This window comes from Streptomyces sp. NBC_00234 (genome assembly GCF_036195325.1).
GTDB lineage: Bacteria > Actinomycetota > Actinomycetes > Streptomycetales > Streptomycetaceae > Streptomyces.
Map to the genome: position 1 here is coordinate 629,192 of NZ_CP108101.1, position 56,770 is coordinate 685,961.

Here is a 56,770-nt window from a genome sequence, read left to right on the forward strand (position 1 = left end):
GCCGGAACGGCCGTCCTGGTCGATGACCGCGGGGTGCCCCGGGTGCGGTGCGCCTGCGGCAATCCGCTGCTTCCGCCCGTCGCCCAGGAGAGCGCTCCGCAGGTGAAGGGCACCCCCTGGCCGGGCTACAGGGCGTCGAACGTCGTCGCGGTGGCACCCTCCGTCACGGTGGTGAACGTGTTCATCGTGTTCGACCCCGAGTCCGGGGACTGGTTCGCCCGCAAGCCGGGCGACACCGGCAAGAAGGACAAGAAGACCGAGCCGCCGGCCACCACCTCGCCGTCGCCGTGCCCCTCGCGCTCCGGGGATTCCGCGAGTCCCTGCCCCTCGGACTCCGATTCGCCTTCCGATTCACCGTCGGACAGGCCGTCCTCGGACGCTCCGTCCTCCGACTCCCCGACGGACGCACCCTCCACCGAGCCGACGACCGAGGAGCCCACGTCCGAGCCTCCGCCGTCCTCCGAACCCCCCGCCCCGCCCACCTCGGAGTCGGCGCCCCAGCCCGCGTCGCCGGTGTCGCCCGCGTCACCCGAGTCACCGGCGGCCGGCGCCCTTCCCTCACCACTCGCGTGAGGGAAGGGGCCGGGCCTCCCCCTACGGCGTGGTGATGACCGGCCGCGGCGCGGTCGCCATCCCGCTTCCGATGGCGAAGCTCGGGTGCGGCGGCTGGTTGTACGCGGTGTTCTGCCAGGCCAGCGCCGTGCGGTAGGTGGTGTCGTGGAGCAGCGTGGTAATTCTGGTGCCGGTCTCGTGCGGTGTGGAGTAGATCCGCAGTGCGGTGTTCGAGGTGGTCGGCCAGACGACTTCCTCGCGCCAGTCGCCGAAGAGGTCGCCGGAGAGCGCCGGTGTGGCCTTGGTGCCGTTCCCGGAGTGCACCGAGTCCCCGGTCAGGAGCCGGGTGTCCCCCGCGGTGCCGTACTTGTCGATGTGGGTGCCGTCGAGGAGTTCGCGGGTGGTGTCGCCGTCCCACCAGGACAGGAAGTTGGTGCTGGACGGCTTGCGGCTCGACACGACGGAACCCTTCGGGTCGCGCACTCCGGCCACCGCGGACGACCAGGACTCGGCGCCCGGGCTGCCCGACCAGATGTCTCCGGAGACACCGCGGCCGTTGTCCCCGCTCGCCGGAGTGGACCAGAGGATCTGGCCGCTCCTGGCGTCCGCCATCCACGAGCTGGGCTTCGAACTGTCCTCGTCGACCTTGAACTCCTCCAGACCGGGCCGGGAGGGGTCGAGGTCGCCGACGTGCATGGCGTCGCCGTGGCCGTTCTTCGTGGTCCACAGGCCGCTGCCGTTGTCGTCCACCGCCATGGCGCCGTACACGATCTCGTCCCTGCCGTCGGCGTCGACGTCGGCGACCGACAGCTGGTGGTTGCCCTGGCCGTCGTACCCCTTGCCGGTGTTGGTCGAGCTGTTCGTGTCGAACGTCCAGCGCCTGGTGAAGGCGCCGCCGCGCCAGTCCCAGGCGGCGACGACGCTGCGCGTGTAGTAGCCGCGCGCCATGATCAGGGACGGCCTGGAGCCGTCCAGATACGCGGTGCCCGCCAGGAAGCGGTCCACCCGGTTGCCGTACGAGTCGCCCCATGAGGACACGGTGCCGCGGGCCGGGACGTAGTCGACGGTCCCCATCGCGGCGCCCGTCCGGCCCTCGAACATGGTCAGGTACTCCGGTCCGGTGAGGATGTAGCCGGCCGAGTTGCGATGGTCCGCGCTCGCGCTGCCGATCACCTTGCCCGTTCCGTCGACGGTGCCGTCGGCCGTCTTCATGGCGACCTCGGCCCGGCCGTCGCCGTCGTAGTCGTACACCTGGAACTGCGTGTAGTGCGCACCGGAGCGGATGTTGCGCCCCAGGTCGATACGGAAGAGCCGGGTGCCGTCGAGCCGGATGCCGTCGACGAACGTGTTGCCCGTGTAGCCGGACTGGGAGTTGTCCTTGGCGTTGGTGGGCTGCCACTTCAGTACGAAGTCGAGGGCGCCGTCGCCGTCGAGGTCGCCGACGGACGCGTCGTTGGCCTCGTAGGTGTAGGCGACTCCGTCGGGCGTGGTGCCGCCCGCGGGCGGGGTGATCGGCACGTCCTTGTAGCCCGCACGGAACTGGACGGCGTGCACGGAGTCGCCCTGCTCGGTGCCGTCGACGACCGCCCGCACCGTGTAGTCGGCCGTGGCGGGGGCGCCGGTGTGGAAGTAGTTCGTCGAGCCGGTGACGGGGGACGCGTTGACCTTGGTGCCCGCCCGGTAGACGTTGAAGGACACGCTGTCCGGATCGGTGCCGAGCCAGCGCCAGCTGACGAGGTTGCCGCTGTCGGTGTGCACGCTGACGACGCCGCGGTCCAGTGCCTCGGCCTGGCGGGCGGTGGCCGCGTGCGAGGTCTGCCCTGCTGCGACCAGCCCGGCGGCGGCGAGCAGTCCTGCCATGAGCGAGCCGAGCAGCGCGCGGGTACGGGGGACGCGGCGCCGGTGGCGGGCGCGGTGAGCCATGGGTTCCACGGTGGGGGCCTTCCTTACGGGGGCGGGTTCCTCCCGTCAGTGGCCGCCCGGCACCGAAAGGTTGCCGCCCCTGGCCTCCTTGTGCGCGGCCCGCGCCCCCGTCACCGCCGTGCCGGCCGTCCGCGCGGCGAGATGCAGCGAGTGCAGGGCCACCATCAGGAATCCGATGTCGTCGAGGTAGACGGGGTCCGGGAGCAGGTCGACCGGTGACACCGTGTAGATCACGGCGGCCCAGAACAGCGCCTTGCTGCGCAGCGGGATACCGGCGGCGACCAGCAGCTTCCTGGCCCGGAACACCCGCACCAGGAGAACGGCGGCGACGCCCATGGTGAGCAGCACGAGGGCCGCCACGAGGATGAGCCAGGCTTCGGTGTCCATGCCCCATCTTGTACCCACCCGGCGCGAGAACCACCGCCCGCGGTCTCCCCCGGCCCGTCAGCCCGCCGCGCGCCGCAGGGCGAGCAGCGCCTGGTCGTCCTGGGGACGGCCTCCGGAGTGACGCCGTACGTCGCGGATCAGCATCTCCAGCACCTGCGCCGGCGTGGGGTCCTCGCCGGACCGCCTGCGGTGGCGGAGCAGGAGGGGCAGGCGTACGGAGGCGTCGTAGAAGACGCCTGCGGTGTCCCTGGACTCGGTGACGCCGTCGGTGTAGCAGAGCAGGGTCGCGCCGGGCGGGAACGGGAAGGTGTCGACCGGTGCGGGCCAGTGGTCCAGGGCGCCGATCGCCAGCGGAGGCGCTTCCTGCGACGGTTCGAGGAGCGTGGCCGTGCCCTGCGCGTCGATGAGCAGGGGCGGCGGGTGGCCGCGGTTGATGATGCGGACGGCGCTGAGGTCGGAGGCGAACTCCGCGATCAGGGCGGTCGTGAAGCCCTCTTCCTGTTCGACGCCGCCCCGCCGGCCGCCCTCGCGCAGCAGCGCCTGCTCCAGCGAGCGCACCAGCTCCTCCAGATCCTCGGCATGGTCGGCGACGTACCGGAACGCGCCGAGGTCGACGCAGACGGCGCGGACGGCTCCCATGCCCTTGCCCCGCACGTCGCCGACGAAGACGCGGGTGCCGTACGGGGTGTCCTGGACGACGTAGAGATCGCCGCCGATCATGGCCTCGTCCTCGGCCGGTACGTACCGGGCGGCGATGTGCAGGTCTCCCAGCCGTGCCGGTGGCCTGGGCAGGACGGCGCCCTGGGCGACGGCCGCGACGCGCAGGGCGCGCCGGGTGCGGCCGGCCTGGCTGTCGAGCGTGCGCTTGATGAAAACGGCCAGCAGGGTTACGGCCAGAAGGGTGAGCTGGTTGGCGAGACCGCGGTGCCAGCCGAAGGTGCCGTCCACCCAGGCCAGGCAGGCGTGAACGGCCATCGAGGCGATGCCGGTGAGGATGATGCCGCGCAGCGACAGGAGGGGTGCGGCGGCGACGGGCGCCGCCATGATGAGCGGGGCGGACGTCACCGCGGTCGGGGTCACCAGGTCGATCACCACGGCCAGCACGATCACACCGGCGGGAATCCACTGGACCTTGCTCTGCTGCACCACTCCCCCACGCTGGCCGCCCTCGGCGCGCGCCGCATCCCGGCCCGGCCGTACCGGAGCGCTCAGCCGACCGGGAGCGGCGTGCCCGGGCGGGGCGCGGCGGCGCAGGCCGCGTCGATCCGGATGCGGTGGTTCATGACGGCGTCCGGATCGTCGACGATGTCGACGCGGACACCCGGGGTCTCCAGGACCGCCTGGTCGCCGATCTCGGGGGCGGAGACGCGCAGCAGATGCAGGGGCGGGACCCCGGTCAGCGGGTGGGGAGGGTGATCGAGGGGGACCACCTGCACGGTGACGTGCGGGCGGTGCGCGGCCTCGGCCAGCGCCTCGCGCTGCTCCTCCATCACGCGCTCGTCGCCGACCCGGGTGTGGAGCGCGGCGGCGGGGAGCAGGGCCCACAGCGCGGCACCGCGGTAGCTCAGGCGGCGCTGCCGCTCCTGGAGCAGCTCGACGCGGCGCCGGCGCCGGACGGAGTCGTCCATCGGCTGCAGCGCATGCTCCAGGGCCTCGGCGTAGGCGGGGGTGCGGAGCAGCTCCGGTACGAGCGCGGGGTGCCAGGTCCGCACGAGGCTGGCGGAGGACTCCATGCCGATGACGTCCTGCTGCCAGGGCTCCATCGCGTCGCGCCACTGGTGCCACCAGCCGGGAAGGCTCGCGGCGCCGAGGCCCGCGATGATCTGCTCGGCCTCGGCGGCCGGGGCCCCGTAGGTGTCGAGGAGGAGGCGGACCTGGCGGGCGTCCAGACCGGTCTCGGCCCGCTCGATGCGTCGTACGGTCGCCGGGTGAGCGTCCAGTGCCTGCGCCGCGGCGTTGAGGCTGACGCCGGCCCGCTCCCGGAGCAGCCGGAGACGGGCCGCGAGGACGCGATGTTCCACGGTGGGGCCGGATCGGGGTCTCATGCTCGTACCTTCCTCGACGGCCCCGATTCGGAGCGTGGCACATTCTGTCGCTTGCAAAGTATGCCCTTTGCGCCGAGAGTACATACATGTCGGAAATAGACACGTGTACGCCGCGAGCCCCCGAGGACGCGGGTGGCAGGCGTGCACAGAGCTGGTGGATACCCCGCGTCCCCCAAGGTGTGCCGGAGTCACGGCGCCGGGTGCAGGAGGCGATGCGGGACTGGGGTGAACCCAGCGACCGGATCGAGGCCGCGGCCCTGGTCGTGACCGAACTGGTCGCCAACGCTGTCCAGCACACCAACAGCCGTCGCATCCGCTGCCGGCTGATGCGGTCGCACAGCGGGGTCCGTATCTGTGTATGGAACCGCGGCAGGGGCCGCATCCCCTCCCCCACCCCACCGGGGGACCTGACGATCACCTCGGGCGGGCCCGAGCCGGAGACGCTGCCGGAGGACGGCAGGGGGCTCCTGCTCGTGGACGCGCTCGCCGCCCGCTGGGGCACGAGCGCCGGCCTCGCGAGCCGTCTGGTCTGGGCCGATATCTGACGGAGCCGGGCTTCACGGCCCGGGGCTCCACGTCACGCACCACGGAACGGCGGCGCCCTACGCGGGCGCGGTCCGGCACTCCGGGTGTCCCCAGCCGTTCGGGTTCTTCGCGATCATGTCCTTCGCCGCGTACGGCTTCCCGCAGTGGCACCGCCCCGCGAACTTCGCGCGGATCGTTCCCGTGCGTCCGGTGCGTGCGGCGCTCTTCGGTGCCGCCGCCGCCCCGCTGCCGGCGCGGACCTTCGTCGACCTGGCGGGCGCGGGCACCGGCGGATCGGCGCTGCCGTGCACCGTCCCCGCGGCCTGCTGACTCACCGCCGCCTCGCTCGCGGCCTGGTCGGCGAGCGCGTTGAGCGGGTCACCGTCCACCTGATGGGCCGGGACATAGCGGAAGGTCACGCTCCGGCCGCTGAGCAGGGCGTCGATACGGGTCACCAGGTCCTGGTTGGCGACGGGCTTGCCGCCCGAGGTCTTCCAGCCGTTGCGCTTCCAGCCCGGCAGCCACTTCGTCACCGCGTTCATCGCGTACTGCGAATCCATGCGCACCTCGGCGGGCACGGCCGGATCGGTGGACTCCAGCAGCTCCGCCAGGGCGGTGAGTTCGGCAACGTTGTTGGTGGCGGTGCCGAGCGGACCGGCCTCCCAACGCTCCGGCCGCCCCTGCGCGTCGGCCACGACCCAGGCCCACGCGGCAGGCCCCGGATTTCCCTTCGACGCCCCGTCACACGCGGCGATGATGCACTCGTCCATACCCCTGATCATGCCAGTCCCGCAGGGGTGCGATTCCGCCCCCGTGACAGGGCGTCGCGTATCCGGGGAGCCCGTGGGCGCCGGTCGCCCCGCCCGTACGAACCGGAGCGCCCCGGCGGGTGGATTCACCGGCCGGGGCGCTCGGGGTGACGCGGGGGTCGGATCAGAGCTGACCGGAGGCGGAGACGGCGATCTCGGCCTTGGTCTGGCCGCTGCGGGAGCCGTACGACTCGATCGTGCGGACGAGCTCCATGCTGGCGTCGTCGGCGACCTCGCCGAAGACGACGTGCTTGCCGTCGAGCCACGGCGTCACCACGGTGGTGATGAAGAACTGCGAACCGTTGGTGTTCGGGCCCGCGTTGGCCATCGACAGCAGGCCCGGCTTGGTGTGCTTGAGGGTGAAGTTCTCGTCGGCGAACTTCTCGCCGTAGATGCTCTTGCCGCCGGTGCCGTTCTGGCGGGTGAAGTCGCCGCCCTGGAGCATGAAGTCCGGGATGACACGGTGGAACGGCGAGCCGGCGTAGCCGTACCCGTGCTCACCGGTGGACAGCGCACGGAAGTTCTCAACCGTCTTGGGCGCAACGTCGTCGAAGAGGTTGAAGACGATCCGCCCGGCGGGCTTTCCGTCAATGGTGATGTCGAAGTAGGTCTTGATTGTCATGAAGCCATCCTGACACTCCCCAGCACCTCCGGATGCACGGCACCCCCCTCTTCGGGTCCCTCGTAGCCCGAACAGAGCCGGTCAGGGCGGCGCCGGTGGCCGCACCCGGGCCGGTGCGTCGCGGGGCGGGCCGTCCGCCGGCTCCCGGAGCTGTTGACCTCAAGCATGATTCAGGTCCTAGCGTTCATTCCGCACACCCCGGGGGCCGCACCGGCCGACGGGTACCACGTCGCCCGAATCTTCCGGAGAGACCCTCATGAGCATGGAAATGACCGCGTGGTCGTCGCTGCACAGCGCGATGAACGCGCAGAAGGACAGACGGCCCTTCTCACGGGAGACGCTGCGCCGCATCGCCTCCTTCGCCGGCCCGCACCGGCGCCGGATCTACCGCTTCCTGGCGCTCAGCGTGATCACCGCCCTCCTGGCGGTCGCCACACCCGTACTGGCGGGGAAGGTCGTCGACGCGATCGTCGAGGGCCGGGACACCGGCGTGGTCACCCGGCTCGCGGTCCTCATCGCGGTCATCGCCGTGGCCGAGGCGGCCCTCGGACTGCTCACCCGGTGGCTTTCGGCCGGACTCGGCGAGGGCCTGATCCTCGATCTGCGGACGGCGGTCTTCGACCACGTACAGAGGATGCCGGTCGCCTTCTTCACCCGGACCCGGACCGGCGCACTCGTCAGCCGGCTCAACAACGACGTCATCGGCGCGCAGCGGGCCTTCAGCAACACGCTGTCCGGCGTCGTCTCCAACCTCGTCACCCTGCTGCTGACGCTCGCCGTCATGCTCAGCATCTCCTGGCAGATCACCCTGCTCGCGCTCGTCCTGCTGCCGGTGTTCGTCGTCCCGGCCCGCAGGATGGGCTCCCGGATGGCGGCGCTCCAGCGCGAGGCCGCCCACCACAACGCGGCCATGGGCACGCAGATGACCGAGCGCTTCTCCGCACCCGGCGCGACCCTGGTGAAGCTCTTCGGGCGCCCTGCCGACGAGTCGACGGAATTCGCCGCCCGGGCCGGCCGCGTGCGCGACATCGGGGTCCGTACGGCCATGGCCCAGTCCACCTTCATCACGGCCCTGACCCTGGTCTCCGCCCTGGCGCTCGCCCTGGTCTACGGACTCGGCGGCTACTACGCCCTGCGCGGGAGTCTGGACCCCGGCGCGATCGTCGCCCTCGCCCTGCTGCTCACCCGCCTCTACGCACCCCTGACCGCGCTGGCCGGGGCGCGTGTCGAGGTGATGAGCGCCCTGGTCAGCTTCGAGCGGGTCTTCGAGATCCTGGACCTGAAGCCGCTGATCGCCGAGAAGCCCGACGCCCGCCGGGTGCCGGACGGCCCGGTGTCCGTGGAGTTCGACGGGGTCTCGTTCGGCTACCCGTCCGCCGACAAGGTCTCCATCGCCTCGCTCGAGGACGTCGCGACGCTCGACTCCCGTGGCGGTACGGAGGTCCTGCACGACGTCTCCTTCCGCGCCGAGCCGGGCCGCATGGTCGCGCTGGTCGGTTCCTCCGGAGCGGGCAAGTCCACGATCGCGCAGTTGCTGCCCCGGCTGTACGACGCCGATGCCGGTTCCGTACGGCTGAACGGCGTCGACGTACGCGACCTCACCGGCGACTCGATCCGCGAGACCCTCGGCATGGTCACCCAGGACGGCCATCTCTTCCACGAGTCCGTCCGCGCGAACCTGCTGCTCGCCCGCCCGGAAGCCACCGAGGACGACATCTGGGACGCCCTGCGCCGCTCCCGTCTCGACGGCCTGGTCGCCTCGCTGCCCGACGGGCTCGACACCGTGGTGGGTGAACGCGGTTACCGGCTCTCCGGCGGCGAACGGCAGCGGCTGACCATCGCCCGGCTGCTGCTGGCCCGCCAGCGGGTGGTCATCCTCGACGAGGCGACCGCCCATCTCGACTCCACGTCCGAAGCGGCCGTGCAGGAAGCCCTGGGCGAGGCGCTGGAGGGCCGGACCGCCGTCGTCATCGCCCACCGGCTCTCGACCGTGCGGGCCGCCGACCTGATCCTGGTCGTCGAGGAGGGCCGGATCGTGGAACGGGGAACGCACACCGAACTGCTGGCCGTCGGGGGCAGGTACGAGGAGCTGTACCGCACGCAGTTCGAGCGCCCCGAAACGGAGGAGGAGGCGCAGCCCGTCCACTGAGCGGTGCCGCCCCCGTCCCGCCCGGTCCGCGCCTTCACGGTGCGGACCGGGCGGGACTCGGCGAAGCTGGGGGCAGACCCTGGGCCGTCCTCGGAGGTGCTGATGGATCCGGTGAGCGCACTGCGTCGGATCGCGTTCCTGCTGGAGCGTTCGCAGGCCGAGACGTACCGGGTGAAGGCGTTCCGCAGGGCCGCCGGGGCGTTCGCGGCGCTCCCCGCGGACGACGTGGCCCTCCTCGTGGACCGTGGCGCACTGGAGTCGGTGGAGGGGATCGGGCCGAAGACGGCCCAGGTGATCCGGGAGGCTCAGGGCGGAGTCGTTCCCCAGTACCTCGAACGGCTGGAGACGGAGACCGCGGGCCCGCTCACAGAGGGCGGCGAGGAGCTCCGCGCCCTTCTGCGGGGCGACTGCCACCTGCACTCGGACTGGTCGGACGGGGGAAGTCCGATCGAGGAGATGGGCCGTGCGGCGCGGGAACTGGGTCACGACTGGGCGGTGCTGACCGACCACTCCCCCCGGCTGACCGTGGCCAACGGGCTGTCGCCGGAGCGACTGCGCCGCCAGCTCGCCGAGGTCGCGGACCTCAATGAGCGATGGGCACCGTTCCGGCTGCTCACCGGCATCGAGTGCGACATCCTGCCGGACGGCTCGCTCGACCAGGAGCCGGAACTGCTGGAGCAGGTGGACGTGGTCGTCGCGTCCGTCCACTCCAAGCTGCGGATGCGCGCCGGCGAGATGACCCGGCGCATGGTCGCGGCCGTCCGCAACCCGCATACGGACATCCTCGGACACTGCACGGGGCGTCTGCTCTCCGGCCGCCACCGGCCCGAGTCCGAGTTCGACGCGGACCAGGTCTTCGCCGCGTGCGCGGAGGCCGGGACGGCGGTGGAGATCAACAGCCGCCCCGAACGGCTCGACCCGCCCCGGCGCCTGCTGAGACAGGCCGTCGAGGCGGGTGTGCTGTTCTCGATCGACACCGACGCGCACGCCCCGGGCCAGCTCGACTGGCAGATCTACGGCTGTGCGCGTGCGGAGGAGTGCGGGGTGCCGGTGGAGCGCGTCGTCACGTCGTGGAGCGCCGACTGGTTGCTGGCATGGACCGGTGGATCATGAGCTCGGGCATCGCCCGGACGACGTGACGGACCGTCAATGACTGCTATTCAATGACGAGTTCGACCTCTATGTTGCCGCGCGTCGCCTTGGAGTAGGGGCAGTAGGCGTGGGTGGCGTCGACCAGCTTGCGTCCGGTCTCACCTTCGAGCGCTTCCGGCAGCTCGACCCGCATGACGACCGCGAGACCGAATCCCGTGTCGTCCTTTCCGATCGAGACCTCGGCGGTCACGGCGACGTCCTTGGTGTCCAGCTTCATCTCCCGGCCGACCGCGGCCATCGCGCTGGCGAAACAGGCGGCGTATCCGGCGGCGAACAGCTGCTCGGGGTTGGTGCCCTGGCCGTTGCCACCGAGCGCCGGCGGCAGCGCCAGGGCGAGGTCGATCTGGCCGTCCGAGCTCACGGCCCGGCCCTCCCGGCCGTTGGCGGTGGCGGCAGCGGTGTAGAGCGCGTTCATGAAATGACCTTCTTTCCTGTCGCGGCGACCGGCCCGGTCACCCCTTGCACCAAAGAGTTGCACACAATTCAATTGTGCACAACTGAATCGGGCACAACGAGATACCCTGGTTCCATGACGCCCTCGCCGACCCCCGCCACCCCGGACCTGTCCGGCCCGCCCTCTCCGCCGTTTCCGCCCGAGTCGCCCGAGTCGCCCGAGCTGCCGGACGCGGAGCTGCTGCGCCTGGATCATCAGGTCTGCTTCTCGCTGCACGCCGCCTCCCGCGCCTTCGGCGGGGTGTACCGGGAGGCACTGAGGGATCTGGGCCTGACCTATCCCCAGTACCTGGCCATGCTGGTGCTGTGGGAGCACGGGCCGCAGCAGGTGAAATCGATCGGCGAGCGCCTCCACCTCGACTCCGGGACCCTGTCCCCGCTGCTCAAGCGGCTGGAGTCGGCCGGGCTGGTCACCCGCGGGCGAAGCCCGGAGGACGAACGGTCCGTGACCGTGGCCCTCACCGAGGCCGGCGCCGTGCTGCGTGAGCGGGCACTGCCGGTTCCGCGCGGCATTCTCGACGCCACCGGACTCTCGGTCCGGGAGATCCTCGCCCTGCAGGAGGTTCTCGGGCGCCTCACGTCGGCCCTGGACGGGACGCGGCGGAGCTGAGCCGCCGGGCCGGACGCCACCGCCCGCGGTGGCGGGTGGCGGTGGCGTCCGGATGGGCTCAGACGGCCTTCGCGAGCGCCGCGAACTCCTCGTCGGTGAGGGTGACGGCAGCGGCGGCGGTGTTCTCCTCGACGTGGGCGACGCGGGAGGTGCCGGGGATCGGCAGCATGACCGGCGAGCGGCGCAGCAGCCAGGCCAGGGCGAGCTGCGAGGGGCTCGCGCCGTGCTCCTTCGCGGCGGCGTCGAGCGGGCCGCCGGGGCGGGCGAGTTCGCCGGTGGCGATCGGGAACCACGGGATGAACGCGATGTTCTCGCGCTCGGCGTACTCCAGGACGTCCTCGGCACGGCGGTTGGCGAGGTTGTACAGGTTCTGCACGGAGACGATGTCCGCGATCTTCCGCGCCTCCTTGAGCTGCTGCACGGTGACCTCGGATACGCCGATGTGGCGGATCTTGCCCTCTTGCTGGAGCAGGACGAGCTCGCCCAGCTGGTCGGCGAGCGGCACCTGCGCGTCGATGCGGTGCAGCTGGTAGAGGTCGATGCGCTCCAGTCCGAGGTGGCGCAGGCTCAGCTCGGCCTGCTGGCGCAGGTATTCGGGCCGGCCGACGGGGCGCCAGTCGCCGGGTCCGCAGCGGGTGTAGCCGCCCTTGGTCGCGATGACCAGGTCGTCGGCGTACGGATGCAGGGCCTCGCGGATCAGCCGCTCGCTGACGAAGGGGCCGTAGGAGTCGGCGGTGTCTATGAAGGTGACCCCCAGCTCGACCGCGCGGCGCAGGACGCGCACGGCCTCGGCGGGATCCTTGGGCTCGCCCCAGATTCCGGGGCCCGTGAGCTGCATCGCGCCGTATCCGAGGCGGTTGACGGGCAGGTCCCCGCCGAGGGCGAAGGTGCCCGAGGCTTCGGCGGGACGGGACGGGTGCGGAGCGTTCATGCGAGAGGTCCTTCCGGACAGGAGGCGGTGACCACGGGACGGCCGGTGGGAGCGGTCGGTACCGGCGTCGCGCGAGCCGGCCGCCGGCCCATCCGGCTGCGCTCGACGGTAGTCGGAGGAGCGCGGCAGGGCTGCCGGAAACGGAGGCTAAATCCGGTCAATGCCGGGGCGCGTAAAGAGCGTTGACCGTCAGGTCACGCGGTCTCCTACGGAAGGAAGCGGGCCGGGCGCCCGGGGTGTGCGGGCGCCCGGCGCGGCAGGGCGAAAGACCCTGGGGGCTCAGCCCAGCTTCTTGAGCAGCTCGGCGGCGAGCGGGGCCGACGAGGCCGGGTTCTGGCCGGTGACGAGGTTGCGGTCGACGACGACGTACGGGGCCCACGGCTCGCCCTTCCGGAAGTCCGCGCCGGACTCGACGAGGCGGTCCTCGAGCAGCCACTTGGCGCGGTCCGCGAGACCGCCCTGGGTCTCCTCCTCGTTCGTGAAGCCGGTCAGCCGATAGCCGGCGAACGTGTTGGTGCCGTCCTCCTTCCGCGCCGCGAGCAGGGCGGCCGGGGCGTGACAGACGACGCCGAGGGGCTTGCCGGAGTCGAGCGCCCGGGTCAGCAGGCCGCCGGAGACCGCGTCGACGGCGAGGTCCTCCATGGGGCCGTGGCCGCCGGGGTAGAAGACCGCGGCGTAGTCGTCCAGGTTCACGTCCGCCAGGGCGATCGGGTGCTGGAGTTCGGTGAAGGACGCGAGCACACCGGCGACCCGGTCAGCACCCTCCTGGCCGCCGTTGAACTCCGGGGCCAGGCTCCCCCGGTCCACGGTCGGCACGGTGCCGCCGGGGGTGGCGACGACGATCTCGTGGCCCTCCGCCTTGAACGCCTCGTACGGGGCCACGGCCTCCTCGGCCCAGAAACCCGTCGGGTGCTTCGTGCCGTCCGCCAGGGTCCAGTGGTCCGCGCCCGTCACTACGAACAGAATCTTCGACATATCGCTCTTCTCCGAGGGATGGGCCCGGCCGGGCCCGGAGGGTGGTTCCGGTCCGCACGCCCCGCGGTCCGCGGTCGCCGGCGCCTGGGGTGCGCCTGCGAACACGGCCGTCGGTGCGGCGATGCTCTCGACGGTAGGCCGATACCCAAGACGCATCAAACAGGACATCCGCCGTCTGCCGCCGGAACCCCGAAACTCTTAGTCAGGAACGGGCACACCGCGGCCGGCCGGCCGCGGTGTGCCCGTTCGTCCGTCCCCGCGCGCGGCCCGACCGCCTCGTGATGTCCCGTCGGCCTGCGGGCGTAGGACCACGGGCCACGGGCCACGCCCCAGGTGTGGCCCGTGTGCCGATGCCGTGCGGGCGCCTCTCGCGGCACCGTGGTCGGGTGATCGAAGCCAATGAACTGACGAAGCGTTACGGGGCCACCACCGCCGTCGACGGCCTGACCTTCACCGTCCGCCCCGGCCGTGTCACCGGATTCCTCGGTCCGAACGGCGCGGGCAAGTCGACCACGCTGCGGATGATCCTCGGCCTGAACGAGCCGAGCAGCGGCACCGTCACCGTGGACGGGCAGCCGTTCCGGGGACGTGCGCGTGGGCTGCGGTACGTCGGAGCGCTGCTCGACGCCCAGGACGTGCACGGCGGGCGCAGCGCGGCAGCGCATCTCTCCGCGCTGGCGCGCAGCAACGGACTGGCGCGGCGCCGGGTGGACGAGCTCCTGGAGGAAGTGGGGCTGGCCACCGCCGCCCGGCGCCGCATCGCCGGGTTCTCGCTGGGGATGAAGCAGCGGCTCGGGATCGCCGGGGCCCTGCTCGGCGATCCGCCCGTACTGCTGTTCGACGAACCACTCAACGGGCTGGACCCGGAGGGTGTGCTGTGGGTGCGCGGTCTCTTCCGCCGGCTGGCCGCCGAGGGCCGCACGGTGCTGGTCTCCAGCCATCTGATGGGCGAGATGGAGCACACCGCCCAGGAACTGATCGTCATCGGCCGGGGCGAACTGATCGCTGCGGAGAGCCTTGCGGAGTTCGCCGCCCGCGGCACCCGGCTGAGTGTGAGCGTCCGTACGCCCGCCGTCGACCGGCTGGCGTCCGTCCTCACCGGGGAGGGAGCCGCCGTCCGGCGCGAGGACGACGGCTCGTGCACGGTGACGGGCCTGGGAGCGGACCGGATCGGCGAACTCGCCTTCCACCACCGCGTCCTGCTGCACGAACTCGCCCCACGGGCCGCCTCCCTGGAAGAGGCGTTCATGGGGCTGACCGCCGACCGTGTCGAGTACGGCGCGGGAGGAACCCGATGACCACGCGAACGGTGTCCGAACCGAAGACGTACACGCCGGCCCGCCACGCCCCCGCCCGGTTCCGCGACCTCCTCACCGCCGAGTGGATCAAACTGTGGTCGCTGCGCTCCACGTACTGGGTCCTCGGGGCCGGGGCGCTGGCCGTCATCGGGATCAACGTGAACGCCGCCCTGTCCAACGCGGACCGGCTGGCGCACCAGCCCGAGCTGCCGCCCGCCCCGCCGCCCGGATTCCCCGCCAAGCCCGCGATGCTCTTCGATCCCCTGTCGAGCGCCTTCGTCGACCCGGCCTGGCAGCTCCTCATGGTCATCGCGGGGACCGTCGGCGCGCTCGTGGTGCTCGGCGAGTACACGACCGGGCTGATCCGGACCACGTTCGCCGCCGTCCCCGCGCGGCGTGCGGTGACGGCGGCCAAGGCGACCCTCCTCTCCGCGGTCATGCTCGTCCTCGGCACGGTCGTCGCGGGCGCCTCGTTCGGCGTGACGCAGGCGATCCTCCAGGACCATCACGGCATGTCCATCGGCTCACCGGGTGCGCTGCGGGCCGTCGCCGCGTCCGCGCTGCTCGCCCCGGTCTGCGCCCTCGTCGGCATGGCCTTCGGCTCCCTCGTCCGGCACGCCGCGGGCACCGTCGTCGCGGTCGTCGGCGTACTCCTGCTCCTGCCGATGCTCTTCAGGGGCGAGACGTACCGGTGGGTCACGGAGATCGGCAACGCGATGCCGCTCACCTCGTGGGAGGCCCTCGTCCGGAATCCGGCGCGGGACTACCCCGTCGAGAAGTACCCGGTGCCGATCGCCGAGGCATGGATCGTCTTCGGGGCGTGGTCGCTCGTCGCGGTGGTCGTCGCCGTGGCTTTCGTGCACCGCCGTGACGTGTGAGGGAATGGGCGCGACCACCCCGGCTTCGGGGTGGTCGCGGTTCCGGTCACCTGGGGCCTCTCGTCCGGATCATGCCGGGCTCGCGGGGTCCGGCACGCGCATCCGACCCCACTCCCTGATCCGAAACGAAGGACCCTAGAAGCGCTGCGCGTGCTCGGCAGCCCACTGGGCGAACGTACGCGCCGGGCGGCCGGTCAGCCGCTCGACGGTGTCGACGACGGTCTTGGAGTCCTCGGAGGCTGCCGCGTACCAGCCGATGACGTAATCGGCGTCCTCCCGTGGCACACCGGCGGCCATCAGTCTGGCGACGGCCTGTTCGTGCGTGATCGGGAGGAAGGCGATGTCGCGGCGAGTGGCCCGGGCCAGGACGGCGATGCGTTCGCGCGGGGTCAGCGATTCGGGCCCGGTGAGGTTGTAGGCACGCCCCGCGTGTCCCTCGTCGAGCAGCGCGGCCCCCGCCACCGCCCCGATGTCGGCCTCGTGGACGAGGGCACTGGGAAGGTCGTACGGCTCGCGCACGACTCCCTCGGCACGGATCGATTCGATCCAGGTCAGTGTGTTGGACATGAACTCCTGCGGCTCCAGGCGCGTCCATTCCACACCGGAGTCCGCCACGGCCTGCTCGACCGGCCCTACGCCACCGCCCCACAGCACGGTGATGCGCCGCACCCCGGCGCCGACGGCCCGCCGCACCAGCTCGGGCCCGGCATCGGCGAGCCCCGCCGTCACGGTGATGTGCAAGCGGTCCACGCCGTCCAGAGCGGCGTCCAGACGCTCCGGTGCCGTATGCGTGCCGGCCACCAACTCCACCTCGGCCGCGAACGTTCCCGCGGCGGCGACCGGATCTCTCGTCAGTGCGCGGACCGGCTCTCCTCGGCGGACCAGCTCTGCCACCACATGCCTGCCGGTGTTCCCGGTGGCACCCGTCACCAATGTCGTCACAGCCGTCTCCCTTTCGTCGCCGACGACCCTAGAAGCTCAACTCGACTTGAGGTCAAGGAGATCGGGGGATGCCTCCGGCCGGCCGGCGCCGGACAGCGCGGCGGTGCCCACGGCGACGGCGTTGGCCGTGACGACGACGGCGACGGCCAGCCAGGAGGACGGAGCGAGGTGCTCGCCGAGGACGAGCACCCCGACCAGTGCGGCGAACACCGGATTGACGCTCATGAAGATCCCGAAGAAGCCCGCGGGTATCCGGCGCAGCGCGAGCAGGTCGGCGAGGAACGGCACGGCGGACGAGAGCACACCCGCCGCCAGGGCGCAGAGCAGCGCGCCCGCCGTGGGCCGGTGGAACCACAGCGCGACGGCGCCGACCGGCAGGTAGAGCAGGCCGGAGACGCCCGCGGCGGCGGCCGACCCCTGGAGCCCCGGCAGGCGTTCGCCCACGGTGCGGTTGAGCAGGATGTAGCAGCCCCAGCAGACGGCGGCCAGGAGGGCCAGGCCGATGCCCACGTAGTCGGTGCTGGGCCTCGGCCGGGCCAGCACCACCACGGCCCCCGCCGCCGCGAGGGCGCAGACGAGATCGACGCGGCGGCGGGAGCCCGCCAGCGCCACGGTGAGCGGGCCGAGGAACTCCAGGGTGACCGCGAGGCCGAGGCCGATCCGGTCGATCGCCGTGTAGAGCGAGAGGTTCATGACCGCGAAGACCGCGGCAAGGCCCAGCACCGGGCGCCACTGGGCGGCGGTGAACGCGCGCGGCCTGGGACGTCCCGCGCCCAGCAGGACCGCGGCGGCCACCCACTGACGTACCGCCACCACCCCGACCGGCCCGAGGACCGGGAAGGCGAGCGCGCCCACGGACGCCCCGACCTGGTTGGACAGGCCGCTGCCCACCATCAGTGCCGTCCCGGACCACCGGGCCGGTGTCCGGGCAGGTGTCCGGGCCGCGGTGGCCGTCGTCCCCGCGTACATGTCGTCTGTCATCGCACGACCATCCGCCGGGCCCGTCCCGACGCAAAATGCATCGGACGGCGCACCTATACGCTGAGCGTATGGATACGCGTACGGAACTGGAGCTGCGGCACCTGCGCTGCCTGGTCGCCATCGTCGACACGGGCAGCTTCACCGACGCCGCCATCGAGCTGGGACTCTCCCAGGCTTCGGTCTCTCGCACCCTGCTCGCCCTGGAGCGGATTCTGGGCGTACGACTGCTGCACCGCACCAGCCGCACCGTCGCCCCCACCACCGCCGGGGTGCAGGTCCTGTCCCGCGCCCGCCACCTGCTCGGGGAGGCCGACGAGCTGGTCCGTCAGGCCACGACCGGCCACACCCGGCTGCGCATCGGCCACGCCTGGTCGGCGATGGGCCGGCACACCGCCGAGTTCCAACGCCGCTGGCACGCCCGCCACCCCGACGTCGAGCTCCACCTGATCCGGCACAACACACCCACCGCGGGTCTGGCCGAGGGCCTGTGCGATCTCGCGGTCCTGCGCACCCCGGTCGACACCCGCCGCTACGCCCACGCCCTCGTCGGCAGCGAGCAGCGGTGCGTCGCGCTCGCCTCCGACGACCCGTGGGCCGGGCGGCGCAGCGTCCGCCTGGACGAACTCCGTACACGCACCCTGGTCGTGGACCGCCGCACCGGCACCACCACGATGGACCTGTGGCCCGAGGGCGTCCGCCCGGCCGTCGAGTACACCCTCGACATCGACGACTGGCTCGCCGCCATCGCGACCGGCCGCTGCGTCGGCGTCACCCCCCGGTCCACGGCCGCCCAGTACCGCCGCGACGGCATCACCTACCGCCCCCTGCGCGACGCGGACCCGGTCCCCGTCCATTTCATCTGGCGCCGCCCCGACCCCCACCCCGCCGCCCAGGCAGCCGTCGCGCTGCTCGCCGGCCTGTACGGCGAAGGACCGTGAGAGGGGAGCGCCCGGCTCGCGTGTGGCAGCCGGGTACGTGCGGTCAGCGGCCCAGGAACGCCGCGGTGGCCGCCACGAATCCGTCGGGGTCGTCGAGCCAGGGGTAGTGGCCCGCCCCCCGCTGCACGACGAGCGAGGCATCGGGGAACACGTCCGCGAGTTCGGTCGCCGACCGCGGCGGGCTGTTCAGGTCGAACTCTCCGGCGAGCACCAGCACGGGGGCCGTGAAGGCACCGAGCGCGGCGCGGGTGGCCGCCGGGTCGAAGGCCCCGTCGGCCCCGAAGAGTCGTACGGCCTCCATGTTGTCCGGACCGCTCGCCCTCTGGTGCTCCCGCGCCGCGTCGTCCCAACGGCCGTAGAGGAAGGGTGCGATGGCCTCCCAGTCGCTGCCGGTTCCCTGGGTGATCGCCTCCAGTGCCGGGAACGCCGCGGGGAACCACGGCTCGTCCCGCCGCGACCGCGCGAGCGCGCGCCGCGTCTCGCCGGTGATCTCGATGCCGACGGCACGGGCGCCGGGAGCGATCAGGGCGAGCCTGCCGACGCGGTCCGGATACCGGGCCGCGTACTGCGTCGCCGGGTTCGCGCCGGCGGAGTGCCCGAGCAGATCGATCCGGGACAGGCCGAGGTGCACGCGCAGCGCCTCGATGTCGTCGACCAGCCGGTCGCAGCGGTACGAGGAGGGGTCCTCGGGCACCGCGGAGCGGCCGGTGCCGCGAAGGTCCAGGGCGATCAGCCGCCGGTGTGCGGACAGGCCGCCCAGATCACCGAGGTACAGGGAGTCGGCGGGGCCGCCGGGGACGCAGACGAGCGGAGGTCCCTCACCTGCCGAACGGTAGGCGAGCAGGGTTCCATCGGATGCGGAGAACGTAGGCATGACCCGGGATCCTGCCAGTCATAACCCAGTTATACAACCTGGTTATGACAGTGTTCCCGGCCCGGGTGTATAACCGGGTCGTGGCAGGCGAAGAGCAGGAGCACCAGAACCCCGGAACGCTGACCGAGGAGCAGGCCGAGCGGATGCTCGTCGGCATGAACGAGGTCATCCGCGCAGGCGAGGAGATGCGGAAACTGCGCGCCGAGATGATCCAGTCGTTCGCCGGCCTCGGCTGGACCCAGGAGCGCATCGCGCGGCTCACCGGGATGAGCCAGCCCGCCGTTTCGAAACAGGTGGCGAAGTACCGGGCGGGCGATGCACCGCCCCCGGTGGAACTCACCCTGGACCAGCGGGACGTCCCGTGGCTCGACGGCCGTCTGTGGGGTCTCGCCGAGGAGATCTCGGAGACCTTCGGGGACACCGCCCGCTGCGGTCACTTCGTGCACGCGGTCGCCAGGGGGAGGAAGCGCTTCACGCCACGGACCGTCGACGACCTGCGGCGTCTCGTCGAGGAGGACCTGAGAACGCACCGGGCCACGATGCCCGGCGGCTACCAGGAGGCGTACGACCGGATCAGCCGTGGCCTGGACGTCCCCGCGAAGGTCACCGGCGGCGGGTCGGCCTCGTCGCGCCGCGCCCTCGCGTGCCAGATCCAGCGCGCCCGGCTCCAGGGCGGAGTACCGGCCTCCGACGCGGGGGCACGGCCGGACGGCGCGTGATGCGAGACGCCGCTCGCCCGGCGTGACCTCACGGGCACCCCCTAGGGTGAGGATGGCCGTCCCGTCGGCCTCGGTTCCGGAACACCCTCGACCCTAAGGACCTGTCATGCATGAGCGCTTCGACGTCGTCGTACTCGGAGCCGGCCCCGGCGGCTACGTCGCCGCCATCCGCGCCGCCCAGCTGGGCAAGCGGGTCGCGGTCGTCGAGGAGAAGTACTGGGGCGGTGTGTGCCTCAACGTCGGCTGCATCCCCACCAAGGCCCTGCTGCGCAACGCCGAACTCGCCCACATCGTCAACGACGAGGCCAAGACCTTCGGCATCAAGGTCGACGGGACGGTCTCCTTCGACTACGGCGAGGCGTTCCGCCGCAGCCGCACCGTCGCGGACGGCCGCGTCAAGGGCGTCCACTTCCTGATGAAGAAGAACGGCATCACCGAACTGGACGGGCGGGGCACGTTCCTCGACGCGAACACCCTCCAGGTGGCCGGGTCCGACGGCACCACGCGGACGATCGCGTTCGACAACTGCATCATCGCCACCGGCGCCACTCCGCGCCTGCTGCCCGGCACCGCCCGCAGCGCACGCGTCGTGACGTACGAGGAGCAGATCCTCGCGGACGGCGTGCCGCAGTCGATCGTCATCGCGGGCGCGGGCGCCATCGGCATCGAGTTCGCGTACGTCCTGCGCAACTACGGCGTGAAGGTCACGATCGTCGAGTTCCTGGACCGTGTCGCACCGCTGGAGGACGAGGACGTCTCCAAGGAACTCGCGAAGCAGTACCGCAAGCTCGGCATCGACGTGCTGACCTCGACCCGGGTCGAGGCGATCGACGAGTCCGGACCCCAGGTCCGCGTCACCGTCACCGGCAAGGACGGCGCGCAGAAGGTCCTGGAGGCCGACAAGGTGCTCCAGGCCATCGGGTTCGCACCGAACGTCACCGGTTACGGCCTGGAGGCGACCGGCGTCGCCGTCACCGAGCGCGGCGCGATCGACGTGGACGGCCGCTGCCGCACCAACGTGCCGCACATCTACGCCATCGGTGACGTGACGGCGAAGCTGATGCTCGCGCACGCCGCCGAGGCGATGGGCGTCATCGCCGCCGAGACCCTCGCGGACGCCGAGACGATGGAGCTCGACTACCGGATGATCCCGCGCGCCACCTACTGCCAGCCGCAGATCGCCAGCTTCGGCTGGACGGAGGCGCAGGCGCGGGAGCAGGGCTTCGACGTGAAGGTCGCGAAGTTCCCGTTCATGGCGAACGGCAAGGCGCACGGCCTCGGTGACACGACCGGCTTCGTGAAGATCATCAGCGATGCGAAGTACGGCGAGATCATCGGCGCGCACCTGATCGGCCCCGATGTCACCGAGCTGCTGCCGGAACTGACGCTGGCTCAGCAGTGGGACCTCACCGTCCACGAGGTGGCGCGGAACGTGCACGCCCACCCGACCCTGGGTGAGGCCGTGAAGGAGGCCGTGCACGGTCTCGCCGGGCACATGATCAACTTCTGAGGCGGAGGCGGGCCGAGGCAGTCAGGGGCGGAGGCCGGGGACGGAGGACCGGCCGGAGGCGCCGGGGGCGCGGCCCGGACGGGGGCGGAGGGCGTGACGCGCCGTGCCGCTGAGGCGGCGTCACGCTCCGGGGGCTGGCCAAAGCCGGGCGTGTGCGCAATGATCACGCCGCGCCACCCCCCGCATCCGGCGTAACCCGCACCACAACGGGAGGATGTACATGGCTCGCCGCACACCCCGCGCGCTGATCGCCTCGGCCACCGCCATCGTGGCCCTGCTCACCACGGCAGGAGCCGCCTCGGCCACCGGGGCCGCCCCCGCCCCGGCCGCACCGCAGGCCAGTGTGTTCATGGTCAACCCCGTGCAGTCCTCGGGCGACCAGTCGCTCGTCGACGCCAAGGACTCGGCCGGCGCCGTACCCGCGTCGGCCTACGCCTCGGCCGCGCTGCGCAACCTCGACGGCAGCGGCACACTCTCCGGACGGTGGGCCTACGTCCGGTCGGACACCGGCGCCTCCGCGAAGACCGCCGACGCCGGCACGTACACCCGGCACGACGACCAGTTCGAACAGGTCATGGCCTACTTCTGGACCAACGAGGCACAGGAGTACCTCCAGGGTCTGGGCTTCGGCAGCGACCTGCCCGGCGCCAACGACCGCGCACAGCCCGTCCGTATCAACCAGTGGGGTGCGGACAACTCCTACTTCACCGACAAGAAGGCCGAGATCCGCTTCGGCAAGGGCGGGGTGGACGACGCCGAGGACGCCGAGGTGATCGTCCACGAGTACGGGCACGCGGTGCACAACGCCCAGGTGCCCGGATTCGGGACCTCGGTGGAGGCCGGGGCGATCGGCGAGGCGTTCGGGGACTACCTCGCCGTCGAGGTCGGCACCCACGCGGCCTCCCGCTACGGCTGGCCGCTGAAGGCCGACGCGGCGTGCGTGGCGGACTGGGACTCGGTCAGCTACAGCAGCGCGCCGCACTGCCTGCGCCGCATCGACAAGGACAAGGTGTACGGGGACCGGGTGGGCGCCGTGCACGCGGACGGCGAGATCTGGTCCCGGGCGCTGCTCGACATCCGGAAGGCACTCGGTGCCCGGGTGGCCGACCGCATCATCATCAACGCCCAGTTCGGCTTCGCGCCCGACACCAGCTTCCAGGACGCGGCGCTGACGACGATCGCGACGGCGCAGCGGATGTACGGAAAGAGCGCGGCGGACGCGGTCCGTGCCGGCTTCGCGGGACGCGAGATCCCGGGTATCCAGTAACCGGATCCACGGTGAACGCCCCTGCGCGGGGCAGTCCGCGAGGGTGGTCCCGCGGCGGCCTCCGGTCCGTCGCGGGACCACCCGGCCGGGTTCTGCTGGGCCGGAGAGGTGAGAGCCGGGTCTGTCGCCGGCCACGGAGCCCGGCTTCGCTCCGCCGGCCTGTTGGCTTGGGGTCCGCACCCCCGGCACGGGGCGACGGAACCCGAGGAAGGAACGGCCATGGGACAGGGCGGAAACGTGATCGCGGAGCTCACCGCCGATCATCGGGCGGCGGAGGACATCTTCGCCCGCATCGACGCACAGCCGGTGGGGCATCCGGAACGGCGGCACCTGGTCGACCGGCTGACCTCGGAGCTCCTACGGCATGCGGCGGCCGAGGAGATGCACCTCTACCCGTCCGTACGCACCCACGTCCCGGACGGCGACGCGCTCGCGGACAAGGAGATCGCCACCCACGGCAGGATCGCGCGCATGCTCAAGGACCTGGAGGGGCGGACCACCGACGACCCGGATTTCAACGACCTCGTCGCGAAGCTCAAATTCGAGGCCGCCGCCCACATGCGCGAGGAGGAGGCCGAGGTGTTCCCCCAACTCGCCGCCGCCTGCCCGCCCGAGGAGCTGGACGTGCTCGGGCAGCTCGTCCGCCGGGACAAGCGGATGGGGCCGGGCGCCTCGTCCTGAGCCCTGGCCCGCTGCGCGGTCGCCCTCACCCGTTCGGCCTCGCTCTCCTTGCCGGAGACCGCGCGGCGGCCTTGGCTGAGGGCCTGCGCCCAAGGAGGCCCGCACATGCCCGATGGCGAGGAACCGGCCGAGCTTTCCGCGCTGCGCGCCAGGGTCGCCGCCCTGGAGACGGACGCGGCAGCCGCGAAGCGGCAACCACCCCGGCACCGTACGCGCTCGTTCTTCGCCGCGCTGCTGGTCTTCGTCGGCTGCGTGCTCGCCCCGCTCGGCATCGTCGCGGCCTGGACCGCAGACCAGATCGGCGACACCGACCGTTACGTCGCCACGGTCACCCCGCTCGCCTCGGACGGCCATGTCCAGGCCGCCGTCGCCAAGCGTGTCAGTGACGCGGTCATGGAACACATCGATCTCGACACCCTGCTGGCGGACGTGGCCCCCGAGCAACGCCCGCTGGTCCGCAAGGCGCTGGGACGGCTCGGCAACTCCCTGGAGGACGCGGTCCGCAGCTTCGTCCACGACAAGACGCAGGAAGTCGTCGCCTCCGACACCTTCCGAAGGATCTGGATCGAAGCCAACCGGACGATCCACACCTCCGTCGTCAAAGCCCTGACCGGCAGTGGCGACGGAGCGGTGACGATCAAGAACGACTCGGTGACGCTGGATCTGGCCCCGGTGGTCGAACGCGTCAAGGAACGGCTCGTGGACTCCGGGCTCGAAGCCGCAGGCAAGATCCCCGAGGTGCACACCGATTTCACGATCGTCCGGGCCGACAACATCGGCAAGGTGAAGACGGGCTTCCGGCTCCTTCAGCTCGCCGGTCTGTGGCTTCCGATCCTCGCCGTGGTGCTGGCCGGGGCGGGCGTCCTGCTCTCCACCCGGCGCAGGCGCACCCTGATCGCCGCGGCCCTGGGCTTCGCCGTGGCCGCGGTGATCCTCGGGACCCTCCTCACCGTCTTCCGCGCGGTCTATCTCAACGCCCTGCCCGCCGACGCCTCCGAGGCCGCGGCCGGCTCGGTCTACGACGCCATGATCCACTTCCTGCGCACGACGATCCGCATGGTCGTCACCCTCGGTGTGATCCTCGCCCTCGCGGCATGGCTCTCGGGATCCGGACGGTACGCCACGCTGGTGCGGGGGCTCTGGCACTCGGGCATCGGCGCGGCCCGCGCCACGGCGAACGGCGCGGGCCTGCGGACCGGCCCCGTCGGACCGTTCGTCCACCGCCACCGCGTCTGGATCACCTGGATCCTCGTCGCGGCAGCGGTGCTCGCCTACGTGCTGTGGCCCCATCCGACGGGCTGGGTCGTCCTGGGCCTGGCCCTGGCGCTGCTCTTCGCCCTCGCGGTCGCCGAGTTCCTCGGCGAGGAGGAGAAGAGCCCCGAGAGTGTCTCCGAGGGACAACCGGGCCACTGATCCCCGGCGGGTCTCAGGAGACCGCCGAGGACTGGGCCTCGGCGCCCGCGCGGTAGAGACGGCGCAGGCGCACCACGCCCAGGTCGTGCTGGTAGAGGTTCTCCCGCTGGTCGGCGTCGGCGGGCATGGCCTCCAGCATCACGCGGTCCTGCTCCAGGACGTCCCAGTGGCGCTTCTCGATCAGGGTCTTGTACAGGAAGCGCCACGTGTCCCGCTGCCAGTCCTGGACGCGGCGGTAGCGCCAGAAGAAGACACCGCTGCGCCGCTCGTCCACCGGACAGACCATGCCCACGATGCCGAACGGCCCGCCGGGGCCCGCCGACGGCGGATACGGGATGGAGAGGTCGACCCAGTCCACACCGGTGCGGCAGAGTTCGACCCAGTCGAAGTTGACGCCGCGCTGGTCGGTCTTCTCGAAGAAGTAGCCGCGCCCCGTCTCCCGGATGCGGAACTTCGCCGTGGTGTCCCCGTCGAACATCGTGTGCGAGTCGTGGTGGAGGAACGCGCCGTGCATCGGGTCGAGGAGGTTCTCCACGGCGTAGCGCCACGGTGTGTCCCACTCGGCGTAGCACAGGAACGCCTCCACCTCGGGGTCCGTCAGCGGCTCGGGGAGCGTCAGCTCGGCGGGCTCGGGGTGCTCCTCGTCCCCGAAGTACGCGAGGATCGCGCCGGCGACCTCGCGTACCGGCAGCGAGGTGACCAGCTTCTTGCCCTCCAGGCTGCAGCCCGGCAGCCCGGGGACGGAGGAGACCGTTCCGTCGGGCTCGACCTCGACTCCGTGGTACCAGCAGGCGACGCGGTCGCCGAGGTGTTTGCCGAGCGAGAGCGGCGCGCCGCGGTGCGGGCAGCGGTCGGCGAGCATGGACAGGGCTCCGTCGGAGCGACGGAAGAGCAGCCACTGCTCGCCGAGGGCGGTCACCTTGCGCATCGCGCCGGGGGCCACGAAGTGCGAGGGGACGACCGGGTGCCACTGATTGCGCAGCCCGGTGGCGTAGATGTGTTCGGCGGTGGCGGAGGACGACAGCGTCATGGTCAGGCTCCCAGTCGGTTCATCTCGGCGCGGAAGGATTCCTCGGTCCACGGGGCGCCGTCGGCGGCGTGGACCTGACGGCTATTCAGTCCGCGTACCACGTCGGCCAGTTCGTGCCCCTCGTGGGTGAAGACCTCTTCGAGCGTGGCGGCGAGCTTGTACGCGTACGGGGTCGGCTCGTGCGTACGGGACTGGTGGACGTCCAGGTAGGGCCAGGTGTCGTTCACGGTGATGTCTCCTGGGAGTGCGGTCGAGGGGGTCACAGGTCGAGGACGAGCCGGCTGCGGGAGGCGCACCGCGAGACGCAGATCATCATCGTGGCGCCTGCCGCGCGCTCGGCGTCGCTGAGCAGGAAGTCGCGGTGGTCGGGGGTGCCGTCGAGGACCCGCGTCTCGCAGGAGCCGCAGATCCCATCGCGGCACGAGCTCTCCACGGTGAGCCCGGCGCCTTCCGCCGCGTCGAGGATGGAGGTGCCGGCGCCGACGGTGAGCGTCACTCCGGAGGACCGGAACTCGACCTCGAACTCCTCGTCCTCGCCGGTGCGTTCCACCACGGGTGCGGCGAACCGTTCCAGACGCAGACGGTCTCCCGAGCAGCGCTCCTCGACGGCGGTGAGCAGCGGTTCGGGGCCGCAGGAGTACACCAGCGTGCCGGGGGGCAGCGCGCCGAGCTCGGCGGCGAGGTCGATGTGGCCCTGCTCGTCCTGCGGGACGAACGTGACGTCGCCGCCGAGTGCGGCGAGTTCCGCGGTGAATGCCATGGAGGCGCGGCTCCTGCCGCCGTACACCATCCGCCAGGTGTCCCCCCGGCGGTCCGCCTCGCGGGCCATGGCCAGCAGCGGGGTGATCCCGATGCCGCCTGCGACGAAGACGTAGCCGTCGGCGTCCTCCAACGCGAAGTGGTTGCGCGGTTCGGAGACGGTGACCTGCTGCCCGGGTCGCAGCTGGGTGTGCACGTACCGTGAACCGCCGCGCGAGGCGGGCTCGTTGAGCACGCCGATGCGGTAGACGTCGCCGGTGCGCGGGTCGCCGCACAGGCTGTACTGGCGGATCTGGCCGCCGACTTGGACGTCGAGGTGCGCGCCGGGGGTCCAGGCGGGCAGGGGTTTGCCCTCGGGATGAACCAGCTCGACGGACAGGACGCCCTCGGCCTCCCAGGTCATACGACGGACGGTCAGCCGCAGCGAGTGCTCGCTCATGGCCTCTTGCCTCCTTACCGGCAGTACGGGCGGGGCCGGGCTACTGGCCCGGGATCCTCACGGGCGGGGTGAACGGGGTCTTCATCGGGCCGAGTGCGCCGAGATCCACCTCGACGAGCGTCGGCCCGTCCGAGGCGAGGGCCTCGGAGAGCACCGGGCCTGCGTGCTCCTCGGCGAAGATGCGGGCGTAGGGCAGCCCGCATGCCTGCGCGAGAAGTCCGAAGTCCGGGGTGACGAGATCGACTCCGGAGCGGCGCTCGCTGTAGCGGTCCTGCATGTTGCGCAGGACGCCGTATCCGCCGTCGTTGAAGACGATCAGGGTCAGCCGGGGCCGCTCCTGGGCGAGTGTGAGGAGCTCGCCGAGGTGGACGGCGAGTCCGCCGTCCCCGGCGATGACCACGGTGGGCGCGCCGGGCCTGGCGAGCGCCGCGCCGATGCCCATGCCGAGCCCCTGCCCGATGCCGCCGCCGCGCGGGAAGATGTTGTCCCGGGGGTCGTACATCTCCAGCAGCCGGTTGCCCCAGCTGCTGGACGGGATGGTGACGTCGCGTGCCACGACGGCCTCGCGCGGCAGGGCGGCGCGGATGGCGTCGCAGATCGCGGCCTGCGGGCCGATGCCCGCGTGCAGGACCGCCCGGACCTCGGTGCGTACGGCGGCGACGCGGTCCGTCCAGCCGGTCTCCGCGGTTCCGGCGTACGGCAGCAGGCCGCCCAGGGTGCCGGCCGCGTCGCCGTGCAGGGTGTGGGTGGCCGGGTAGACCCGGGCCAGCGCGGCGGCGTCGACGTCGATCTGGATGTGCGCGCCGGGGAGCTCCAGCGTGTAGTCGGCGGTCTCGTTGGAGCGGAAGTGCGTGCCGATGGTGAGCAGGACGTCCGCGTCGGCGAGGAGGGCGCGCGCCGCGGGGGTGGTGGCGAAGTTGCCGACGACCTGCTCGTGGTCCTCGGGCACGACGCCGCGCCCGGAGTTCGAGGTGAGAAGCCCCGCTCCGGTGGCCTCCAGGAGGCGGGTGAGCTCGTCGCGGGCGGTCGCCGCGCCGCCGCCGGCCCAGATCAGCGGACGGCGCGCCGAGGCCAGGAGGGCCCCGGCGGCTGCCAGTTCGTCCGCCGTGGGGGCCGGTGCCGTGGCGGGGGGCGAGGCCCCGGCGGGCTCGTCGGTCTGGGGGGCGTACTGGAGGTCGATCGGCCATTCCACGCTGGCGGGGCCGCCGGGTGCGGCGAGCGCCGACCGGGCCGCCTCGCGCAGGATCCGGCCCGCCTGCATGGCGTCCGGGACGCTTGCCGCGTAGGCGGAGACCGCGGTGAGCATGCCGAGCTGGTCCTTGGTCTCGTGGATGAACCCCCGTCCGCTGCCCAGGAATTCGCTCTCCACCTGCCCGGTGACGTGCAGCACGGAGCTGCCCGCGCTGAGCGCCTCGATCAGCGAGCCGGCCGCGTTGCCCGCGCCGGTACCGGTGGAGGTCAGGGCGCAGCCGAGGGTGCCGCGGGCCCGGCCGTAGGCGTCGGCGGCGTTCACCGCGGATGCCTCGTGCCGGACGGGGACGAACCGCAGCTCACGGTCGACGGCCTCGACGAGCGGCAGGTTGTGCACGCTGACGATGCCGAAGACGGTGTCGATGCCGAGTTCGCGCAGGACGGCGACGAGGAGATCGCCTCCGTTGTCGTGTCGCATGGTGTCTCCTCAGAGGATGGAGCGGCCGACGCCGCCGCAGACGTCGATGCTGGTGCCGGTGATGTAGGAGGCGCGGGGTGAGAGGAGGGCGAGGACGGCGTACGCGACCTCTTCGGCGCGGCCGAGGCGGCCGAGCGCGATGCCCCGGTCGGCGGCGAGTTCGGACTGCCATTCCTCGTACGTCGTACCGGAGTCGGCGGCGGCGTACCGCCGGGTCCACTGGCCGGTGTCGACGAGTCCGAGGCAGACGGAGTTGACCCGGATACCATCGGCGGCCAGTTCGATGGACAGGGACTTGGAGAGGTTGAGGATGCCCGCGCGGGCGGCGCTCGTGGTGATCAGCCGGGTCTCGGGCTGTTTGGCGAGGACCGCGTTGATGTTGACGACACTGGCCGCGCCGGAGGCGGCGAGGTGGGGGCGCGCCGCCTGGAGGGGGTTCAGCACCCCGGCGAACTTGAGCTCCAGTTCGTCGCGCCAGTCCTCGGCGGTGGAGTCGTCGAGCCCCTTCATGCGTGACTGGCCCGCGTTGTTGACGAGTCCGTCGACGGAGCCGAACGTCTCGGCGGTACGGCGGACGAAGGCGCGTACGGCGTCGGCGTCGCGTACGTCGCAGACGTCGGTCAGCAGGCGGTCGCGGCCGGCGCCGAGGCCGGCTGCCGCCTTTGCGAGGCGGCCGGCGTCACGACCGCAGGTCGCGACGCGCGCTCCCTCGTCCAGCAGGGCGCGGACCGTGGCCAGGCCGACGCCCGAGCTGCCGCCGGTGACCAGGATGGTGCGGTCGGCGAGGCCCAGATCCATAACTCGTGTCTCCTGGGGTTCAGTTCATGGTGAAGCCGCCGTTGACGGCGATCACCTGTCCGGTCAGATAGCGGGATTCCTCGGCCAGCAGAAAGGAGACGATTCCGGTGAGGTCGTCCGGCTGCTGGGGGCGGGAGATGGCCCGGTTCAAGCGGTAGAGGTCGTGGCGTTCGGCGGGCACCGTCTCGGTCGCCTCGCACTCGGTGAGTCCGGGGGCGACCGCGTTCACGGTGATCCCCTTGTCGCCGAGCTCGCGCGCCATGGCCCGGGTGAGGGCGATGACCGCCCCCTTGGAGGCGATGTAGTGGGCGAGGCGCGGGGAGCCGTACAGGGCGGCGTCCGAGGCGATGTTGACGATCCGGCCGGGTGCCGCGAAGAGCGGGTACAGGGCCTTCGAGACCAGCCAGGGGCTGCGGGCGTTGACCGCCATCAGCCGGTCCCACACCTCGACGTCGAGGTCCTGGAACTCCTTGCCGCCGACGCCGTTGGCGAGGGCCGCGTTGTTGACCAGGCCGTACAGCGGTCCCAGTTCACGCACGGTGGCCGCCAGGGCGTCCACCGAAGCGGGGTCGGCGACGTCGCAGCGTACGAAGTGGGCGTCGATGCCCTCCGCGCACAGTTCCGCCGCGGCGCGCTCCCCCCGTTCCCGCTCCAGTTCGGCGACGACGACCCGGAAGCCGTCGGTGCCTGCCCGGCGGGCCATGGCCAGTCCGAGGCCACGGCCCGCACCGGTGACGACGACGGTGCGTACGTCGGCCGGGGGCTGGTCAGCCACGGGTGACGCCGTGCATCGGCGAGTATTCGGGGTAGGTCGGGACCTGCGGCTTCTGCGTCCCGATGACGACGCAGAACAGGGCGTCGGTGTCGCCCTCGTTCTTGAGGGAGCGGGTCACTCCGGCCGGGACGACGATCATGTCGCGGTAGCCCAGGGTGCGGAACTCGACCTCGTCGGGGCCGCGGTGGATGCCGACCTTGACCTCGCCCTCCAGCACGAAGAAGGCTTCCTCGACGTCGTGGTGGGTGTGGGCCGGGCCCTCGGCGCCGGGCGGCAGCAGCATGTTGGAGAAGGTGAACCCGCCGGACGAGAGGATGCGGCTGTCGCTCTCGTGGTTGCCGGTGGCGCCCGAACCGACGTACCGGATCTGGCCGCGGCGGAACTGCGCGCCGGCCTTCTCCTGGAAGGAGAGCGTGTCGAAGTCGGCCACCCGCGACGCCTTGGTCGCGATGAGGGAGTCGGTGTACGCGGACAGGTCGTCGCCGTTGTCGTACGCGGTGGTGGTCAGAGGCATGGCAGAGCTCCTACTCGGGGATGGAGGCGGTGATGCGGAGGTGGGAGAGGATCCAGGCGTTGACGTGCCCGGGCTGCTCCTGATTGGCCAGGTGACCGGCGTCCTTGACGATCACGTAGGCGGTCTTGTGGATGGCCCCGGCGATGGCCTGGCTCGCCTCGATGCCGGTGACCCGGTCCTGTTCGCCGCAGAGCACGAGGGTGGGCGCGGCGATCGAGGAGAGTTCGGGACGCAGGTCGGCGCAGGCCATGGACTCGGCGGCGTACGCGTAACCAGGCAGCCGTACCGACGCGGCCATGTTCTCCACGACGGTGCGCACCAGGTGGTCCGGTGCGTCCGGTGAGACCAGGCGGGGGCCTCGGGCTTCGGCGAAGGCGCGCGGGCCGAGCTCGGCCAGATCGGTGGCGCGGGCCCGCATGCCCCGCGCCTTCTCCTCGTCCGTGCCCGAGCCGGGGCTGGAGTCGGCGACGATCAGCGAGGCGACGAGCTCCGGGTGCCTGGTGGCGAGCCGCAGCGCGATCACCCCGCCCCAGGAGACGCCGAGGACGTGCGCGGTCGTGGCACGCTCGCGGATGAGGGCGGCTGCCGCGTCCGCGAAGTCGTCGAGGGTGAGCGGCTCCTGGGGGTCGGCCGACTTGGCGTATCCCGGCGCGTCCCAGGCCACGACCCTTACGTACGAGGAGAGTTCGGCGAGCTGCGGGGCGAAGGCGGCCGAGGAGGAGCCGATGCCGTGGAGGCACAGCAGCAGGGGGCCCCGGTCACCGGCCTCCTCGACGTGGATCGAGGTGTCGGCGCCGCTCACAGGATCTGCCCGGTCCGGCCGGCGAGCGCGGCGAGGCTGCGCAGGACGGCGTACGGCACCACCTGGCTGGTGGCGGGGTTGCCCGGATCGGGCAGGTGGGCGACCTCGAAGCGGTACGAACCGTACGCACCGGACGCCTCGATCACATGCCGGGTGTGGTGCGCCGCCGGGTCGGCGACGACCTGGACCCGCACAGCGTCCAGGTCGCCGACGGCCAGCGCGACCGACGCGGCCACGTTGGTGGACTTGGGGAAACTCACCGGGACGTCGCGCGCGGTGCCGGACATGACCTCGACCGGACCGGTGGCCGTCCGCATGCGATGCAGCAACTCCTCTCCCATCCACGGCTGTTCGAGGGTGGAGGGGAGTTTGGTGGTGGTCAGCCGGACCTCGGTCAGCGGCCCGAGCGAGCGGACCGCCTGGAGCAGGTCGAGACCGCCGACCGCGCCGCCGGTGAAGTACACCCGGCCAGGCCCGGCGGCGAGCAGCCGCTTGGCGAGTTCGTCGTCGGTCAGCGCGCCGGTGGAGGCGATCAGCAGATCGGTGCCGGACTCCAGCACCCGCGTGCCCCATTCCCGTACGACGCCCTGGCCTGCCGCCTCCACGATCAGGTCGCAGGCGTCCAGGGCTTCCTCGAAGGAGACCTGCCGGGCGGGCGCCGCCTCGCCGAGGGGACGGTTGTCGACGACGCAGACCAGCTCCGCGCCCTGCACCCGTCCTTCGACGAGTGCGGTACCGACCACCCGGCCGATGGCGCCCCAGCCGACGACGCCTACTTTGCGTACGGTGCTCATGCGCCGACCTCCTGGATGTCGAGGGGAGCGAGCGGGCCGGGGTCCGGCGCGCCCGCCATGTGGCAGCGGATCTCCTTCGACGGCGGCCCCGCCGTCCCCCACAGGTCCGAGAGGTCCGGCACCCGACGCCACACACGGGCGATCCAGGCGTCCTCGACGATCTGGGCGACCTCGGAGGTGTACTCGCAGACCAGCCCGGAGGGGTCGGTGAAGTAGGAGAAGGTGTTGTTGCCCGGGCCGTGCCGGCCGGGGCCCCACTGGGGGGTGATGCCGTGGTGGCGCAGCCGTCCCAGGCCCCGCATGAAGTGGTCGACCGAGGTCATCTCGTACGCCACGTGGTTCAGCGAGGTCCACTCGGCCTGGTTGAAGGCGATGCAGTGGTGGTCGGCGTTGCAGCGCAGGAACGCCATCTGGTGTTCGGACCAGTCGGACACCCGGAGCCCGAGCACGTCGCAGTAGAAGGCGACGGCGGCGTCGATGTCGGTGGTGTTGAGCACGGCGTGCGTCACCCCGACCGGGACCGCACCGTCCCGGCCGCGCGGGACGACCGCCTCGACCTGGGCGCTGATCTCGATGAGACGGCCCTCGGGGTCGGTGAACCGCAGCCCGTAGCCGCCGCCCGCCTGCTCCAGCGGACCGGGGCCGGCGACGGGGACGACGGAGCGTGCTTCGAGGCGCCGCGCCGCTTCGTCGACCTCGGCGGGGGTGCCGACGGCGAAGGCGATCCGGCCGAGACCGACCCGGTCGCGTTCGGTGAGGTGGAGGACGTGGTGCTCGTCGCCCGTGCCGCGCAGCCAGCGGGCGCCGGTGTCGGACTCGACGGTCTCCAGACCCCAGACCTCTTCGTAGAAGTCGGCGGTCTCGGTGAAGGCCGGGGTGTGCAGCTCGACGTAGCGCAGTGAGCGGAGCCGGGCGATCGGACCGGGGGGTGCTTGGTGCATCGGTCTCTCCAGACGGGCGGACGTGCGGGTGTACGAGGGGGCGGGCGTGCGGGTCAGCCGGCCCAGGGAAGCGGGTGGGAGGAGGTGCCCCAGTACAGGGACTTCTGGCGCTGGTAGGCGCGGATCGCGTCGCGGCCCTTCTCCGTGCCGAGGCCGCTGTCCTTCCAGCCGCTGAAGGGGGTGGCGGCGCTGAACTGCTTGTACGTGTTGATCCAGACGGTCCCCGCCTCGATCCGGCGGGCGAGACGCCACGCGGCCCGCAGGTCCTGGGTCCAGATTCCGCAGGCCAGGCCGTAGACGGAGTCGTTGGCCTGGCGGACCAGGTCGTCCTCGTCGTCGTAGGGCAGGGCGACCAGGACCGGGCCGAAAATCTCCTCCTGGCAGGTCTTGGAAGTGTTCGCGAGCCCGTCGAGGACCGTCGGCAGGTAGTACGCGCCGTCCGTGTACCGCTCGCCCTCGGGGGCCGATCCTCCGCACAGCACCCTGGCTCCTTCGGAGCGTGCGAGGTCCACGTAGGCGGCGACGGAGTCGCGGTGGCGGTGGTGCACCAGGGGGCCGACCTGGGTGGCGGGGTCCGTGCCGGGTCCGACGCGCAGCGCGGCCACGCGTGCGACGAGTTCGCCGACGAAGGAGTCGTAGATCTCGCGTGCCACGAAGAGCCGGGAGCCGGCGATGCAGGACTGGCCGCTGGACGAGAAGATCCCGAACATGACGCCTGCCAGGGCCTGTTCGACGTCCGCGTCGGCGCGCACGATCGTGGGCGACTTGCCGCCGAGCTCCAGGGACGCGGGGACCAGCTTGTGGGCGGCGGCCCCGGCGATGGAGCGCCCCGTCTCCGTACCGCCGGTGAATCCGATGCGGGCGACGAGCGGGTGGCGCACGATGGCCTCGCCGACCACCCGGCCGCTCCCCGGCAGCACCGACAGCAGGGCGGTCGGCAGACGGAACTCGTCGAGGGCCCGGGTGATCAGCCGGCCGAGGGCCAGCGAGACGAGGGGGGTCCAGGCCGCGGGCTTGAGCAGGACGGCGTTGCCCGCGGCGAGGGCGGGGGCGATCTTCTGGGCGTCGCTGGCCACGGGCGAGTTCCAGGGGTTGATCGCGCCGACGACGCCGATCGGTTCGTGGACGCTCATGGTGACGTACGGGCCGCGGGAGGGTGTGAGCGCGTCCTCCGCCGTCTCCAGGGCGGCGCCCATGTAGCGGAAGGTGCCTGCCGCGCTGAGCGCGAGGGCCCTGGTCTCGGCGAGGGTCTTGCCGGTGTCGGCGGTCTGCAGCGCGGAGAGCTCGTCGGCGGCCTCCTCGATCAGGTCGGCGATGCGGTGGAGCAGCCGGGAGCGTTCGTGGGCGAGCAGGTCGCGCCAGGCGGGGTCCGCCACCGCCTTGGCCGCGGCTTCAGCGGCTTCGGCGACATCCTCGGCGGAGGCCGCGTGGAGGGTGGCGAGCAGGTGCCCGGTCGCCGGGTCGACCGTGTCGAGGGGATCGCCCGCGCCACGTCGCCACTGGCCCGCTATCAGGATGTCGGTGGGGAACTGCAGCACGGGTGGACCTCCGGGCGAGGCGGCGGGATGGGAACGGGCCCCGGCTGCGGCGCACTCGGGGCGCTGCCGACAACCGGAACTGCCGAAGTGCTAGGAATCTAAGCGCTTAACTATCTCGACACAAGCCCCCCGGTCGAAATCGTTGCCTGTGACCCCTTGAGCTGAGCACCCACCGGCACGGACGATGGGCGTCGAGTTGCCGGAATCAAGGTTTCTAATCGCTTAACCATTGACCGCTTAGATAACTGACCCTACTGTCTCCGCAACTCCACTGCCCGCGGAAGGACCCCCTCCATGACGACTGTGGCCGGCAAGCCAGCACTCGGCTCCATAGCCGCGAGACTTGAACGACTGCCGCACTCCCGCTGGCACATCAAGGTCAGGTTCCTGATCGGCGCCGTCACGTTCTTCGAGGCGTTCGACCAGTTGCTGGCCGCCTCCGCACTGCCCGTCCTGATGAAGGAATGGAACCTGTCCACCGGACAGGCCACCTTCGCGGTCACCTCCGCCTCCATCGGCATGCTGCTCGGCGCCCTGGTCGCCGGCTGGCTGGGCGACCGGATCGGCCGGGTGCGTACGGTCGCCCTGGGGGTCGCGGTCACCGGACTGGCCAGCCTCGCCGTGGCCTTCTCCGGCAGCATCGAGACCTTCTCGATGTTCCGGTTCGTCCAGGGACTGGGCATCGGCGGTGTCGTGCCCGTGGCGGCCACGTACATCAACGAGATCGCCCGCTCCGACAAACGGGGCCGGTTCGTCCTGCTCTACGAGATGATCTTCCCGGCCGGGCTCGCCGCGGCGACCCTGCTCGCCGTGTGGGTGGTACCCAACTTCGGCTGGCGCGCCATGTTCGTCGTCGGCACCATCCCCGTCCTCATCGCCGCGCTGCTCCCCCGCCACGTGGAGGAGTCCCCGCGCTGGCTGCTGGCCCGAGGGCGTACGGCGGAGGCGGAAGCGGCGATCGCCCGCATCGAGGCGGAGGTCGCCCGCGCCACCTCCGAGGAGCTCCCCGCACCCGCCCCCGCGTCGGACGCCCCCGAGGAGACGCCCCAGGGCCGCCTCGCCGACCTGTTCCGGGGCCGCTACCTGCGCCGCACGGCGGTGCTGTCGGGTCTGTGGTTCGTCGCGTACTACGTCAACCACGGCATCTCCACCTGGCTGCCGTCGCTCTACACCAAGCAGTTCGACCTGGACCTCACCACGGCGCTCGTGTACACGCTGCTCAGCAATGTCACCGGCCTGCTCGGCACCTTCGTCGTGGCCATGCTGGTCGACCGCATAGGCCGCAGGCCCGCGCTGATCGGGGCGCTCGTAGGCACCGTGCTCTCCCTGGGCGTGCTGGCGCTGGCCGGGGCGACCTCGGGCGGTCAGGTCGCGCTCTTCGCGTCCTGCACGACCTTCTTCCTGTACGCGATCAACGCCGGGCTGTACCTGTACTCCCCCGAGCTCTACCCGACGCACAACCGCGCCAAGGGCGCGGCGTTCGGCGGGCTGTGGAACCGGATCGGCGTGATCCTCGGCCCGGTGACCGTCGGAGCGATCATCGGGGCGGGCGGCAGCCTCACGCTGGTGTTCGCGCAGCTCGCCGCGATGGCCGCGGTGGGTGCCGTGATCGCCTGGTTCGCCGTGGAGACCAAGGGCAAGACCCTGGAGGAGCTCAACTCCTGACGTGACGGACCGGGTTGCTCGATCGGGGCCGGTGTACCAGGGCGGAGATCACCGCTCCGGGACACCGGCCCCGAGCGTGTGCCCGAGGGCACCCAGCAGTCCCGGGAGCCTGCGCCGGTCTCCGGGCGCCAGCCCCGCCAGCAGCTCGCGCTCCTGGTCCGAGCGCGCGGCGTGCACCCGGCGGGCCAGTTCCAGGCCCTCGGGCGTGAGGCAGAGCCGGACGACCCGCCGGTCCCCGGCGTCGCGCTCGCGCCGGATCAGGCCCGCGGCCTCCAGCCGGTCCGCGTGCTGGGTGAGACCGCCCGCCCGGACCGTACCGGCGTCCGCCACCTCTCCCATGGTGAGCCGGTAGGGCTCCCCCGCGTCACGGAGTGCGGCGATGACCTCGTACGCGGAGGGGCTGATGCCGTAGGCGCGCACGGTCCGGCCGATGAGCGCCTGGTAGCGCAGGGCGCACTCGTTCAGGACGGCGAAGAGCGAGGCTGCGGAGTCGTCCGGGACGGGGTGCGGGGCGGCGTCCGCGCCCGGAGCCGGCCGCACGGTCTCCTCCTCCCCCGGGCCCGTCCGCACCGAAGGGTCGCCGAAGGCGGTGGCCAGCACGTCCGCCAGGGCGGGAGCGAACTCCTCCGTCGGGACGGAGGCCGCCGGTTCGTGCGCGAAGACGTAGCGCTCCATGATCACGCCGAACAGCACACTGCGGATCATCGCGGTGCGTACGTCCGCCCCCGCCGAGTCGCCGAGCAGCCGCGCCAGGGGCTCGCCGACCTGCTTCTCCAGGATGCCGCGCAGCAGCTCGGCGCTCGGCGGGTGGCTGACGGCCGAGCGGATCAGCGCCGGCCAGGGGTCGTCCGACGGCAGCCGGTCCCACCGGTCGAGGTAGGCACCCGCGAGGGCGGCGGGCAGATCACCGGCCGTGCCGACGGCGAGCACGTCGTGGGTGACGCCCGTCCCGCCCGCGACCGCCTCGCGGAACAGCCCGTCCTTCGTACCGAAGTAGGCCATCACCAGGCCGGGGGTCACCCCGGCCTCGGCCGCGATGGCGCGGACACCGACGCCCTGGTACCCGTGCGCCCCGAACAGCCGCCGGGCGGCGTCGAGCACGGCGCGGCGGTTGCCCTCCGGGTCGTGCGAGCCGGGGCGGCGCTGGGCGCTCGCCGAGGGTCCGGTGTCGCCCCCGGCGGGTGCGGCGTGCGGGGCTGCGTGTGGGCGGCTCTTGTCTTCTGGTTCCACACAGGTCAGATTAAACGAGTGTTCAGAAAAACAGTCGTTCAAAATCAATCACGTACGGTGCACGGACCCGGTCAGTCCGGCGAGGGGCAGTCCGCTGCCGCCGCGCCGTGCGGCGATGATGCCCGCCATGATCGACAGGGCGGTCTCCTCCGCTCCCCGGCCGCCGAGATCCAGCCCGATCGGCGAGTCGAGCCGCGCGATCTCCCTCTCGCTCGCCCCCGCTTCCCGCAGTCGCACGAGCCGGTCCGCATGGGTACGACGGCTGCCCATCGCCCCCACGTAACCGGCCCGGCTGCGCAGCGCGAGCGCGAGGACGGGGACGTCGAAGCGGTCGTCGTGGGTCAGCACGCACACCGCCGTCGCCGCGTCGACCCGGCCCTCGTGGGCGCGGAACCAGCGGTCGGGCCGGTCGGTGACGACCTCGTCGGCGCCCGGGAACCGCTCGGCCACCGCGAACGCGGGCCGGGCGTCGCACACCGTCACCCGGTGCCCGAGCACGGCCCCGATGCCCGCCAACGGGCGGGCGAACTCCGCCGCGCCGAAGATCAGCAACTGCGGACGGGGCGCGAAGGACTGCACCAGCAGGCGCTGCCCCGGCGCGCATTCCGCTCCGCCGCCGTCCACGTTTCCGCTGGTCACCAGCCCGCTGACGGCCCGGCCCAGCATGCCTTCGGCGGCCAGGGCCGCCGCCCGGTCCCTCTCCGGAGCTCCCAGCGTTCCGGTCACCTTCCCGCCGCCGACCGCCAGCCCCCCGCCGCCGTCGACGGGGGTGACCAGGGCCACCGGTACGCCGGCCGCGAGACCGGCCGCGATCCTGCCGAGGGGCACGTCCGGGCCGACCTCGCGGATCAGCACCTCGATCGTGCCGCCACAGGTCAGGCCGGCCGCGAAGGCGTCGCCGTCCGCGACTCCCCAGCTCTCGACCGTCGGCGCGGCGCCCGCGAGCACCTCCTCCGCGATGGCGCAGACGGCGGCCTCCACGCAGCCGCCGGACACACTGCCGACGATCCGTCCGCCCTCGGACACGAGCATGGACGCACCGGGGCCGTGCGGCGCGGAGCCCCAGGTGCGTACGACGGTCGCCATGGCGAAGCGGACTCCGGAGGACTGCCAGGCCGCTGCCTGGTCGATGACATGACGCACGTCGCTCACCTCGAACGGGGAAATCTCCGGCTGCCTCTTGCCAGAAGAAACTTTAGGGTAAATCATTTTAGGTACTAGATAGATCTGCACGTGTCGATTGCCACGGCGCGACGACCAGAGAGGTCCGGTGTCAGCAGGTTGAAACCCACATCGTTCGACTACATCGCCCCCCGCACCCTCGGCGAGGCGGTCGCCCTCCTCGCCGACGAGGAACGGGACGCCAAGGTCGTGGCGGGCGGCCAGTCGCTGATCCCCATGCTGAACATGCGTCTCGCCAGGCCCGGGCTGCTCGTGGACATCACGCGCATACCCGAACTCGGCGGTATCCACGTCGACGGAACGGGCAGCCTCCGCGTCGGAGCGGCGGTACGCCAGGCCCGGGCCGCCGCCGACACCGCCGTACGGGACGGCTGGCCGCTGCTGGCCGCAGCCGTCGAGCACATCGGACACCCGCAGATACGCAACCGGGGCACCGTCTGCGGCAGCCTCGCCCACCACGACCCGGCCGCCGAACTGCCCGCCGCCGCACTGGCGCTGGACGCCCGGTTCGTGATCACCGGCCCCCGTGGCACCCGCACCGTCGACGCCGCGGACTTCTTCGTCGCCACCTTCTCCACCGCGGTGGAGGCGGACGAACTGCTGACCGAGGTCGTGTTCCCGCCCCGCCCGGCCGGCCACGGCTGGGCCTTCGAGGAACTGACCCGCAGGCACGGCGACTTCGCCACCGTCGGGGTGGCCGTCCTGCTGGAACGGGACACCGCCACGGACACCGTGCGCGAGGCCCGCGTCGTGTTCAGCGGCGCCGCCCCCGTCCCCGTACGCCTGCCGTCCGCCGAGGCCGCGCTGGTGGGCAGCGACGCCGGCGAGCAGGCCCTCGCCGCGGCGGCCGGTGCCGCCCGGGCCGGGCTCACGCCCTCCGACGACATCCACGCCGACGCCGAGTACCGGCGCGAAGGCGCCGCCCACCTCCTTGTCCGCGCCTGCACCACCGCCTGGGAGCGCTGCCGATGACCCCCTCCGTCCCCACTCCGCTGACCGCCCGCACGCCGCCCCTCACCGAGCCCTCCGCCTGGCACGAGATCGCCCTCACCGTGAACGGGCGGGCGGTCACCGCGCAGGTCGAGTCCCGCCTGCTGCTCAGCGACTTCCTGCGCGACCGCCTGGGGCTGACCGGCACCCACGTCGGCTGTGAGCACGGTGTCTGCGGTGCCTGCACCGCCCTCGTCGACGACGAGCCGGTGCGCACCTGTCTCACCCTGGCCGTGCAGTGCGCGGGCACCGAGATCCGCACCGTCGAGGGCCTCACCACGGACGACGCCCCCCTGACCTCCGTACAGCGCGCCTTCCACGAGTGCCACGGAATGCAGTGCGGCTTCTGCACCCCCGGGTTCCTGATGACGACGACCGCGCTGACCGAGAGGCCCGACCGCCCGGACGAGGCGCAGGTCGCCGACGCCCTGAGCGGGCACCTGTGCCGGTGCACCGGCTACCGCAACATCCGCCGTGCCGTGTGCCAGGCACTCGACGAGCGCTTCGGGAAGTGACCCGCATGTCCCACGATTCCGACCCGCACCGGCACGGCGGCGGCCTGATCGGCCGCTCCGTCCCCCGCGTCGAGGACGACCGGCTGCTGCGTGGCCAGGGCAGGTACGTCGACGACATCGCCCTGCCCGGCGGCGTCGAGGCCGCCTTCCTGCGCAGTCCGCACGCCCACGCCCGTATCGAATCCGTCGACGTACGGGCCGCCCTGGCCGCTCCGGGGGTCGTCGCGGTGTGGACCGGCGAGGACGTGGCGGACCTTCCCGCGATGCTCAACAAGGAAGAACTCCGCACCCCGCCGGGGCTCGCCGAACTCCTCGACCCGGTGGTCCGGATGACCCCGATGCCGCTCCTCGCCCGCGAGAAGGTCCTGTACGTCGGACAGCCCGTCGCCGTCGTCTTCGCCGAGAACCGCTACCTCGCCGAGGACGCCCTGGAGCTCGTCGAGGTGGGCTACGCCCCGCTGCCGGTGCTCGTCGACCCCGAGACCTCCCTGTCCCCCGAAGCCCCGCTGCTGCACGAGCACCTGCCCGACAACACCGCGGTCGCGGTCGCGGCCCGGGTGGGCGACCCGGACGCGGCGTTCGCCGGCGCGCACGCGGTCGTGAGCGAACGGTTCGACGCCCACCGGTACGTGGCCTCCCCGATCGAGACCCGGGCCATCTCCGCCCAGGTGGATCCGTACAGCGGCCGGCTCACCGTGTGGGCGGGCACCCAGACCCCCCACCGGCTGCGGGACGCGATCGCCCACACCCTCGGTCTGGCGCCCGCCTCGGTGCACGTCATCGCCGCGGACGTCGGCGGCGGCTTCGGCCAGAAGGGCATCCTCTACGTCGAGGAGCTGCTGGTCCCCCACGCCGCCCGCCGGCTCGGCCGCCCCGTGCTGTGGCGCGAGGACCGCAACGAGAACCTCACCGCGTCCTCGCACGCCAGGGAGCAGATCCACCACATCGAGCTGGCCGCGGACGCCGAAGGGCACATCCTCGCCGTGCGCGACCGGATCACGGTGAACTTCGGCGCCTACAACATGACCGGTCTCGTGGTGCCGTACAACTCGCTCTGCCATCTGCTCGGCCCCTACCGCGTCCCCCACGTGGACATCGACGTGACCGGCGTACTCACCAACACCACGTTCGCCACGCCATACCGGGGAGCGGGCCGCCCGGAGACGGTGTTCGCCATGGAACGGGCGATGGACCGGCTCGCCGTCGAACTCGGCATCGCGCCCGAGGAGTTGAGGGCCCGCAATCTCGTCGGCCCCGACGAGATGCCGTATGCGACGGGGCTGGTGGACCGCTCCGGCAGTCCCCAGTCCTACGACTCCGGGGACTTCCCCGAGCTGCTGCGCCGCGCGGTTGCCAAGGCGGACGTCGAGGCGATCCGCGCGCGGCAGCGCGAGGGCGCACGCGACGGCAGGCACGTCGGCGTCGGATTCGCCATGTACATCGAGGCCACCGGGCTCGGTCCGTTCGAGACCGCGCGGATCGACCTCGCCCCCGACGGCCGGGTGCGGCTCGCCATCGGCGCGCCCTCCCAGGGCCAGGGGCACCGCACGTCCATGGCGCAGATCGCCGCCGACGCCCTCGGGGTGCCGCTCGGGATCATCGAGGTGACGGGCGGCGACACCGAGGCCACCCCGTTCGGTGTGGGCACCATCGCGAGCCGCGCGCTGGTCAACGCTGGCAACGCGACGCACCGGGCCGGCCGGCTGGTGCGCGAGAAGATCATCGAAGCGGCGGCGCGCCGGCTCGGCGTCACGGCGGACCGTCTCGACCTCAGCGACGGCGTCGTGGCGGCGAAGGAGCCCGGCGGTCCGTCGATCGGGCTGGCCGAACTGGCCGGACGGGCACCGCTGCCCGGCGTCCCCGAACCCACGGACGGACGCCACGGCACCGAGATCAGCGAGACCGTGCACTTCCGGCCGCCGGGGTTCGCGGTCGCGAGCGGGGCGCACGCGGCCGTCGTCGAGGTCGACGAACACACCGGCGAGGTCGAGATCCTGCACTACGTCGTCGTCCACGACGCGGGGAACATCGTCAACCCGATGATCGCGGAGGGCCAGGTCACCGGCGGCATCGCCCAGGGGATCGGCGGCGCCCTCTACGAGGAGATGGTCTACGGCCCCGACGGCCAGCCCCGCACCGGCACGTACATGGACTATCTGGTGCCCACGTCCTCGGAGATTCCCGACCTCGACATGGACGAGATCTTCACTCCGAGCCCCATGAACGACCTCGGCGTCAAGGGCCTCGGCGAGGGCGGCGCGATCGCCCCGCAGGCGGTGCTGGCCGGCGCCGTCGAGGACGCACTGCGCCCCTTCGGTGTCGTCGTACGCCGGGGACCGCTCTCACCGAGCCGCGTGAGGGAGCTGATCCGTACGGCCGACCGCCCCTGAGCCCGACCCGACGCGGCCGGTCCCGACCGGCCGCTCCCCTCGATTGGACACCGCATGCAGCTCGATCACTCCTTCACCGTCCCGGCGGCACCCGATGACGCCTGGAAGCTCTTCCTCGACCTCGGCCGGGTCGCCCCCTGTATGCCCGGCGCCGTGCTGGACACCCTCGACGACGACGCGTTCACCGGGCGCGTCAAGGTCAAGGTCGGTGCCGTGCAGATGAGTTACCGGGGCGAGGGCACCGTCACCCGCGACGAGGCCGCCCGCTCGATGCACCTCGACCTGAGCGGCAGCGAGACCCGCGGTGCGGGCACCGTGTCGGCCACGGTCACCGCGACGCTGGTCACCGACCCGGCCGGCACCCGGGTGCGGGTCCGTACGGACCTCGACATCACCGGCCGGCCGGCGCAGTTCGGCCGCGGGATCATGACCGAGGTCGGCGACCGCATCGTCCAGCAGTTCGCCAACCGCCTCGAAGAGCTGCTGCGGGACACCGGACACGGCTCCGGCTCCACGGCGCCGACGGGTACGGGCACCCCGGGGGCCCTCCTGCCCGAGCCCGAGGCCGTGGACCTCGGGGCGGCGGCGCTGCCCGTCCTGCTCAGGAAGGCTGCCGCACCCGTGGCGGCGGTGCTGGTCGCCGTCGTGCTGATCCGGACGCTGCGGCGGCGTTCGCGCGGGTGAGGAGGGGTCGCACCGCCCCTCTCCGGCCCTGCCCCGTCCCCTCAGCAGTAAGATTCTCAGTGCCGTGAGAATCTGACGGATGCCGTACGAGGGGATGGGCATGGCTGCATCGAGGCCGGTGGACCGGGACGCCGTCGCGAGCGTGATCGAGGACTGGGCGCGCGAACGGCCGGAGCTGGACACCAGCCCGCTGGAGGTCCTCGCCCGGCTGCACCGCTCCTTCCTGCGCTACAGCACCAGGCTCACCACATCGATCGACCGTCACGGCCTGTCCGTGGCGGGCTTCGACGTCCTGACCGCACTGCGGCGTTCGGGAGCTCCGTACCGGCTCACCGCCGGGCAGCTCGCCGACTCCGGACTGGTCTCCTCGGCCGGAGTGACGCTGCGGATCGACCGTCTGGAGAAGGACGGTCTCATCGTGCGCGAACGCGACGCCGACGACCGCAGGGTCGTCTACTCGCGTCTCACCGACAAGGGTCTCGCGACGGTGGACACCGTCTTCGCCGAGCATCTCGACAACGAACGCCGGATGCTCGGCGGCCTGTCCCCGTCCGAACGCCGCCAGCTCGCACGGCTCCTGCGCAAGCTGGAGGAGTCGATCGTCGACTCCGACGAGGAACCGGCCTGATCGGAACGAAAGGCCCCGGTTCGCACCTCATTGCCGGAAGCCTCCCCTCCGCCGAAAGATCGTTCATATGATCCTTCTCGGCTCCCTCGTGACGCGGGGGAACGACAGGAGGAGGGGACCATGTCGAACATTTCCAGACGATCGCTGCTCGGATATTCGGGGACGGCGGCAGCGGGCGCGGTGTTCGCGTCCGCCGGAACGGCCTCGGCCGACGGCACGGAGTCGGAGGGGTCGAGCGCGGCACAGTCGACCGCGGTGGAGTTCTCGCCGGGGAGCAAGTTCGAGGCCAACGCGAGCATGGCCGAGTCCGATCTCATGATGGAGATGTCGTTCAGCGTGCGGGTGGACTGGCCCAACGGCTATCCCTCGGCGCAGGACATCACTCCCCTGGAGGTCGCCAACGCGCTGTCCGCGATCGCCGAGTCGAAGGGCTGGCCGCCGCTCACGTTCTACGGCCCGCAGCCCCCTGCTCCGCTGAACTGACGTCACCACGAGGACGGCCGGGGGGCGCGTCCGATCACGGGCGAGCTCTCCCGGCCGCTCCGCCCCGAACGCCGGGCGAGTCCGCCACCGGCCGATCATTGACGGCAGGGCCGGGCGGTGTGACGATTCGCCGATGCCCGACCTTCACTCCCGGATGGCCTCCCGGGGCAGCGCCCTCACCGCGGCGGTGGTCGCGCGTTGCGCGGCGGAGGTTCCGTTCTACGGGGAGCTGCCGCGCCGGACGCTGGAGGGCGAGGTCACGCGATCGATCGCGGCCGTGCACGCCCTGCTGCTCCGGGCGCTGCGGGAGGGCGGCGAGATGGGCCCGGGTGATCTGACCCGGCTCATCGAGTGGTCCGCGCGCCGGGCCGAGGAACGGGTGCCGCTGGAGGCGGTCACCGCCGCCTATCTCATCGGCGCCGAAGCCTGGTGGCAGGTGCTGACCGAGACGGCGGAGCCCGAGGAACTGGCCGGGGCGGGCTCGAAGCTGCTCGCCTGTCTGCACGCGGCGATGCCCGCGGTGGTGCTCGCCCACCTGAATGTCCAGGAGGACCTCCACAGCGAGGACAAGCGGGTGCGAAGGGCTCTGCTGACCGCGCTCCTGGAAGGCCGGCCGTACGAGGAACTGGCGGGGGCCGCGCGGGTCACGGTGGCCGGCGCGCACGAGGTGGTGGTCCTGGCCTTCGAGTCGAATCCGCCGGCCAGACTGGTGCAGTCGTCGCTCGACGCCCACGCGGGCATCCCCGTGCTGATGGACCACGTCGCCGGGATCGCCCTGTGGCCGGCCGGCTCCGATCTGCCCGGACTGCTGGACGGACTCGCCCGGGAGACGGCGCAGCGCGTGTTCGCCGCCGCCGCTCCGGCCGACGAACCTGCGGCCGTCCCGGAAGCGGCTGCGGAGGCCGGACGCGTACTGGAACTCGTCCGGCGCCTGGACCGCCCGCCCGGCCTCTACCGCCTCGACGACGTACTGCTGGAGTACCAGCTCGCCCGTCCCGGCGAGCCGCTGAAGCGGCTGGCCGGGAAGCTCGGCCCGCTGGACCCGCATCCGTATCTCCTGGAGACACTGCGCGTGTTCGTCGACCGGGGCCACAACCGCCGCCAGAGCGCACTGGAGTTGTGCATCCACCGCAACACGCTGGACTACCGGCTGCAACGGGTGAGCACCCTGACCGGTCTGGATCTCGCGGTCCCCGCGGAGGCGCGGCTGCTCCAGGCGGCGCTGGTCGCCAGGGAGCTGGTCCGGACCGCGCCCTAGGGAGTGTCCGCAAAGTACCGTCGGCGGGACGAGACTTCGCGGACACGACCTAGGGTCTTTCGAGCCACATGCGCATCTCCTCCTCCCGGGGCGCGAGCGTCACACCCGAGCCGGGGTGGTCGAAGACCATGACCGGCAGGTGCGAGCCCCACGCCGACCAGCCGGGGTCTCCCGAGGCGGCGAAGGCGACCCAGGCCCGGTGCATGGTGTCGGCCAGCGGCTGAGGAGCGTCGGGACCGGTCAGCGACTCGCCGTGGCGGAGGTTGTCGAAGACGAAGCCGATCTCCAGCGCATGGCAGGCGCCGAGCCCGAGGACGGGCGAGCCCCAGGCGAACTCGTAGACGTACGTCCGGGCCGGCCGGGAATCGGCCAGCCGGTTGAGCGGGGCCCGCAGCAGCAGGTCGGTGGCCATCTCGCCGAGGATCACCCCGGGTCGGGCTCCGGGCCGGGTGGACCGGTACAGCCGGGCCACCCGGCCCGGTATCCGGAACTTCAGCAGGGCCAGACGCAGCGTGAGCGCGCTGACGCGGTCCACCGCCCCGGTCGGTACGAACCACAGGCGGTACTCCTCCCGGTTGCACCCGATCAACAGATCGACCTCCGGGAGCGGGGGGTCGGCGAGGACCACGTCGTCGTCGACCACGATGTGGAAGCCGGCTCCGCCGCTGATCGGATCGGCCTTGCCGACCACCGCGGCCTGGGCGTCCAGCAGCCGTTCCCGGTCCACCGCCGCGAAGGCTTCCGCCGTGGCCGGCACCCGCAGTGCCTTCGCCATCGAACGGACGATCTTCGCGCCCTCGGCGCGCGGCACCGTGTGCGGCGGGCCGCTCTGGAGGATCGCCCGGTGGAACAGACCGGCGGCCCGGGGGCTGGTCATCAGGGCCGCGATACTGATCGCTCCGGCCGACTCGCCGCACACCGTGACGTTCCGCGGGTCTCCCCCGAAGGCGGCGATGTTGTCACGGACCCAGGTCAGGGCCGCGATCTGGTCCAGCAGGCCGCGGTTGTCGGGTGCATCGGGGAACACCCCGAACCCTTCCGTTCCGAGGCGGTAGTTGACCGAGACGAGGACCACGCCGTCGCGGGCGAAGGCACCCCCGTCGTAGAGCGGAAAGCTTGCCGAGCCGTTGCGGAGCGAGCCGCCGTGGATCCAGACCATCACCGGGAGCGGCTCGTCGACGACCGCCGCGGTCCAGACGTTGAGGTTGAGGCAGCCGTCCCCGGGGATGTCGGATTCGGGAATCAGCTGGTCGAGAGGCGGCCGATAGGGGCGCTGGGGTGCGGTCGGCCCGTGCTGCACCGCGTCGCGCACGCCCTCCCAGGGTTCTACGGGGGCGGGCGCCCGGAAGCGGTGGGCGCCGAACGGCGGTGCGGCGTAAGGGATTCCGAGGAAGGTCGCGATCCCGTCCTCGACCCGGCCGCGGACCCTCCCTTGCCGGGTGGTCACCATGATGTCCATCTCGGTCCTTTCACGAAGTGCGGGGGCGAACCGCCCCTGGGCGCAGGAGCGTCCGGAGGCGGTTCGCGAGCGTGCGGCCGGGTCTACGGGGCGGGAATCCGGGCGGCCAGGTCGTTGCGGCGCACGTCGGACCAGGTGGTGGTGTCGACGCAGATGCCGCAGTCCGGGCCGAAGAACTCCGCGCCGGCCGTCCGGTCCCCCATGAGGTGCGCACGGAACCACGCGGTGGTCGGCGCGGCGAACGGTCCGGGGTCGCCGACGACCGTGAAGTGGTCGGCCCCGCGCAACTCGCCGTAGATGGCCGGGATGTGGTCGGCGGCGTCGTAGAACGCCTTGACGAGGAACGGGAAGACGATGCTGTCCTGCTGGCCGGCCAGCAGGAGGGCCGGGACGTGCACGTCGTTGATGTTGGCCAGCGGCCCCGGCTGGATCGGCAGGATGGTGTCCACGCGGGGGTCCGCGCCGACGACGATGGCAGCCGCCCCGCCCTGCGAGTGGCCCGAGGCGCCGATGTGTTCGAGGTCGACGCGGTCGTGGAAGATGCTGTTCGGGTCTGCGTTCCGGTGGGTCAGCAGGTCGATGCCGGCGCGCATGGAGATGCCGAGGTTGGACTGCGGCGTGTTGGCGGCGGCCACGACGAAGCCCTGGGAAGCCCAGTGGAGCAGCAGGTCCCGGTAGACGACGGGGAAGGCGAACGTGCCGTTGCCCCACACGATCACGGGGTGGCGGCGGTCGCTCTGCGCGATGTCGCGCGGGTAGTACAGGGTGGTCACCGCCCCGACCTCGACGGCGGTGGCGTAGGGGCCGGGGGCAGCGAAATCACTGCCGGCCGCGGTGTCGGCGGGGGTGGACGCCGAGGCGGCACCTCCACCGGCCGCGGCGGACAGCGCGAGGGTGAGCGCGACCAACGGGACGAGCAGTTTCCTTCTCCACAGCACGGCGACTCCAGGCGTCAAGGTGAACCGGAGGTTTCGTCCGGATCACATCTGCGTTTGATCGCACAGCCTGAAGCAAGGACCGACGGCCGTCTCTGCGCAATCGCGGCAATCACCGGCGGCCGGATTCGTGCAAGGTGCCGAGAGGCGTGCCGTCGACGCCCGTGACTCAGCTTCCGCCCGCGCGTCGCAGCCGCGCCGAGAGGTGATGCTGCAGAGGCTGACCGACCGCGGCGAGATCGTGTACGAAGTCGAGCGTGTCCTCGTCCGCCAGGGTGTAGCGGCGCCGGGTTGCCGCGACTTCCTTGGCGGTGGAGGTGCGGGCCACCTGCTCGGTGGCGAGATCGACCGAGCCGTCGCCCGCCCGGCCGGCCGAGATCTCCGCGATGCCGGTGGGCTGCGTGATCAGGGCCTCCACACGTCCGTCCGGCTGCAGGCGCCACCAGCCGCTCTCCCGGGCCGACGGGCGCAGCGGTGTACCGTCCGCGTCGAGCAGCCAGGCCCGCGCCTCGTAATGCAGGAAGGGCCGCCCGTCATGACTGAAGGTCACCTCCTGCGCGTACGCGAACTCCGCGTCGAGCGTGGGGTATCCGCCGCTTCCCCGGCCGGTCCAGGTGCCCAGCAGGCCGAGCACCGGCGCGAGCAGGGGATGCGGCGCGGGTGCTGCGTCCGCTCGGAGGGCGTCGGGGAACGGGTACTGCTGAACGGGGTCGGGCATGGGGTGCGCTCCTGGGTCGGTGCCGGTTCCGACTGGCAGCCTAGGGCCTCTCGTTTGGATCATGCCGGGCAAACGCAAGGCCCTAGCGGTGTCCGGAGCCACGGGCCGGACTTCACCCCGCCGACTCACCCGCCCCACGAGCCCGCGGACCCCTGTGCGGTTGGCCGGACCAATAGTTACCGGAGCGTAACTTACCGACGAGTTACCTTGGGTACGCGATCGTTGCTAGCTTGCGCTCATCTGCATCGGAGCAGAGCGAGGAGTGAGCTGTGAGCCGCAAGAGCACCCGTTCGCGTTCCCTTTCGACCACCCTTCCGGTGGTCTCCCCCCACCCCCGCCAGGCACCGGGCACCCTGCGCGTCCTGGCCGTCGCCGTGGCCGCCGCGGCCTGCGTGGGCACGTACGCCGTCCCGGCAGCCGCCGACGTCACGGGCTCGGAGCCCGTGGTGTCCAGGGGCGTGACCATCCCCACCTTCTACAACCCGCCCGCCGAACTGCCCTCGGCCAACGGCACGTTGATCCGGAGCGAGGCGCTTCCGCTCGGTCTGTCCATTCCCGGTCTTGACGGACGCCCGATGCCGGGCACGGCGACCCGGCTGATGTACAAGTCGACGGACTCGACGGGACAGCCGGTCGCGGTGACCGGTGCCTACATCGAGCCGTCGGCCGCCTGGAAGGGCGGCGGTCCGCGCCCGCTGGTGGCGCTGGCCTCGGGCACCGTGGGCCAGGGCGACCAGTGCGCGCCCTCCCTGTCGCTGCAGTACCCGCTGAACCTGACCGGCGAGACCATCTCGGTCGGCTACGAGGCCCTGGCGATCTACCGCCTGCTCTCCACCGGAGCCGCGGTGGTGGTCACCGACTACGTCGGTCTCGGCGCCACCGACCGGCTCCACACCTACGTCAACCGCGTCGACCAGGGCCACGCCCTGCTCGACGCGGCCCGCGCCGCACGCGCCGTACCGGGAGCGTCGGTCACCGCCGACGCGCGCGTCGGCCTGTACGGCTACAGCCAGGGCGGCGGAGCCAGCGCCTCGGCCGCCGAACTCCAGCCCACGTACGCACCCGACGTCAAGGTCGCAGGCACCTACGCCGGCGCGCCGCCCGCCGACCTGACCTCGGTGATGAAGGGCATCGACGGCAGCGCCCTGGCCGGCGCGCTGGCCTGGTCGGTGAACGGGTTCGCTCAGGCGGACCCCGATCTGCGCGAGGTCGTCGAGGCGAACATCAACGCCACCGGACGGGCCGCTCTCAAGGACGCCTCGACCATGTGTGTCGGCGACGTGCTCTTCGGCTACGGCTTCACGAAGAGCTCCAAGTGGACCACCAGCGGGGCCTCGCTCGGCGACGTCATCGCCGCGGAGCCCCGGGCACAGGCGGCGCTCGACAAGCAGCGCATCGGCAGGTCGAAGCCCGTGGGCCCGGTACGGGTGGCGACCGGCGTCCAGGACGACATCGTGCCGCACGACCAGGCCCGCCAACTCGCCGTGGACTGGTGCCGCAAGGGCGCCGCGGTCAGCTACGACGCCATCGAGCTGCCCAACCTCGGCGACAAGCTCCTCACCAACCACCTGGTGCCTCTCATCACCGACCAGGGCGAGGCGATCTCCTGGCTGACCGACCGGCTCGCGGGCAAGGCCACCGCCTCCAACTGCTGGACGATGCCTTTCCAGCGCTGATCCGCCACGGCACGCCGCGCGCCGACGCGCGGCGGCCTTCGCGGCTGCCCGGCCGGACCGCTCACATGGTCCGGCCGGGCAGACTGTGCGGATGAACGACTATCCCCCGGTGGACCGCGCACCGGCTCCCGAACGGTACGGGCGCCTGCGCGTACGGACATCCGATCTCGAACCGGCCCGCTGGCTCACCGAACGCGGGCCGGGACATGGCGACTTCGGGACGGTGGCGGGGGTCGCGGCGCCCGGGTTCGACGCCTACGCCCGGGTCCTGCACCCGGCTTCCCTCGACGAGCGGCCGGTGCGGTGGGCGACCGTGGCCGCCGCGTACGGACGCGAGGTGGCGCCGGGGACCCGCTGGCACGAGGTGGCCGGGATGGACCCCGACTACTACAACGTCTCCGAGTACGGCCTGCCCGGTGTCTGGGACGAGCATCCGGCGGAGGGCCCGACGCCGCCCGCCGTCGCCCAGGCCCTGATCCCCGTCCTGGCCCGGCACACCGGGACGTCCGAGCACTGCTGGTTCGGACTGTGGCACGGCTACGGGCGGTGGGACTTCGGCCGTGTACCGACCTTCGCGACACCCGAACGGGAGGAGGTGCTGCTCTCCGGCACGCTGGCCGAGGCCGTCTCCCCCGTGTCCCTGGACGAGTTCGCCGAGCTCCCCGACCTGTGGTGGCCGCAGGACCGCGCCTGGTGCCTGGGCGGCGACGTGGACCTGGTGAGCACGTACGTCGGCGGGTCCCGGGCCCTGGTCGCCGAGCTGCTGGCCGCTCCGGAACTGGAGACCTACCCGGTGGCGCCGGACGCCCCCGTCGGCTGAGACCGACGGTCGGACCGCACCCTGCGGGGAATAGCGAAAATCCCCGGTCCACAATTGCGGACCGGGGATTTTCACGAGTATATTGAGTGTTTCTGTGCGCCCACAGAAAAGGCCCCTCAAGGGGGGCCACTAAGCAACACCATATCCGTCAGGGAGTCATGTTGTCAACTCGGGAAAGTGCCGAACTGCATAAGGAGCAGGAATTCATCGGCCGGCTGTACGACCGTGTCGACGTGCTGCGCGGAGTCGCCGCACAGCACGTCGAGGACGCGCTGACACCCGTCGGGACCGGTCAGCAGGCCCGTCTCGAACGTGAGGTGCTCGTCGCCGAACGCTCGGGGCTGCTCGCCGCGCTCAATGCGGTGGACGGCTCACTCTGTTTCGGCCGCATCGATCTCACCGACGGAACCGCGCACCATATCGGCCGTATCGGAATCCGCGAGGACGACACCGCTCACACACCTCTTCTGATCGATTGGCGCGCACCGGTCGCCCGCCCCTTCTATCTGGCCACCGGTCATACGCCGATGGGTCTGCGGCGGCGCAGGCACATCACCACCGAGGGCCGCCTCGTCACCGAGCTGCACGACGAGATCCTCGACCTCGGGGACCGGGAGCGCACGGGCTTCGAGGACCCGAGCGGCGACGCCGTGCTGCTCACCGCCGTCGGCTCCGCCCGTACGGGCCGCATGGCCGACATCGTGCGGACCATCCAGGCGGAGCAGGACAGCATCATCCGCGCCCCGCACCGCGGCGTCCTCGTCGTGGAGGGCGGTCCCGGTACCGGCAAGACGGCGGTGGCCCTGCACCGCGCCGCCTTCCTGCTGTACGAGCACCGCGAGCTGCTCGCCAAGCGCGCCGTCCTGATCGTGGGCCCCAATCCGGCCTTCCTGAGCTACATCGGCGAGGTGCTTCCCGCACTCGGCGAGACCGGTGTCCTGCTCGCCACGCAGGGCGAGCTCTTCCCCGGGGTCCACGCCCGAGGGACCGACACACCCCGCGCCGCGGCCGTCAAGGGCGGTGAGCCGATGGCGGAGGCGCTCGCCCTCGCCGTCCGCGACCGGCAGCAGTTGCCCGAGCCCGGGGCACCGCTGATCGTCCCGCACGACGACGGGGACCTCGTCCTCGACTGGGAGATCGCCTACGAGGCCCGGCAGGCGGCCCGCGACACGCGCCTGCCGCACAACCTCGCCCGTCCGTATTTCGCGTTCCGGATCATCGACGCACTCACCGAGCAACTCACCGAGCGCATCGGTGCCGATCCGTACGGCGGCCCCAACTTCCTCGGCCCGGACGACATCGCCCAGCTCGGCAAGGGCGTCGCACTCAGCAAGGACGTGCACTCCGCCATCGACGAGCTGTGGCCCGCGCTCGATCCGGAGGAGTTCCTCACCGCCTATCTGGCCGAGCCCGTCTACGTACCGGAGGCGGACGCCCGGGCCATCCGCCGCACGCACGCCGAGGGAACGTGGACCCCTGCCGACGTACCGCTGCTCGACGAGGCGGCGGAACTCCTCGGGGTCGACGACAGCGCGGAGCGGGCCGCCGCGGAGGCGGAGCGCCAGGAGCGGATCGCGTACGCGCAGGGCGTGCTGGCGCTGTCGAGGGGCTCCGAGACGTACGAGTTCGAGGACGAGGAGTCCGAGATCCTCGCCGCCCACGACATCATCGACGCCGAACGGATGGCGGACCGGCAGGAGGAGGCCGATCACCGCAGCGCGGCCGAGCGCGCCGCCGGTGACCGGACCTGGGCGTTCGGGCACATCATCGTCGACGAGGCACAGGAGTTGTCGCCGATGGCGTGGCGGCTGCTGATGCGCCGTTCGCCGACCCGCTCGCTGACCCTGGTCGGTGATCCCGCCCAGACCTCGGAGGAGGCCGGCGTCGGGTCGTGGGAGAGGATCCTGGAGCCGTACGTCGGTGACCGCTTCGAGCACGTCAGGCTGATGGTCAACTACCGTACGCCCGCCGAGATCATGGAGCTGGCCGCCCGGGTGCTCCGTGCCGAGGACCCCTCGTTCGAGCCTCCCGGCTCGGTGCGGTCCACCGGTGAGGTGCCGTGGACGAGGCACTCCGGCGAGGACCTGGCGGGTGCCGTGGCCCGGGCCGTCTCGGAGCTGACGCCCGAGGAGGGGAGGCTCGCGGTGATCGCGCCGGCGGCGCTCCACGACGAGATCGCGGCGCCGCTGGACGCCGTCGAGGCCGGTGCCGAGCCCGATCTGACCCGCCCGGTGGTCCTGCTCGATCCCCGGCAGGCCAAGGGGCTGGAATTCGACCACGTACTGGTCGTGGAGCCCGCCCGGTTCGGGAGCAGTGATCTCTACGTGGCTCTGACCCGTGCCACGCAGCGCCTGGGCATCGTCCACCGCGAGGAGCTGCCCGAGGCACTGCGCTGACGGGTGCCGGGGCGGGTCGCCACGGCGGTCCCGGCCGCGGGTGCCACCCGCGGCCCGTGAGCCACGCACGTTCGAGTCGTCGCTTCCGAGGGTGATCTGTCTCCGTTCGACGCCACCTCTGGCCCGAGCAGGCGTTGGGGTTGCCGTGCCGGCACAGCAGTGACGGTTCTGCAGCGCCCGTCCGTACGGACGGCGGCGTTGCCGACGGAGAACGTACGGGGAGCAGCAGAGTGCCGAAGAACGCCGGTGCACCACCGGCCGACAGCAGGACGCCGATCGGCGGTTTGATCGGCCACGAGGCGGACGCGGCGGCGTTGCGGAGCCTGCTCCGGAATCACCGCCTGGTCACGGTGGCGGGGCAGGTCGGTGTGGGCAAGAGCTGTCTGGCCGACTTCGTCGCCACCGGGCCGCGCGGCGCCCGGACGCAGCTCCTGCGCGTGCGGTGGCGGCGGACGCGGGCCGGCCTGCACGGTGAACTGACCGCGGCGGTCCTGCGCGCGGCGACCGGTACCGAACCGCGGCCGGACGCCGGTGCCGCCGAGCTGGTCCGGGCGTTGCGCGCTCGCCGGCTGCTTCTCTTCCTCGACGACGTCGACCCGGTCCACTCCGAGAGCGTGGGGCTGGTGCAGACCCTGCTCCAGCATCTGCCGACGCTGCGGGTCCTCGTCACCTCACGACAGCCTCTGGGGCTCGGCGACGAGGCCGTGCTGCGCCTGGAGCCGCTGCGTACCGCGCCGGTGGAGGACGACCACGGGCTCGCGCCGGCGGTGCGGCTGTTCGAGAACAGCGCACACGTCGTGCGGGAAGGTTTCAGCGCCGCGGGCGAAGACCTGGAGGCGGTGACGGACATCTGCCGCGACGTGGGCGGGCTGCCTCTCGCCATCGAGCTGGCCGCGCACCAACTGGCCCGCCACGACGTACGTGATCTGGCGGTTCTGCTGCACCGCCGGCAGTGCTGGCTGGCCAGCTCCCGGATGCCGTTGACCCGCCACCGGTCCCTGCGACGCGCCATCGCGTCGGCCTATGTGCTCTGCGGCAGGACGGACCGGATCGTGTGGGCACGCACGAGTGTGTTCGTGGCCTCCTTCGACTCCGCGGCGGCCGAGTTCCTCTGGCGGGCGGCAGCGTCGCGCCGGAGCAGGTGGCCGTCTGCCTCACACGCCTCAGCGCGGCCGGAATCCTGGAGCCCGTGGGCGATCCGGGCGGACCGAACCGGCCCCGGTACCGCATGACCCGGACGGCACGCGACTTCGGCGCCGAACGGCTGCGGGAGGCCGACGAGTTCGCGGTCGCCGCCGAGCGGCACGTCATGCACTGCCGGCATGTGGCGGAGGCGGCCGAGGAGCTGTGGAACAGCGGACGCCAGACACAGGCCGTCCAGCTGGTCCGGGACGAGGGCGAAGAGCTCGCTGTCATGCTGCGCCACATGCCGGAACGGCCCGACCACGCGACGCAGCTTCTGACGGCCGTGGTCAACCTCTGGTTCTGGTGGGCCGTCCATGACGGCGAGGCCGCCCGGGGGCTCCAGTACCTGCACCGGCTGCTGCCGGTCTGCCACCCGGATCACCCCGCCGTACTGGCCGGCGGCTGGCTGGCGGCCTGGCTCACCGCCCCCGCCGACCCGCGGGCCGCCGGTGAACTGCTGCGCACCACCTGGCCGGAGGCCGTCATGGCGGGCGACGACGCGGCTCTCGGCCGCATCGCCCACGTCCATGGGCTGCTCGCCCTGTACCGCGGTGATCTGGCGGCTGCGGCCGAGCACTTCCGCGAAGCGGCGGACACCACTCCCCCGCACGCGCCCGCGGGGCCGTCCACCGCCGTCAGTCTCGCGGCCCTCGCCGTCGCGCAGGCCGGACTCGGCACCACTGCCGCCCGGCACACCGCCCGGCGCGCCCTCAGCCAACCGGGGGTGCGCGGCGACACGTGGGCCTGCCTCGTCGCGCGGTACGCACTGGCTCTCTCGGACCACCGGCAGGGCCGCAGGAGCAGCGCCCTGCGTCGCGCCCGTCGCACTCTGGCGTCCCTGGACGACCGCCGGCCCGTACCGCACGCGGCCCCGGCGCTGAAGCAGCTGATCCACGACATCGAGACCGGCGGGCCCGCCCGGATCTACGTCCCCGCAGCGGAGCCCGACCGGACGGACGTTCCGCCGCGGCGTCTCCTCGCCTGCCTGCCCTGCCCGTAGGCGTGAAGGAGCATTTCAGCCAGGCCACGGGGGAACTCCGCACCGAACAGACGTGGTTGACGAGACTCCCCGAGTTCATCGTGCCGTCGTGCTCCCTACACCGGTCCCTCATAGCGTCGCGCAGGTCCACAACGCTACTGAGGAGTACCGTGAGCGCTTCCGCTCTGACAGCTCTGACCGCCTCGCTGGTGATGGTCACCGGAGCCACCGCACAGCCCCCGGTTTCCGTCGCCGCCCGTGTGGAAACCCCCGCCGTGTACGACGACGAGGCCGGCGGCAACGCCAACGCCGACGACCCCGCTGTCTGGGTCGACCCCGACCACCCGGGGCGCAGCATCGTGATCGGGACCCTGAAGGAGGCCGGCCTCGACGTCTACGCCCTCGACGGCCGGAGGCTGCAGCACATCGCCGCGCCGGCGGCACCCGGCGAGGACGCTTCGCCCGGCCGGTTCAACAACGTAGACATCGTGTACGGCTTCGAACTGGGCGGCAGGAAGACGGACCTGGCGCTCGTGAGCGACCGGGGGCGGGACCGGATACGTGCCTACCGGATCGACCCTGCCGCCGTCGCGGCGGGGAGGTCGCCGCTGAAGGACGTGACCGCACCGGACGTCGGGCCGGTCTTCGCCGCGAGCGAGTCCGAGGTGGACGACCAGCACACGTCCTACGGCCTCGCCGCGTTCAGTGACGACGAGGACGCCTACGTCGTGGTGTCGCAGCGCGAGGAGAGCCGTCTTCGGCTGCTCGAACTGAAGGACGTCGGCGGCCGGGTGGGATACGGGACCGAGGACACGCTCGATCTCCCCGGCACCTTCGAGCTGCCCGACGGGACCGACTGGACACCGTGCGCCGATCCCGGCGAG

55 protein-coding genes (2 of these 55 cut by a window edge) are annotated in these 56,770 nt (G+C 72.1%); 27 read left to right on the plus strand and 28 right to left on the minus strand.

Annotated features, from left to right (window positions below; all coding sequences use genetic code 11):
• Positions 1-573 carry the end of a DUF6777 domain-containing protein gene (locus OG230_RS02755; protein ID WP_328908512.1) on the plus strand. Its footprint begins 774 nt before the window's first position, so only the last 573 of its 1,347 coding nucleotides appear in the window; the start codon falls outside the window, past its left edge; the stop codon is at positions 571-573.
• A 21-nt stretch (positions 574-594) separates the two neighbouring features.
• Here the strand turns inward: OG230_RS02755 and OG230_RS02760 are convergent, their stop codons facing one another.
• From OG230_RS02760 to OG230_RS02775, 4 genes are read right to left on the minus strand one after another with little or no spacing between them, the layout of a single operon-like run.
• Positions 595-2,475, minus strand: coding sequence for a rhamnogalacturonan lyase (locus OG230_RS02760; RefSeq protein ID WP_328908513.1), 1,881 nt, complete (start codon positions 2,473-2,475; stop codon positions 595-597).
• A 45-nt stretch (positions 2,476-2,520) separates the two neighbouring features.
• A complete protein-coding gene (locus OG230_RS02765) occupies positions 2,521-2,862 on the minus strand; it encodes a YkvA family protein (RefSeq protein ID WP_328908514.1) in 342 nt (113 codons plus the stop codon).
• A gap of 57 nt (positions 2,863-2,919) precedes the next feature.
• The gene (locus OG230_RS02770) at positions 2,920-4,011 is read right to left on the minus strand and encodes a PP2C family protein-serine/threonine phosphatase (protein WP_328908515.1); all 1,092 of its coding nucleotides are present in this window, start codon (positions 4,009-4,011) and stop codon (positions 2,920-2,922) included.
• 59 nt (positions 4,012-4,070) lie between these two features.
• Entirely contained in the window at positions 4,071-4,907 is an 837-nt protein-coding gene (locus OG230_RS02775; RefSeq protein WP_328908516.1) for a Scr1 family TA system antitoxin-like transcriptional regulator, read from the minus strand.
• 212 nt (positions 4,908-5,119) lie between these two features.
• Between OG230_RS02775 and OG230_RS02780 the strand changes: the two genes are divergently transcribed.
• Entirely contained in the window at positions 5,120-5,452 is a 333-nt protein-coding gene (locus tag OG230_RS02780; protein ID WP_443051571.1) for an ATP-binding protein, read from the plus strand.
• 57 nt (positions 5,453-5,509) lie between these two features.
• Here OG230_RS02780 and OG230_RS02785 read toward each other — a convergent pair whose 3' ends face one another.
• Both OG230_RS02785 and OG230_RS02790 read right to left on the minus strand, forming a co-directional pair.
• Positions 5,510-6,202, minus strand: a complete 693-nt coding sequence (locus OG230_RS02785) for a ribonuclease H family protein (protein ID WP_328908517.1) — start codon at positions 6,200-6,202, stop codon at positions 5,510-5,512.
• A gap of 163 nt (positions 6,203-6,365) precedes the next feature.
• Positions 6,366-6,863, minus strand: coding sequence for a peptidylprolyl isomerase (locus tag OG230_RS02790; RefSeq protein WP_328908518.1), 498 nt, complete (start codon positions 6,861-6,863; stop codon positions 6,366-6,368).
• Between the two features lie 256 nt (positions 6,864-7,119).
• Between OG230_RS02790 and OG230_RS02795 the strand changes: the two genes are divergently transcribed.
• Together OG230_RS02795 and OG230_RS02800 are read left to right on the plus strand one after the other, a co-directional pair.
• On the plus strand, positions 7,120-9,012 hold the full coding sequence (locus OG230_RS02795) for an ABC transporter ATP-binding protein (RefSeq protein ID WP_328908519.1): 1,893 nt from the start codon (positions 7,120-7,122) through the stop codon (positions 9,010-9,012).
• Positions 9,013-9,114: 102 nt separating this feature from the next.
• Positions 9,115-10,125 carry a PHP domain-containing protein gene (locus OG230_RS02800; RefSeq protein ID WP_328908520.1) on the plus strand — a complete coding sequence of 337 codons (1,011 nt, stop codon included), beginning with the start codon at positions 9,115-9,117 and terminating at the stop codon, positions 10,123-10,125.
• A 43-nt stretch (positions 10,126-10,168) separates the two neighbouring features.
• Here the strand turns inward: OG230_RS02800 and OG230_RS02805 are convergent, their stop codons facing one another.
• Positions 10,169-10,579: an Ohr family peroxiredoxin gene (locus OG230_RS02805; RefSeq protein ID WP_328908521.1), complete on the minus strand. Its 411-nt coding sequence runs from the start codon at positions 10,577-10,579 to the stop codon at positions 10,169-10,171.
• 114 nt (positions 10,580-10,693) lie between these two features.
• Between OG230_RS02805 and OG230_RS02810 the strand changes: the two genes are divergently transcribed.
• Positions 10,694-11,227 (plus strand): MarR family winged helix-turn-helix transcriptional regulator, encoded by a 534-nt coding sequence (locus tag OG230_RS02810; RefSeq protein ID WP_328908522.1) that lies wholly within the window; start codon positions 10,694-10,696, stop codon positions 11,225-11,227.
• A 58-nt stretch (positions 11,228-11,285) separates the two neighbouring features.
• Here the strand turns inward: OG230_RS02810 and OG230_RS02815 are convergent, their stop codons facing one another.
• Together OG230_RS02815 and OG230_RS02820 are read right to left on the minus strand one after the other, a co-directional pair.
• On the minus strand, positions 11,286-12,158 hold the full coding sequence (locus OG230_RS02815; protein ID WP_328908523.1) for an aldo/keto reductase: 873 nt from the start codon (positions 12,156-12,158) through the stop codon (positions 11,286-11,288).
• Positions 12,159-12,437: 279 nt separating this feature from the next.
• Positions 12,438-13,133 carry a type 1 glutamine amidotransferase domain-containing protein gene (locus OG230_RS02820; RefSeq protein ID WP_328908524.1) on the minus strand — a complete coding sequence of 232 codons (696 nt, stop codon included), beginning with the start codon at positions 13,131-13,133 and terminating at the stop codon, positions 12,438-12,440.
• A 386-nt stretch (positions 13,134-13,519) separates the two neighbouring features.
• Between OG230_RS02820 and OG230_RS02825 the strand changes: the two genes are divergently transcribed.
• Both OG230_RS02825 and OG230_RS02830 read left to right on the plus strand, forming a co-directional pair.
• A complete protein-coding gene (locus OG230_RS02825) occupies positions 13,520-14,431 on the plus strand; it encodes an ABC transporter ATP-binding protein (RefSeq protein ID WP_328908525.1) in 912 nt (303 codons plus the stop codon).
• Positions 14,428-15,309, plus strand: a complete 882-nt coding sequence (locus OG230_RS02830; RefSeq protein WP_328908526.1) for an ABC transporter permease — start codon at positions 14,428-14,430, stop codon at positions 15,307-15,309. The genes OG230_RS02825 and OG230_RS02830 overlap by 4 nt, the downstream gene beginning before the upstream one ends.
• 135 nt (positions 15,310-15,444) lie before the next feature.
• On the opposite strand, the gene OG230_RS02835 is transcribed toward OG230_RS02830, so the two are convergent.
• On the minus strand, positions 15,445-16,251 hold the full coding sequence (locus OG230_RS02835) for an NmrA family NAD(P)-binding protein (RefSeq protein ID WP_328908527.1): 807 nt from the start codon (positions 16,249-16,251) through the stop codon (positions 15,445-15,447).
• 36 nt (positions 16,252-16,287) lie between these two features.
• Positions 16,288-17,145: an EamA family transporter gene (locus OG230_RS02840; protein WP_443051572.1), complete on the minus strand. Its 858-nt coding sequence runs from the start codon at positions 17,143-17,145 to the stop codon at positions 16,288-16,290.
• Positions 17,146-17,300: 155 nt separating this feature from the next.
• On the opposite strand from OG230_RS02840, the gene OG230_RS02845 reads away from it, so the two are divergent.
• A complete protein-coding gene (locus OG230_RS02845) occupies positions 17,301-18,170 on the plus strand; it encodes a LysR family transcriptional regulator (RefSeq protein ID WP_328908529.1) in 870 nt (289 codons plus the stop codon).
• 43 nt (positions 18,171-18,213) lie between these two features.
• Here OG230_RS02845 and OG230_RS02850 read toward each other — a convergent pair whose 3' ends face one another.
• Complete coding sequence (locus OG230_RS02850; RefSeq protein WP_328908530.1) at positions 18,214-19,044, minus strand: alpha/beta fold hydrolase; 831 nt, start codon at positions 19,042-19,044, stop codon at positions 18,214-18,216.
• 80 nt (positions 19,045-19,124) lie between these two features.
• On the opposite strand from OG230_RS02850, the gene OG230_RS02855 reads away from it, so the two are divergent.
• From OG230_RS02855 to OG230_RS02875, 5 genes are all read left to right on the plus strand, one after another.
• Positions 19,125-19,763, plus strand: coding sequence for a helix-turn-helix domain-containing protein (locus OG230_RS02855; RefSeq protein ID WP_328908531.1), 639 nt, complete (start codon positions 19,125-19,127; stop codon positions 19,761-19,763).
• A 106-nt stretch (positions 19,764-19,869) separates the two neighbouring features.
• On the plus strand, positions 19,870-21,273 hold the full coding sequence (gene lpdA / locus OG230_RS02860; RefSeq protein WP_328908532.1) for a dihydrolipoyl dehydrogenase: 1,404 nt from the start codon (positions 19,870-19,872) through the stop codon (positions 21,271-21,273).
• A gap of 220 nt (positions 21,274-21,493) precedes the next feature.
• Complete coding sequence (locus OG230_RS02865; RefSeq protein WP_328908533.1) at positions 21,494-22,540, plus strand: M36 family metallopeptidase; 1,047 nt, start codon at positions 21,494-21,496, stop codon at positions 22,538-22,540.
• Positions 22,541-22,759: 219 nt separating this feature from the next.
• Entirely contained in the window at positions 22,760-23,221 is a 462-nt protein-coding gene (locus OG230_RS02870; RefSeq protein ID WP_328908534.1) for a hemerythrin domain-containing protein, read from the plus strand.
• Between the two features lie 105 nt (positions 23,222-23,326).
• Positions 23,327-24,634, plus strand: a complete 1,308-nt coding sequence (locus tag OG230_RS02875) for a hypothetical protein (protein WP_328908535.1) — start codon at positions 23,327-23,329, stop codon at positions 24,632-24,634.
• Between the two features lie 13 nt (positions 24,635-24,647).
• Here the strand turns inward: OG230_RS02875 and OG230_RS02880 are convergent, their stop codons facing one another.
• The 11 genes from OG230_RS02880 to OG230_RS02930 are packed head-to-tail and all read right to left on the minus strand — an operon-like array spanning position 24,648 to position 34,693.
• Positions 24,648-25,664 (minus strand): aromatic ring-hydroxylating dioxygenase subunit alpha, encoded by a 1,017-nt coding sequence (locus OG230_RS02880; RefSeq protein WP_328908536.1) that lies wholly within the window; start codon positions 25,662-25,664, stop codon positions 24,648-24,650.
• 2 nt (positions 25,665-25,666) lie between these two features.
• Positions 25,667-25,891 carry a recombinase-like helix-turn-helix domain-containing protein gene (locus tag OG230_RS02885; protein ID WP_443051480.1) on the minus strand — a complete coding sequence of 75 codons (225 nt, stop codon included), beginning with the start codon at positions 25,889-25,891 and terminating at the stop codon, positions 25,667-25,669.
• Positions 25,892-25,923: 32 nt separating this feature from the next.
• Positions 25,924-26,862 (minus strand): PDR/VanB family oxidoreductase, encoded by a 939-nt coding sequence (locus tag OG230_RS02890; RefSeq protein ID WP_328908537.1) that lies wholly within the window; start codon positions 26,860-26,862, stop codon positions 25,924-25,926.
• A 40-nt stretch (positions 26,863-26,902) separates the two neighbouring features.
• Entirely contained in the window at positions 26,903-28,531 is a 1,629-nt protein-coding gene (locus OG230_RS02895) for a thiamine pyrophosphate-binding protein (RefSeq protein ID WP_328908538.1), read from the minus strand.
• 9 nt (positions 28,532-28,540) lie between these two features.
• Positions 28,541-29,329 carry an SDR family oxidoreductase gene (locus OG230_RS02900; protein ID WP_328908539.1) on the minus strand — a complete coding sequence of 263 codons (789 nt, stop codon included), beginning with the start codon at positions 29,327-29,329 and terminating at the stop codon, positions 28,541-28,543.
• Between the two features lie 19 nt (positions 29,330-29,348).
• The gene (locus tag OG230_RS02905) at positions 29,349-30,104 is read right to left on the minus strand and encodes an SDR family oxidoreductase (RefSeq protein ID WP_328908540.1); all 756 of its coding nucleotides are present in this window, start codon (positions 30,102-30,104) and stop codon (positions 29,349-29,351) included.
• On the minus strand, positions 30,097-30,618 hold the full coding sequence (locus tag OG230_RS02910; protein WP_328908541.1) for a cupin domain-containing protein: 522 nt from the start codon (positions 30,616-30,618) through the stop codon (positions 30,097-30,099). Before OG230_RS02910 ends, OG230_RS02905 begins: the two co-directional genes overlap by 8 nt.
• A gap of 10 nt (positions 30,619-30,628) precedes the next feature.
• Complete coding sequence (locus OG230_RS02915) at positions 30,629-31,420, minus strand: alpha/beta fold hydrolase (protein ID WP_328908542.1); 792 nt, start codon at positions 31,418-31,420, stop codon at positions 30,629-30,631.
• Complete coding sequence (locus OG230_RS02920) at positions 31,417-32,214, minus strand: aspartate dehydrogenase domain-containing protein (RefSeq protein WP_328908543.1); 798 nt, start codon at positions 32,212-32,214, stop codon at positions 31,417-31,419. Before OG230_RS02920 ends, OG230_RS02915 begins: the two co-directional genes overlap by 4 nt.
• On the minus strand, positions 32,211-33,155 hold the full coding sequence (locus OG230_RS02925; RefSeq protein WP_328908544.1) for a VOC family protein: 945 nt from the start codon (positions 33,153-33,155) through the stop codon (positions 32,211-32,213). The genes OG230_RS02920 and OG230_RS02925 overlap by 4 nt, the downstream gene beginning before the upstream one ends.
• Before the next feature lie 53 nt (positions 33,156-33,208).
• A complete protein-coding gene (locus OG230_RS02930; protein ID WP_328908545.1) occupies positions 33,209-34,693 on the minus strand; it encodes an aldehyde dehydrogenase in 1,485 nt (494 codons plus the stop codon).
• 294 nt (positions 34,694-34,987) lie between these two features.
• Between OG230_RS02930 and OG230_RS02935 the strand changes: the two genes are divergently transcribed.
• Positions 34,988-36,358 carry an MFS transporter gene (locus OG230_RS02935; RefSeq protein ID WP_328908546.1) on the plus strand — a complete coding sequence of 457 codons (1,371 nt, stop codon included), beginning with the start codon at positions 34,988-34,990 and terminating at the stop codon, positions 36,356-36,358.
• 48 nt (positions 36,359-36,406) lie between these two features.
• On the opposite strand, the gene OG230_RS02940 is transcribed toward OG230_RS02935, so the two are convergent.
• Together OG230_RS02940 and OG230_RS02945 are read right to left on the minus strand one after the other, a co-directional pair.
• Entirely contained in the window at positions 36,407-37,588 is a 1,182-nt protein-coding gene (locus tag OG230_RS02940) for a TetR/AcrR family transcriptional regulator (protein ID WP_328908547.1), read from the minus strand.
• A gap of 48 nt (positions 37,589-37,636) precedes the next feature.
• Complete coding sequence (locus OG230_RS02945; RefSeq protein ID WP_328908548.1) at positions 37,637-38,731, minus strand: XdhC family protein; 1,095 nt, start codon at positions 38,729-38,731, stop codon at positions 37,637-37,639.
• 138 nt (positions 38,732-38,869) lie between these two features.
• Between OG230_RS02945 and OG230_RS02950 the strand changes: the two genes are divergently transcribed.
• The 7 genes from OG230_RS02950 (at position 38,870) to OG230_RS02980 (ending at position 45,718) form a co-directional block, all read left to right on the plus strand.
• A complete protein-coding gene (locus OG230_RS02950) occupies positions 38,870-39,742 on the plus strand; it encodes an FAD binding domain-containing protein (RefSeq protein WP_328908549.1) in 873 nt (290 codons plus the stop codon).
• Entirely contained in the window at positions 39,739-40,275 is a 537-nt protein-coding gene (locus OG230_RS02955) for a (2Fe-2S)-binding protein (protein ID WP_328908550.1), read from the plus strand. Before OG230_RS02950 ends, OG230_RS02955 begins: the two co-directional genes overlap by 4 nt.
• Positions 40,276-40,280: 5 nt before the next feature.
• Positions 40,281-42,665 carry a xanthine dehydrogenase family protein molybdopterin-binding subunit gene (locus OG230_RS02960; protein ID WP_328908551.1) on the plus strand — a complete coding sequence of 795 codons (2,385 nt, stop codon included), beginning with the start codon at positions 40,281-40,283 and terminating at the stop codon, positions 42,663-42,665.
• A 54-nt stretch (positions 42,666-42,719) separates the two neighbouring features.
• A complete protein-coding gene (locus OG230_RS02965) occupies positions 42,720-43,349 on the plus strand; it encodes an SRPBCC family protein (protein ID WP_328908552.1) in 630 nt (209 codons plus the stop codon).
• A gap of 94 nt (positions 43,350-43,443) precedes the next feature.
• A complete protein-coding gene (locus OG230_RS02970; protein WP_328911277.1) occupies positions 43,444-43,977 on the plus strand; it encodes a MarR family winged helix-turn-helix transcriptional regulator in 534 nt (177 codons plus the stop codon).
• Positions 43,978-44,097: 120 nt separating this feature from the next.
• On the plus strand, positions 44,098-44,460 hold the full coding sequence (locus tag OG230_RS02975; protein WP_328908553.1) for a hypothetical protein: 363 nt from the start codon (positions 44,098-44,100) through the stop codon (positions 44,458-44,460).
• A 133-nt stretch (positions 44,461-44,593) separates the two neighbouring features.
• Positions 44,594-45,718: a PucR family transcriptional regulator gene (locus OG230_RS02980; RefSeq protein WP_328908554.1), complete on the plus strand. Its 1,125-nt coding sequence runs from the start codon at positions 44,594-44,596 to the stop codon at positions 45,716-45,718.
• A 49-nt stretch (positions 45,719-45,767) separates the two neighbouring features.
• On the opposite strand, the gene OG230_RS02985 is transcribed toward OG230_RS02980, so the two are convergent.
• From OG230_RS02985 to OG230_RS02995, 3 genes are all read right to left on the minus strand, one after another.
• Positions 45,768-47,177, minus strand: a complete 1,410-nt coding sequence (locus OG230_RS02985) for a carboxylesterase/lipase family protein (protein ID WP_328908555.1) — start codon at positions 47,175-47,177, stop codon at positions 45,768-45,770.
• Positions 47,178-47,260: 83 nt separating this feature from the next.
• Positions 47,261-48,115 (minus strand): alpha/beta hydrolase family protein, encoded by an 855-nt coding sequence (locus tag OG230_RS02990; RefSeq protein WP_328908556.1) that lies wholly within the window; start codon positions 48,113-48,115, stop codon positions 47,261-47,263.
• A gap of 166 nt (positions 48,116-48,281) precedes the next feature.
• The gene (locus OG230_RS02995) at positions 48,282-48,830 is read right to left on the minus strand and encodes an FABP family protein (RefSeq protein ID WP_328908557.1); all 549 of its coding nucleotides are present in this window, start codon (positions 48,828-48,830) and stop codon (positions 48,282-48,284) included.
• Between the two features lie 269 nt (positions 48,831-49,099).
• Between OG230_RS02995 and OG230_RS03000 the strand changes: the two genes are divergently transcribed.
• The 6 genes from OG230_RS03000 to OG230_RS03025 form a co-directional block, all read left to right on the plus strand.
• Complete coding sequence (locus OG230_RS03000; protein ID WP_443051481.1) at positions 49,100-50,506, plus strand: lipase family protein; 1,407 nt, start codon at positions 49,100-49,102, stop codon at positions 50,504-50,506.
• 91 nt (positions 50,507-50,597) lie between these two features.
• Positions 50,598-51,326 (plus strand): hypothetical protein, encoded by a 729-nt coding sequence (locus OG230_RS03005; protein WP_328908558.1) that lies wholly within the window; start codon positions 50,598-50,600, stop codon positions 51,324-51,326.
• A 185-nt stretch (positions 51,327-51,511) separates the two neighbouring features.
• Complete coding sequence (locus tag OG230_RS03010) at positions 51,512-53,722, plus strand: HelD family protein (protein WP_328911279.1); 2,211 nt, start codon at positions 51,512-51,514, stop codon at positions 53,720-53,722.
• Positions 53,723-53,952: 230 nt separating this feature from the next.
• A complete protein-coding gene (locus OG230_RS03015) occupies positions 53,953-54,954 on the plus strand; it encodes an NB-ARC domain-containing protein (RefSeq protein ID WP_328908559.1) in 1,002 nt (333 codons plus the stop codon).
• A complete protein-coding gene (locus tag OG230_RS03020) occupies positions 54,951-55,907 on the plus strand; it encodes a hypothetical protein (protein ID WP_328908560.1) in 957 nt (318 codons plus the stop codon). Before OG230_RS03015 ends, OG230_RS03020 begins: the two co-directional genes overlap by 4 nt.
• Positions 55,908-56,056: 149 nt before the next feature.
• Positions 56,057-56,770, plus strand: partial view of a phytase gene (locus tag OG230_RS03025; RefSeq protein WP_328908561.1) — the 5' portion only. The gene runs 603 nt beyond the window's last position; the window shows 714 of its 1,317 coding nt (coding positions 1-714); the start codon lies at positions 56,057-56,059; its stop codon lies off the right edge, out of view.

Coding starts and splice junctions, on each gene's coding strand:
- OG230_RS02810 (WP_328908522.1), top strand. CDS start 10,694: ATGACGCCCTCGCCGACCCCCGCCACCCCGGACCTGTCCGGCCCGCCC.
- OG230_RS03005 (WP_328908558.1), top strand. CDS start 50,598: ATGAACGACTATCCCCCGGTGGACCGCGCACCGGCTCCCGAACGGTAC.
- OG230_RS02790 (WP_328908518.1), bottom strand. CDS start 6,863: ATGACAATCAAGACCTACTTCGACATCACCATTGACGGAAAGCCCGCC.
- OG230_RS02975 (WP_328908553.1), top strand. CDS start 44,098: ATGTCGAACATTTCCAGACGATCGCTGCTCGGATATTCGGGGACGGCG.
- OG230_RS02765 (WP_328908514.1), bottom strand. CDS start 2,862: ATGGACACCGAAGCCTGGCTCATCCTCGTGGCGGCCCTCGTGCTGCTC.
- OG230_RS02920 (WP_328908543.1), bottom strand. CDS start 32,214: ATGAGCACCGTACGCAAAGTAGGCGTCGTCGGCTGGGGCGCCATCGGC.
- OG230_RS02995 (WP_328908557.1), bottom strand. CDS start 48,830: ATGCCCGACCCCGTTCAGCAGTACCCGTTCCCCGACGCCCTCCGAGCG.
- OG230_RS02900 (WP_328908539.1), bottom strand. CDS start 29,329: ATGGATCTGGGCCTCGCCGACCGCACCATCCTGGTCACCGGCGGCAGC.
- OG230_RS02875 (WP_328908535.1), top strand. CDS start 23,327: ATGCCCGATGGCGAGGAACCGGCCGAGCTTTCCGCGCTGCGCGCCAGG.
- OG230_RS02775 (WP_328908516.1), bottom strand. CDS start 4,907: ATGAGACCCCGATCCGGCCCCACCGTGGAACATCGCGTCCTCGCGGCC.
- OG230_RS02880 (WP_328908536.1), bottom strand. CDS start 25,664: ATGACGCTGTCGTCCTCCGCCACCGCCGAACACATCTACGCCACCGGG.
- OG230_RS02865 (WP_328908533.1), top strand. CDS start 21,494: ATGGCTCGCCGCACACCCCGCGCGCTGATCGCCTCGGCCACCGCCATC.
- OG230_RS02895 (WP_328908538.1), bottom strand. CDS start 28,531: ATGCGACACGACAACGGAGGCGATCTCCTCGTCGCCGTCCTGCGCGAA.
- OG230_RS03020 (WP_328908560.1), top strand. CDS start 54,951: ATGACCCGGACGGCACGCGACTTCGGCGCCGAACGGCTGCGGGAGGCC.
- OG230_RS02965 (WP_328908552.1), top strand. CDS start 42,720: ATGCAGCTCGATCACTCCTTCACCGTCCCGGCGGCACCCGATGACGCC.
- OG230_RS02985 (WP_328908555.1), bottom strand. CDS start 47,177: ATGGACATCATGGTGACCACCCGGCAAGGGAGGGTCCGCGGCCGGGTC.
- OG230_RS02925 (WP_328908544.1), bottom strand. CDS start 33,155: ATGCACCAAGCACCCCCCGGTCCGATCGCCCGGCTCCGCTCACTGCGC.
- OG230_RS02955 (WP_328908550.1), top strand. CDS start 39,739: ATGACCCCCTCCGTCCCCACTCCGCTGACCGCCCGCACGCCGCCCCTC.
- OG230_RS02960 (WP_328908551.1), top strand. CDS start 40,281: ATGTCCCACGATTCCGACCCGCACCGGCACGGCGGCGGCCTGATCGGC.
- OG230_RS02800 (WP_328908520.1), top strand. CDS start 9,115: ATGGATCCGGTGAGCGCACTGCGTCGGATCGCGTTCCTGCTGGAGCGT.
- OG230_RS02970 (WP_328911277.1), top strand. CDS start 43,444: ATGGGCATGGCTGCATCGAGGCCGGTGGACCGGGACGCCGTCGCGAGC.
- OG230_RS02815 (WP_328908523.1), bottom strand. CDS start 12,158: ATGAACGCTCCGCACCCGTCCCGTCCCGCCGAAGCCTCGGGCACCTTC.
- OG230_RS02780 (WP_443051571.1), top strand. CDS start 5,120: ATGCGGGACTGGGGTGAACCCAGCGACCGGATCGAGGCCGCGGCCCTG.
- OG230_RS02795 (WP_328908519.1), top strand. CDS start 7,120: ATGAGCATGGAAATGACCGCGTGGTCGTCGCTGCACAGCGCGATGAAC.
- OG230_RS02785 (WP_328908517.1), bottom strand. CDS start 6,202: ATGGACGAGTGCATCATCGCCGCGTGTGACGGGGCGTCGAAGGGAAAT.
- lpdA (WP_328908532.1), top strand. CDS start 19,870: ATGCATGAGCGCTTCGACGTCGTCGTACTCGGAGCCGGCCCCGGCGGC.
- OG230_RS02910 (WP_328908541.1), bottom strand. CDS start 30,618: ATGCCTCTGACCACCACCGCGTACGACAACGGCGACGACCTGTCCGCG.
- OG230_RS02850 (WP_328908530.1), bottom strand. CDS start 19,044: ATGCCTACGTTCTCCGCATCCGATGGAACCCTGCTCGCCTACCGTTCG.
- OG230_RS02980 (WP_328908554.1), top strand. CDS start 44,594: ATGCCCGACCTTCACTCCCGGATGGCCTCCCGGGGCAGCGCCCTCACC.
- OG230_RS02890 (WP_328908537.1), bottom strand. CDS start 26,862: ATGAGCGAGCACTCGCTGCGGCTGACCGTCCGTCGTATGACCTGGGAG.
- OG230_RS02845 (WP_328908529.1), top strand. CDS start 17,301: ATGGATACGCGTACGGAACTGGAGCTGCGGCACCTGCGCTGCCTGGTC.
- OG230_RS02820 (WP_328908524.1), bottom strand. CDS start 13,133: ATGTCGAAGATTCTGTTCGTAGTGACGGGCGCGGACCACTGGACCCTG.
- OG230_RS02760 (WP_328908513.1), bottom strand. CDS start 2,475: ATGGCTCACCGCGCCCGCCACCGGCGCCGCGTCCCCCGTACCCGCGCG.
- OG230_RS02805 (WP_328908521.1), bottom strand. CDS start 10,579: ATGAACGCGCTCTACACCGCTGCCGCCACCGCCAACGGCCGGGAGGGC.
- OG230_RS02840 (WP_443051572.1), bottom strand. CDS start 17,145: ATGGTGGGCAGCGGCCTGTCCAACCAGGTCGGGGCGTCCGTGGGCGCG.
- OG230_RS02870 (WP_328908534.1), top strand. CDS start 22,760: ATGGGACAGGGCGGAAACGTGATCGCGGAGCTCACCGCCGATCATCGG.
- OG230_RS02830 (WP_328908526.1), top strand. CDS start 14,428: ATGACCACGCGAACGGTGTCCGAACCGAAGACGTACACGCCGGCCCGC.
- OG230_RS02935 (WP_328908546.1), top strand. CDS start 34,988: ATGACGACTGTGGCCGGCAAGCCAGCACTCGGCTCCATAGCCGCGAGA.